Annotated in this window: 51 protein-coding genes and 1 pseudogene (1 of these 52 cut by a window edge); 21 read left to right on the plus strand and 31 right to left on the minus strand. The window is 73.6% G+C overall.

The window, feature by feature from the left end; translation table 11 throughout:
- Window positions 1-131 (minus strand): methylmalonyl-CoA mutase family protein (locus tag ABZY13_RS04415; RefSeq protein WP_356627560.1); only part of this gene is annotated, 131 nt, incomplete at its 3' end.
- A gap of 249 nt (window positions 132-380) precedes the next feature.
- On the opposite strand from ABZY13_RS04415, the gene ABZY13_RS04420 reads away from it, so the two are divergent.
- Window positions 381-1,262: a L,D-transpeptidase family protein gene (locus ABZY13_RS04420; protein WP_356627372.1), complete on the plus strand. Its 882-nt coding sequence runs from the start codon at window positions 381-383 to the stop codon at window positions 1,260-1,262.
- A gap of 208 nt (window positions 1,263-1,470) precedes the next feature.
- Here the strand turns inward: ABZY13_RS04420 and ABZY13_RS04425 are convergent, their stop codons facing one another.
- The 5 genes from ABZY13_RS04425 to ABZY13_RS04445 form a co-directional block, all read right to left on the minus strand.
- A complete protein-coding gene (locus tag ABZY13_RS04425) occupies window positions 1,471-2,718 on the minus strand; it encodes a hypothetical protein (protein WP_356627373.1) in 1,248 nt (415 codons plus the stop codon).
- Window positions 2,718-3,389, minus strand: a complete 672-nt coding sequence (locus ABZY13_RS04430; RefSeq protein WP_356627374.1) for an RNA polymerase sigma factor — start codon at window positions 3,387-3,389, stop codon at window positions 2,718-2,720. The genes ABZY13_RS04425 and ABZY13_RS04430 overlap by 1 nt, the downstream gene beginning before the upstream one ends.
- Window positions 3,390-3,885: 496 nt before the next feature.
- On the minus strand, window positions 3,886-4,854 hold the full coding sequence (locus ABZY13_RS04435) for a hypothetical protein (RefSeq protein WP_356627375.1): 969 nt from the start codon (window positions 4,852-4,854) through the stop codon (window positions 3,886-3,888).
- A gap of 95 nt (window positions 4,855-4,949) precedes the next feature.
- Window positions 4,950-5,567 carry an RNA polymerase sigma factor gene (locus ABZY13_RS04440; RefSeq protein ID WP_356627376.1) on the minus strand — a complete coding sequence of 206 codons (618 nt, stop codon included), beginning with the start codon at window positions 5,565-5,567 and terminating at the stop codon, window positions 4,950-4,952.
- A gap of 187 nt (window positions 5,568-5,754) precedes the next feature.
- Entirely contained in the window at window positions 5,755-6,189 is a 435-nt protein-coding gene (locus tag ABZY13_RS04445) for a hypothetical protein (protein WP_356627377.1), read from the minus strand.
- Window positions 6,190-6,456: 267 nt separating this feature from the next.
- Here ABZY13_RS04445 and ABZY13_RS04450 point away from each other — a divergent pair, with 267 nt between their 5' ends.
- Window positions 6,457-9,171 carry an N-acetylmuramoyl-L-alanine amidase gene (locus tag ABZY13_RS04450; RefSeq protein WP_356627378.1) on the plus strand — a complete coding sequence of 905 codons (2,715 nt, stop codon included), beginning with the start codon at window positions 6,457-6,459 and terminating at the stop codon, window positions 9,169-9,171.
- A 150-nt stretch (window positions 9,172-9,321) separates the two neighbouring features.
- Here the strand turns inward: ABZY13_RS04450 and ABZY13_RS04455 are convergent, their stop codons facing one another.
- The 3 genes from ABZY13_RS04455 to ABZY13_RS04465 form a co-directional block, all read right to left on the minus strand.
- Complete coding sequence (locus tag ABZY13_RS04455; RefSeq protein ID WP_356627379.1) at window positions 9,322-9,720, minus strand: hypothetical protein; 399 nt, start codon at window positions 9,718-9,720, stop codon at window positions 9,322-9,324.
- Between the two features lie 250 nt (window positions 9,721-9,970).
- The gene (locus ABZY13_RS04460) at window positions 9,971-10,543 is read right to left on the minus strand and encodes a hypothetical protein (protein WP_356627380.1); all 573 of its coding nucleotides are present in this window, start codon (window positions 10,541-10,543) and stop codon (window positions 9,971-9,973) included.
- 123 nt (window positions 10,544-10,666) lie between these two features.
- Window positions 10,667-12,337 (minus strand): glycoside hydrolase family 20 protein, encoded by a 1,671-nt coding sequence (locus ABZY13_RS04465; RefSeq protein WP_356627381.1) that lies wholly within the window; start codon window positions 12,335-12,337, stop codon window positions 10,667-10,669.
- Between the two features lie 199 nt (window positions 12,338-12,536).
- Here ABZY13_RS04465 and ABZY13_RS04470 point away from each other — a divergent pair, with 199 nt between their 5' ends.
- The 10 genes and pseudogenes from ABZY13_RS04470 (at window position 12,537) to ABZY13_RS04515 (ending at window position 19,410) form a co-directional block, all read left to right on the plus strand.
- The gene (locus tag ABZY13_RS04470) at window positions 12,537-12,989 is read left to right on the plus strand and encodes a 2-oxo-4-hydroxy-4-carboxy-5-ureidoimidazoline decarboxylase (RefSeq protein WP_356627561.1); all 453 of its coding nucleotides are present in this window, start codon (window positions 12,537-12,539) and stop codon (window positions 12,987-12,989) included.
- A gap of 277 nt (window positions 12,990-13,266) precedes the next feature.
- Complete coding sequence (gene sdhC / locus ABZY13_RS04475) at window positions 13,267-13,647, plus strand: succinate dehydrogenase, cytochrome b556 subunit (protein ID WP_356627382.1); 381 nt, start codon at window positions 13,267-13,269, stop codon at window positions 13,645-13,647.
- Window positions 13,648-13,652: 5 nt separating this feature from the next.
- Window positions 13,653-14,135 (plus strand): succinate dehydrogenase hydrophobic membrane anchor subunit, encoded by a 483-nt coding sequence (locus tag ABZY13_RS04480; protein WP_356627383.1) that lies wholly within the window; start codon window positions 13,653-13,655, stop codon window positions 14,133-14,135.
- 22 nt (window positions 14,136-14,157) lie between these two features.
- Complete coding sequence (gene sdhA, locus ABZY13_RS04485) at window positions 14,158-15,912, plus strand: succinate dehydrogenase flavoprotein subunit (RefSeq protein ID WP_356627384.1); 1,755 nt, start codon at window positions 14,158-14,160, stop codon at window positions 15,910-15,912.
- The gene (locus tag ABZY13_RS04490; protein ID WP_356627385.1) at window positions 15,912-16,676 is read left to right on the plus strand and encodes a succinate dehydrogenase iron-sulfur subunit; all 765 of its coding nucleotides are present in this window, start codon (window positions 15,912-15,914) and stop codon (window positions 16,674-16,676) included. The genes sdhA and ABZY13_RS04490 overlap by 1 nt, the downstream gene beginning before the upstream one ends.
- Window positions 16,677-16,805: 129 nt before the next feature.
- A pseudogene (locus ABZY13_RS04495) lies at window positions 16,806-17,129 on the plus strand (Uma2 family endonuclease); the annotation flags it as partial.
- Between the two features lie 50 nt (window positions 17,130-17,179).
- Window positions 17,180-17,590 carry a VOC family protein gene (locus tag ABZY13_RS04500; protein ID WP_356627386.1) on the plus strand — a complete coding sequence of 137 codons (411 nt, stop codon included), beginning with the start codon at window positions 17,180-17,182 and terminating at the stop codon, window positions 17,588-17,590.
- Between the two features lie 97 nt (window positions 17,591-17,687).
- Complete coding sequence (locus tag ABZY13_RS04505; RefSeq protein ID WP_356627387.1) at window positions 17,688-18,095, plus strand: hypothetical protein; 408 nt, start codon at window positions 17,688-17,690, stop codon at window positions 18,093-18,095.
- Entirely contained in the window at window positions 18,092-18,586 is a 495-nt protein-coding gene (locus ABZY13_RS04510) for a DCC1-like thiol-disulfide oxidoreductase family protein (protein WP_356627388.1), read from the plus strand. The genes ABZY13_RS04505 and ABZY13_RS04510 overlap by 4 nt, the downstream gene beginning before the upstream one ends.
- A gap of 11 nt (window positions 18,587-18,597) precedes the next feature.
- The gene (locus ABZY13_RS04515; protein ID WP_356627389.1) at window positions 18,598-19,410 is read left to right on the plus strand and encodes a TetR family transcriptional regulator; all 813 of its coding nucleotides are present in this window, start codon (window positions 18,598-18,600) and stop codon (window positions 19,408-19,410) included.
- Here ABZY13_RS04515 and ABZY13_RS04520 read toward each other — a convergent pair.
- Window positions 19,403-21,811: an MMPL family transporter gene (locus ABZY13_RS04520; protein ID WP_356627562.1), complete on the minus strand. Its 2,409-nt coding sequence runs from the start codon at window positions 21,809-21,811 to the stop codon at window positions 19,403-19,405. The two genes, ABZY13_RS04515 and ABZY13_RS04520, sit on opposite strands and share 8 nt — an antisense overlap.
- A 185-nt stretch (window positions 21,812-21,996) precedes the next feature.
- Between ABZY13_RS04520 and ABZY13_RS04525 the strand changes: the two genes are divergently transcribed.
- The gene (locus tag ABZY13_RS04525) at window positions 21,997-22,686 is read left to right on the plus strand and encodes a response regulator transcription factor (RefSeq protein ID WP_356627390.1); all 690 of its coding nucleotides are present in this window, start codon (window positions 21,997-21,999) and stop codon (window positions 22,684-22,686) included.
- A complete protein-coding gene (locus ABZY13_RS04530; RefSeq protein WP_356627391.1) occupies window positions 22,683-24,158 on the plus strand; it encodes a HAMP domain-containing sensor histidine kinase in 1,476 nt (491 codons plus the stop codon). Before ABZY13_RS04525 ends, ABZY13_RS04530 begins: the two co-directional genes overlap by 4 nt.
- Window positions 24,159-24,342: 184 nt before the next feature.
- Here ABZY13_RS04530 and ABZY13_RS04535 read toward each other — a convergent pair whose 3' ends face one another.
- Together ABZY13_RS04535 and ABZY13_RS04540 are read right to left on the minus strand one after the other, a co-directional pair.
- A complete protein-coding gene (locus tag ABZY13_RS04535; protein ID WP_356627392.1) occupies window positions 24,343-25,659 on the minus strand; it encodes a metallophosphoesterase in 1,317 nt (438 codons plus the stop codon).
- Between the two features lie 34 nt (window positions 25,660-25,693).
- Window positions 25,694-25,933, minus strand: coding sequence for a hypothetical protein (locus ABZY13_RS04540; RefSeq protein ID WP_356627393.1), 240 nt, complete (start codon window positions 25,931-25,933; stop codon window positions 25,694-25,696).
- Window positions 25,934-26,024: 91 nt separating this feature from the next.
- Between ABZY13_RS04540 and ABZY13_RS04545 the strand changes: the two genes are divergently transcribed.
- Entirely contained in the window at window positions 26,025-27,371 is a 1,347-nt protein-coding gene (locus tag ABZY13_RS04545; protein WP_356627394.1) for a D-alanyl-D-alanine carboxypeptidase, read from the plus strand.
- Here the strand turns inward: ABZY13_RS04545 and ABZY13_RS04550 are convergent.
- Window positions 27,313-28,296 (minus strand): YihY/virulence factor BrkB family protein, encoded by a 984-nt coding sequence (locus tag ABZY13_RS04550; protein WP_356627395.1) that lies wholly within the window; start codon window positions 28,294-28,296, stop codon window positions 27,313-27,315. The genes ABZY13_RS04545 and ABZY13_RS04550 overlap by 59 nt on opposite strands.
- Before the next feature lie 197 nt (window positions 28,297-28,493).
- Between ABZY13_RS04550 and ABZY13_RS04555 the strand changes: the two genes are divergently transcribed.
- Window positions 28,494-29,255: a decaprenylphospho-beta-D-erythro-pentofuranosid-2-ulose 2-reductase gene (locus ABZY13_RS04555; RefSeq protein WP_356627396.1), complete on the plus strand. Its 762-nt coding sequence runs from the start codon at window positions 28,494-28,496 to the stop codon at window positions 29,253-29,255.
- Window positions 29,256-29,449: 194 nt separating this feature from the next.
- Here the strand turns inward: ABZY13_RS04555 and ABZY13_RS04560 are convergent, their stop codons facing one another.
- The 3 genes from ABZY13_RS04560 to ABZY13_RS04570 all read right to left on the minus strand — a co-directional run bounded on the left by ABZY13_RS04560 (window position 29,450) and on the right by ABZY13_RS04570 (window position 33,314).
- Window positions 29,450-30,028 carry a 2'-5' RNA ligase family protein gene (locus ABZY13_RS04560; RefSeq protein ID WP_356627397.1) on the minus strand — a complete coding sequence of 193 codons (579 nt, stop codon included), beginning with the start codon at window positions 30,026-30,028 and terminating at the stop codon, window positions 29,450-29,452.
- A gap of 280 nt (window positions 30,029-30,308) precedes the next feature.
- Entirely contained in the window at window positions 30,309-31,322 is a 1,014-nt protein-coding gene (gene trpS, locus ABZY13_RS04565; RefSeq protein WP_356627398.1) for a tryptophan--tRNA ligase, read from the minus strand.
- Window positions 31,323-31,862: 540 nt separating this feature from the next.
- Complete coding sequence (locus ABZY13_RS04570; protein ID WP_356627399.1) at window positions 31,863-33,314, minus strand: glycine hydroxymethyltransferase; 1,452 nt, start codon at window positions 33,312-33,314, stop codon at window positions 31,863-31,865.
- Window positions 33,315-33,568: 254 nt separating this feature from the next.
- Between ABZY13_RS04570 and rocD the strand changes: the two genes are divergently transcribed.
- Window positions 33,569-34,792, plus strand: coding sequence for an ornithine--oxo-acid transaminase (gene rocD, locus ABZY13_RS04575; protein ID WP_356627400.1), 1,224 nt, complete (start codon window positions 33,569-33,571; stop codon window positions 34,790-34,792).
- Here rocD and ABZY13_RS04580 read toward each other — a convergent pair.
- Complete coding sequence (locus tag ABZY13_RS04580) at window positions 34,789-35,973, minus strand: glutathionylspermidine synthase family protein (protein ID WP_356627401.1); 1,185 nt, start codon at window positions 35,971-35,973, stop codon at window positions 34,789-34,791. The two genes, rocD and ABZY13_RS04580, sit on opposite strands and share 4 nt — an antisense overlap.
- Window positions 35,974-35,985: 12 nt before the next feature.
- On the minus strand, window positions 35,986-36,297 hold the full coding sequence (locus ABZY13_RS04585) for a hypothetical protein (RefSeq protein WP_356627402.1): 312 nt from the start codon (window positions 36,295-36,297) through the stop codon (window positions 35,986-35,988).
- 236 nt (window positions 36,298-36,533) lie between these two features.
- Between ABZY13_RS04585 and ABZY13_RS04590 the strand changes: the two genes are divergently transcribed.
- Window positions 36,534-37,259, plus strand: a complete 726-nt coding sequence (locus tag ABZY13_RS04590; RefSeq protein WP_356627563.1) for an isocitrate lyase/phosphoenolpyruvate mutase family protein — start codon at window positions 36,534-36,536, stop codon at window positions 37,257-37,259.
- A gap of 265 nt (window positions 37,260-37,524) precedes the next feature.
- Here ABZY13_RS04590 and ABZY13_RS04595 read toward each other — a convergent pair whose 3' ends face one another.
- The 4 genes from ABZY13_RS04595 to ABZY13_RS04610 form a co-directional block, all read right to left on the minus strand.
- Entirely contained in the window at window positions 37,525-38,652 is a 1,128-nt protein-coding gene (locus tag ABZY13_RS04595; protein ID WP_356627403.1) for a DUF5954 family protein, read from the minus strand.
- 251 nt (window positions 38,653-38,903) lie between these two features.
- The gene (locus ABZY13_RS04600; protein ID WP_356627404.1) at window positions 38,904-39,893 is read right to left on the minus strand and encodes a malate dehydrogenase; all 990 of its coding nucleotides are present in this window, start codon (window positions 39,891-39,893) and stop codon (window positions 38,904-38,906) included.
- 677 nt (window positions 39,894-40,570) lie between these two features.
- Window positions 40,571-40,993 (minus strand): DUF3017 domain-containing protein, encoded by a 423-nt coding sequence (locus ABZY13_RS04605; RefSeq protein ID WP_356627564.1) that lies wholly within the window; start codon window positions 40,991-40,993, stop codon window positions 40,571-40,573.
- Between the two features lie 121 nt (window positions 40,994-41,114).
- Window positions 41,115-41,969, minus strand: coding sequence for a bifunctional methylenetetrahydrofolate dehydrogenase/methenyltetrahydrofolate cyclohydrolase (locus ABZY13_RS04610; RefSeq protein ID WP_356627405.1), 855 nt, complete (start codon window positions 41,967-41,969; stop codon window positions 41,115-41,117).
- Window positions 41,970-42,226: 257 nt separating this feature from the next.
- Between ABZY13_RS04610 and ABZY13_RS04615 the strand changes: the two genes are divergently transcribed.
- Window positions 42,227-42,931 (plus strand): RDD family protein, encoded by a 705-nt coding sequence (locus ABZY13_RS04615; protein WP_356627406.1) that lies wholly within the window; start codon window positions 42,227-42,229, stop codon window positions 42,929-42,931.
- A 139-nt stretch (window positions 42,932-43,070) separates the two neighbouring features.
- Here ABZY13_RS04615 and purH read toward each other — a convergent pair whose 3' ends face one another.
- Both purH and purN read right to left on the minus strand, forming a co-directional pair.
- A complete protein-coding gene (gene purH / locus ABZY13_RS04620; RefSeq protein WP_356627407.1) occupies window positions 43,071-44,636 on the minus strand; it encodes a bifunctional phosphoribosylaminoimidazolecarboxamide formyltransferase/IMP cyclohydrolase in 1,566 nt (521 codons plus the stop codon).
- Complete coding sequence (purN, locus tag ABZY13_RS04625; RefSeq protein WP_356627408.1) at window positions 44,633-45,262, minus strand: phosphoribosylglycinamide formyltransferase; 630 nt, start codon at window positions 45,260-45,262, stop codon at window positions 44,633-44,635. Before purN ends, purH begins: the two co-directional genes overlap by 4 nt.
- Window positions 45,263-45,528: 266 nt before the next feature.
- On the opposite strand from purN, the gene ABZY13_RS04630 reads away from it, so the two are divergent.
- On the plus strand, window positions 45,529-46,329 hold the full coding sequence (locus ABZY13_RS04630) for a hypothetical protein (protein ID WP_356627409.1): 801 nt from the start codon (window positions 45,529-45,531) through the stop codon (window positions 46,327-46,329).
- Window positions 46,330-46,411: 82 nt separating this feature from the next.
- On the opposite strand, the gene ABZY13_RS04635 is transcribed toward ABZY13_RS04630, so the two are convergent.
- A complete protein-coding gene (locus ABZY13_RS04635; protein ID WP_356627410.1) occupies window positions 46,412-48,055 on the minus strand; it encodes a DUF6350 family protein in 1,644 nt (547 codons plus the stop codon).
- Between the two features lie 96 nt (window positions 48,056-48,151).
- On the opposite strand from ABZY13_RS04635, the gene ABZY13_RS04640 reads away from it, so the two are divergent.
- Window positions 48,152-49,441, plus strand: a complete 1,290-nt coding sequence (locus ABZY13_RS04640; protein ID WP_356627411.1) for a sigma factor-like helix-turn-helix DNA-binding protein — start codon at window positions 48,152-48,154, stop codon at window positions 49,439-49,441.
- Between the two features lie 167 nt (window positions 49,442-49,608).
- Here ABZY13_RS04640 and sucD read toward each other — a convergent pair whose 3' ends face one another.
- The 6 genes from sucD to ABZY13_RS04670 all read right to left on the minus strand — a co-directional run.
- Window positions 49,609-50,493: a succinate--CoA ligase subunit alpha gene (gene sucD / locus ABZY13_RS04645; RefSeq protein WP_356627412.1), complete on the minus strand. Its 885-nt coding sequence runs from the start codon at window positions 50,491-50,493 to the stop codon at window positions 49,609-49,611.
- 28 nt (window positions 50,494-50,521) lie between these two features.
- Window positions 50,522-51,703: an ADP-forming succinate--CoA ligase subunit beta gene (sucC, locus tag ABZY13_RS04650; protein ID WP_356627413.1), complete on the minus strand. Its 1,182-nt coding sequence runs from the start codon at window positions 51,701-51,703 to the stop codon at window positions 50,522-50,524.
- 596 nt (window positions 51,704-52,299) lie between these two features.
- Entirely contained in the window at window positions 52,300-53,139 is an 840-nt protein-coding gene (locus ABZY13_RS04655; RefSeq protein WP_356627414.1) for a hypothetical protein, read from the minus strand.
- Entirely contained in the window at window positions 53,136-53,330 is a 195-nt protein-coding gene (locus tag ABZY13_RS04660; protein WP_356627415.1) for a hypothetical protein, read from the minus strand. Before ABZY13_RS04660 ends, ABZY13_RS04655 begins: the two co-directional genes overlap by 4 nt.
- A 62-nt stretch (window positions 53,331-53,392) precedes the next feature.
- Window positions 53,393-54,556 carry a VWA domain-containing protein gene (locus ABZY13_RS04665; RefSeq protein WP_356627416.1) on the minus strand — a complete coding sequence of 388 codons (1,164 nt, stop codon included), beginning with the start codon at window positions 54,554-54,556 and terminating at the stop codon, window positions 53,393-53,395.
- A 125-nt stretch (window positions 54,557-54,681) separates the two neighbouring features.
- Window positions 54,682-57,139, minus strand: partial view of a DUF5682 family protein gene (locus tag ABZY13_RS04670; RefSeq protein ID WP_356627418.1) — the 3' portion only. Its footprint extends 77 nt past the window's final position; only the last 2,458 of its 2,535 coding nucleotides appear in the window; its start codon lies beyond the right edge, outside the window; the stop codon is at window positions 54,682-54,684.

Below are 57,139 nucleotides of genomic sequence, written 5' to 3' on the forward strand. Positions count from 1 at the left end.
GTCGGGTAGACGCCGCGGGTGAAGGGGTACGCGCCCGGCTCCCCCAGCTTCTCGGCGGGGTCCCAGCCCTCCAGGGCGTCCGGCCCGTACACCGGTTCGATGGGAAGTCCGGACTCCGACTCGCGCGCCATGGTGTGTGCCTCCCGCTGAGCACCGGGGTGCTCGCTCGTTCAATTCGCCAGTTACTCGCCAGTACGTACCGACCCTCGCGACGGACTGTAGCGGCGGCCGTGCGCCCGATGGAGGGCCCTGTGCTGGGACCTTCCTCACAACGATGCCGTGTCGTTCGCGGCGCGTCCTGCGCGGGGAACATTTCAGGGGACCCCTCGGGGGTCGCCAGGGGACAGCGGCGCGGTGACGCGGGGAAGAGGGGGTCCCGGATGGGGACGAGGGGCGGCTGGGCTCGGGGGTTGGGCGGGGCTCGGGGGTTGGGCGGGCCGGGGAGGGCGGCTGTGCTCCTCGCGGTGGTGGCGGCGGCAGCGGTCGGCGGTTGCACCGTGCAGCCCGTGGGACCGGACGGCGAGCCGCGCGGGCCGGTGCACGTCGGGGCGCCCCGTTCCCCTTCCGCGTCCGGCCCCGGCCCGGGGCGCCCGGGCGCACCGGAGGAGAGGCCGGCACCGGCCGCCCCCGCCCTGGTGCTGTGGGAGCCGGGCGACGCCGGACCGGCCGTGCGCGAGCTCCAGGCACGGCTGCGCCAGGTCGCCTGGCTCCACGACGGCCCGACCGGTACGTACGACGACCTGACCGAGCGGGCGGTGCGGGGCTTCCAGGGCAAGCGCGGCCTGCCGCGGACGGGCCGGACCGACACCGTGACCTGGCGGCGGCTGCAGGCGATGACCCGGGAACCGGGGCAGTGGGAGCTGTATCTGATGGGCGGCCAGCCCGCCGACGCGCCCGACCCGCGCTGTCTGACCGGCCGGGTGCTGTGCATCAGCAAGACGAGCCGCACCCTGCGCTGGATGATCGACGGCCGGACCGTCTCCACGATGGCGGTGCGGTTCGGGTCGGAGTTCACCCCGACGCGGGAGGGCGAGTTCCGGGTCTACTGGAAGTCCCGGCACCACCACTCCACGCTGTACGACGCCCCGATGCCGTACGCGATGTTCTTCAGCGGCGGCCAGGCGGTGCACTACTCGGCGGACTTCGCGGCCCGGGGCTACGCGGGCGCCTCGCACGGGTGTGTCAACGTGCGGGACGAGGCGGCGATCGCGGGGCTGTACGCGCAGGTGGGCAACGGCGACAAGGTCGTCGTGCACTGGTGAGCCGCGCCCGGTGAGAGGGAGGCTTGGGGCGCGGGCGGGACCGGGGGAACGTGTCCCGCCCGCGCCAGGTGCACGAGCCGTGGGTACGGGGGGAACCCCGGCTCTGTGCGAGGGCCGATGACCAGTCGGCTCACTCAGTACTGCGCAGCAAGGGCCGGAAACGTCACACCTGTGCGGGAAAAACTTTCCTGCACTGCGAAAGCGCAGTTCAGGAGGGATTCACCGGGCGGTGGGCCGGAGCGGGCAGGGTGCCCCTCTCCGTGTCGTCGCCGCCCCCGCCGACGCCTCCGCCGGTGCCGTTGTGGTGGGCTCCGAGGTGGCGGCCGTTGCCGCCGCCGTTGCCCCTGGCCGGCTCACCCCCGCCGTCGGTACCGCCGCCCGTGCCGTTCCCGTTGCCGTTCCCGTTGCCGCTGCCGCTGCCCGAGCCGCCGTTACTGCGGCCGGCGTCCGTGGCCGCGTCGCCGCTGCCGTTCTCCTGCCCGGCCTGCGCCCCGCCCGACGCGGAACCGGATCCCGACGCGGAACCGGTGCCCGAACCGGACCCGGCGCCCGAACCGGACCCGGCGCCCGAGCCGCCGCCCGCCCCGCTCGTGCCGTCGGCGCCGCCCGTACCGCCGCTGCTGCCGCTGCTTCCGCCCGTGGCGCCTCCGGTGGCGTGCGCACCGCCCGTCGCGGCGGCGTCCTTCAGCACGCCGTCGCAGTACGCGCCCACCCGCGTCGAGCCGCCCGCCTCGCCCACCAGGGCCCGCTTGCTGCTCTCGTCCAGCTTCTTCCCGTCCCGCACGGCGCGGCAGGCCGCGGCGAACGCCTCCGACTTGGCGTCCGGGCGGGCGCCCTCCTCGCGGTCCTTGTCCCCGGCGTCCCGGCCGCCCGCCCCGGCGTCGTCGGAACCGCGGCCGGTCCCGGGGCCGGCGGACACGGCCGAGTCCACCCCGCCGCTCCCGTCGGGCGTGCCCGGGGCGAGCGGCCCGCCCGGCGTCGGGGTGGCCGAGACCGGGGTGGAGGGCCCGCGCTCGGAGCCGCCGAAGGGCGTGCGGATGACTCCGGTTCCGGCCGCGACGGCCACACCGCCGACCATGGCGGCGGCCACCGCGGCGGCCAGCCCGAACCGCGCACGGCGGGCCCAGCGGGGCCGGGCGACGGTGATCGCGACGGCACGCGGACGCCGGGCCGGGCGCACGGTCCCGGCGTCCGAGGGGTGCGCCCGGCCGGCCTCGGCGGCCGCCGCGAGCTCGGCGTCGCGGTCCGCCCGCGCCTTGCGGAAGGCGGCCAGCGCGGCGCCCTCACCGGGGATTTCCTCGCTGGTCAGGGGCTGTTTCGGGGTGAGTTCACCCAGTGCGCCGGCGAGCCGCTCGGCCTGCGCCCGGGCATCGGCGTCGACAGCGTCCAGTGGCTCTCCCCGCAGCAGACGCTCCGCCGTTTCGCGGTCCAGCCACTTGTACTGCTCGTCGGCCATCACATGTCCTTCTGCGTCCGCGCGCGCCGGTGCGTCACACTCGCCGACGTCCATGCCGGGCCGCGTGGTTCTCGCTGGGAGGGCAGCGCGTCGAGCACACCGGCCGATTCCGGATCGTCCCCGAGGTCGCCCAGCAGCTCGGCCAGCCGCTTCAGCCCGCGGTGCGCGGCGGTGCGTACGGCGCCCGCGCGCTTGCCGAGCGTCTCGGCGGCGGTCTTGGCGTCCAGGCCCACGACGACGCGCAGCACGACGGCCTCGGCCTGGTCCTGCGGCAGACGGGCGATGAGGGAGAGGGTGCGGTCGGTGGCCAGCGCCTCGATCGCCTCGCCCGCGGTGTCGGACTCGGCGGCCCTGCCGGTCAGCTCGGTCTCGTCGCCGCCGATCGAGGGGCGCCGGCCGCGCATCCGTATGTGGTCGAGGGCGCGGTTGCGGGCTATTCGGGCGGCCCAGCCGCGGAAACGGTCCGCGTCTCCGCTGAACCGGTCCAGGTCCCGGGCGATCTGCAGCCATGCCTCGGACGCGACGTCCTCGGCGTCGGGGTCACCGACCAGCGTCCGTACGTATCCGAGCAGACGTGGATGCACCGCGCGGTACACAGTCCGGAAAGCGTTTTCATCCCCGTCCTGCGCCGCAAGCACCGCGGCCGTCAGCTCCGCGTCGTCCCCCAGCACCGCGCGCCCCTCTGCGCCAATCCGGCACCGCCGTCGCGGCCCGGGCTCTCGCCGTCGTGGTTCCTCGAAATGATCGTTTGCGGCTCCATGACCGCAGTGGTTCGCGGTGGTCGTGTGTCCTCCGCGGTTCGGCGCGAAAGGCACGTTACGTGTTGAAACCGCTCCCCGTCCATGTTCGTCAAAGATGCAACTGACTCGTGATGCACGAGGTCGGCGCCGGGGTGTGACACATCGCGCACGCTCGGCGCTGTAAGGAATACGGGCCGCCGCGCGGCCCGTGCCGCGCGACGGCCGGGGCCTCTCCTGTGGGGGGTGGCGGCCCCGGCCGTTGCCTCGGCCCCCGCCGCGAGCGGTGCGACCGCGCGCCGGCCGGTGACGACGCCCGCGAAGCAGGTCCGGGGGGCCGCCGGCCACTGCTGGGCCGTGGCCGAGGTTCCTCCGTCGAGGAAGACCGCTCCGGACGAGCCGCATATGCCGCCGCGGACGTCGGGCGCGCCTACTGCCCGCCGCTCCCCCTCGTCCGCTCCACCGCGTCCGGCGCCTCGCCGGTGCCGCCCCCGATGCCGCCGTCCTGCGACGGAACGACGCCCGGGCCGGTCGGGACGAGGGCGCCGGTCGGGACGGGGACGCCGGTCGGGACGGGGACGCCGGTCGGGACGGGGACGCCGGTCGGGACGGGGACGCCGGTCGGGACCGGCACGTCCGTCGGCGCCGGGGCGGCCGGCGGGACAGTGGCGCCCGGAGCCGTGCGGCCCGCCGCCGGCGTGAGGCGGTCGGCGCAGTACGCGTCCACCCGGTCCTCGCCGCCCGCCGCGTCGACCAGTCGCCGCCAGGCCTCCGCGTCCATCGCCCGGCCGCGCCCGGCGACCTGCTCATAGGCCCGGCAGCGGGCCTCCTCGTCCTGGGCGGCGGCGGAAGGGTCCGAAGCGCCGGAGACGGAGGCGGAACCGGGACGGGATGCGGAGCCGGACGGAGCGGGCGCGGCGTCCGGTGCCGACGGCGGAGGGCCGGTGAGGCCGGGGCCGGTGGATGCGGCGCCGGGGGCCGGCCGGGAGGAGGGGGCCGCATCCGAGCCGCCGATCGCGGCGAACGCGACCCCGCCGAGGGTGAGGCCGCCGAGCAGGACGGCGAGCGTGGCCCGCGCCGAGCGCAGGGACGCTCCGCGGGTCCGGGGCCGCCAGTCGTCCCGGCGCCGGGTGCGGGCCCGGTGCGCCCCGGCGTCCCGCGCGGCCCGGAAGGCGGTCACGGCGCGTTGTTCGGCCTCGGGGTCCGGGTCGCCGGTGCGCAGGGCCGCTTCGAGGAGCGCCGCGAGCCCGGCGTGGCCGTCCTCCTCGCGCGGGCCGGACGTCCAAGGACGGCCGGACCTGCCGCCGTTTCCCCCTTCACTCCCGGCGTGGCCCTCCTCGTCCGGGCCGGACGTCCACGGACGGCCGGGCGCGCCGCCGCCGTTTCGCCCTTCACCCATGTCCGTCTTCCGTTCCTGTCCCGGCCCCTCCGGCTGTCCGGCCCGCCCGGAGGGCCGGTCGTGTCCAGGTGTCCGCGGGTGTCCACCGTCGTCCTTCACTTCGACTCACCCAGCGTCCGGGGAGCCTCATCCGTCACACCTTCACTGGCCAGCCGGCGGGCGAGCTGCTTCAGCCCCCGGTGGGCCGCGGTGCGCACCGCGCCGGGCCGTTTGCCGAGGACCCGGGCGGCGGAGGGACCGTCGAGGCCGACCACCACCCGCAGCAGCACGGCCTCGGCCTGGTCCCGGGGCAGCCCGCGCACCAGGGACAGGGCGTGTTCGGTGGAGAGCGTCTCCAGTGCCTGCTCGTGCGTGCTGTGCGCGCCGGGCAGCTCCAGCATGTCCTGCTCCAGCGCCGTGGCGCGGGGCCGTACGCGCTGGCGGCGCAGATGGTCGAGCGCCCGGTGCCGGGCGATGGTCGCGGTCCAGCCTCGGAACCCGGCCCCGTCGCCCTTGAACCGTCCGAGGTCGCGGGCGATCTCCAGCCAGGCGTCGGACGCCACGTCCTCGGCCTCGTCGCCGACGATGCCGCGCAGGTATCCGAGCAGGCCGGGCTGGACGATGCGGTAGGCGACCGCGAACGCGGCCTCGTCGCCGTCCTGGGCCCGCGCGACGGCCGCGCCCAGTTCCCCGTCGTACGCCTGCGCGCGCCGGGTTTCCCCTCCCTGGCCCAAAACCGTCCTTCTCGTACGGGTGGCAAGTTCAACGCGCGACACGTTCCGGCCGTGCCCGCGTCCCCCAAGGTCATCAGCGCCGGGGCACACAGAAATGTCACAGCTCGTCAGGCGTCGCCGCCGCGCCGGGTCCGGTCGGACGGCGGCGCGTCACGCGCCCCGAGCGTGCGACGACGCGTCCGGTCGGTCACGCGACGGCGCGTCGGGCCCGGCCGTGCAGGGTCAGGTAGAAGGTGCGCAGTGATTCCCCGGGCCCGCCGATGTCGAAGCTGTTGCGGACCTTGCCCAGCGGGTTCCAGATCCGCCCGTCCGGCATCCGTACGCCGACCGGCTGGCCGAACAGGTCGCGGGGGCCGGCGTCGAGGTCCACCCACACCGCTCCGGCGCGGCGCACCATCACCTCGCCGACGTACGCGCCGAGGCCGAGCAGCGTCTCCTGCACCCGCTCGGGGTCGGCGCCGCCCTTGCGCAGCCCGTCGATCACGAAGTCGACCGCGCGCAGGCTGGCCACGGAGTAGTCCAGCGGCAGCCGGCCCCGCCGCGCCCGGGCGACGAACGCCGCCGCGTACGGCCGCATCCCGCTCGCGCCCGGCGCCCCCGCGCCCGCCACCGGCCTTTCCATGGGACCCAGCCCTCCGCTCGGCTTCGGAAGGCCCCCGCCGGGCCCCCGGGTGACCCAGCGGATGCGCCGGCCGGAACATCACCGGCCGGATGTGTGGCGCTCGCCACAGCGGGGCCATGCCGTATGCGGACAAGGGTTCACTTTTCCTCGCGGTGGACTCGAGGTCGGGCGCTTCCCCAGGTGACGTTTGATCAAACATGAGCGCTGGGGGAATGTGCGCCCGTGTGACGACGGGTGCGTCCATGTCCATCACTAGGGGTGGGGTAGTTGAGTCCACGCAGCACCCGTGCGTACAAACCGCTCAGTCTCAAGCGACGCGCCTGGCTGACGATCGGGGCGGTCGCCTTGAGCGGCGCGGGCATCGTCACGTACGCGATCGCCGAACCGCCCGCGGATTCCGGGGGCGGCGCCGGACGTGAGCCCTCCGTGCGCACGCTGAAGCTCCAGGACCGGGGCGCGGGCCGCAAGGGCCTGGCCAAGCGGGAGACGGACCGCTTCAGTGCGGTGGTGCTGACCTGGAACGACCCCGACGCGCGGGCCAAGGGCACCCCCCAGGTGCGCACCCGGGACGCCGCCACGGGCGCCTGGTCGGGCTGGCAGACCCTGTCGAGCGAGCCGCACCAGGCCGACGGCGCCGAGGGCGGGCGCATCGCCGCCCGCGGCGGCACCGAGTCGGTGTGGACCGGCGAGTCGGACGGCGTCGAGGTGCGCCTGGTGAACGCCGGCGGCGCGGAAGCGGGCGGCCAGCCGGCCGGCATGGACGTCAAGCTGCTCGACCCGGGCACGGACCCGGCGGACGCCATGACGCCGGCGGCCTTCGCCGCGGAGACCGCCACGCCCGACGTGCCACCGGAGGCGACGGACTCGGCGACCCCGACGCCCACGGAGCCCGTGCCGCCCGCGCCGACGGAGCCGGCGACCGACTCGGCGACGCCCACGCAGCCGCAGACGGACTCCCCCGCCCCCACCGAACCGTCGCCCACCGACTCGGCGTCCCCCACCGCGACCCCGTCCCCGACGCCCAGCGGCTCCCCGACGGTCCCGGCCCCCGTCCCCTCGACGGTCGTCAAGCCGCCGATCATCACGCAGGCCCAGTGGGGCGCGGCGGTCGAGTACAACGGCACCCCGGAGTACGGCACGCAGATCAAGGCCGCGGCGCTCCACCACACCGGCGTCGACAACGACAACAAACTGTCCTGCGCGCAGAGCGCGGCCCGGCTGCGCACCATCCAGCAGGCCCACATCCAGCAGGGCTACTTCGACCTCGGCTACAACTTCGTCGTCGACCGGTGCGGCCAGATCTTCGAGGGCCGCAGCGGCGGCGTGGACCTGCCGGTGACCGGCGCGCACGACATCGGCTTCAACACCGACACGGTCGGCATCTCCTACATCGGCAACTTCGAGACCGCGAAGCCCACGCGCGCCGGGCTGGACGCGATCGCGCGGATCGTCGCCTGGAAGTTCGGGATGTACGGCGTCGATCCGACCGGCCGGGTGTCCCTGCAGTCCGGGGTCGCGAAGGGCGTGAAGGGCAACATGGTCGAGAAGGGCCAGTCGATCGAGCTGCCGCGGGTCTTCGGCCACTACGCCACCAACAACACCGCCTGCCCCGGCGACCACCTCATCGCCAAGCTGGACCTCGTCCGCCGGCTGGCCAAGGCGCCGGGCGTCTCGCACGCCCTGGCCACCTCCGACTTCGACCGGAACGGCATCTCCGACCTGGTCGCGGGCGTCCCGAAGGCCAACGCGGTGACCGTGGTCCCGGGCGGCGTCGACGGGCCGGTCCTCTCGGCGAAGCGCACGCTCACCCAGAACAGCTCCGGCGTGCCCGGCACCACCGAGTCCGGCGACGGCTTCGGCACCGCAACGGCCTGGGGCGACGTCACCGGAGACGGCCACGCCGACCTGGTGATCGGCGCGCCGGGCGAGGACGACTCCAGCGGCCACACCGACCGCGGCCAGGTCACGGTGATGTACGGCCCGACGCTCGCCAAGGGCTACTCGTTCAGCACGACCGGGGTGAAGGCGACCGGCGCCAAGCTCGGCTCGACGGTGGCCGCGGGCGACTTCAACGCCGACGGCAAGGCCGACGTGTTCGCGGCGGGCGCCGGCAACGGCGGCACCTTCCACGTCCGGCTGACCGGCGGCGCCACCACCACGGGCCCGCTGACGACGGCCACCGGCCCGGTCGCGTACCTGGACTCCGCGACCGGCGACTTCAACCGGGACGGCTACGCGGACGTCGCCCTCAACTACCGGGACGGCGGCGGTACCGGGCGCGTGGTCCGCTTCGCCGGCTCGGCGTCCGGCCTGACCAAGGCAGGGGTGCTGTCCGTCAGGGGCGGCCGGTCCATCGCGGCGGGCGACGTCCACGGCAACGGCTACGACGACATCGTCATCGGCCAGCCGGTGGCCTCCGAGTCGGGCGCGAAGTCCGGCGGCCAGATCACCCTGGTGCCGGGCTCGTCGACCGGGTTCACCACGACCGGCATGGCCGTGATCCACCAGGACACCCCGTCCGTCATCGGCGCGAACGAGTCCGGCGACAACTTCGGCGCCGCGGTGTCCCTCGGCGACCACAACGCCGACGGGTACCTCGACGTCCTGGCCGGCGTCCCGGGCGAGAACCTCACCCGCGCCGAGGTCAACCGGATCAACGCGGGCGGCGTCACCCTGATCAGGGGCACGTCGTCCGGTCTCACCGGCACCGGCTCGGTGATGATCTCGCAGGACACCTCGGGCATCCCCGGCTCCACCGAGACCGACGACCGCGTCGGCTCCTCCGTGACCCTCACCGACCTGTCCGGCTACGGCCGCGCCGACCTCACCTTCGGCGCGGACGGCGAGGACGGCTCGAACGGCGTCCTGCTCCACGTGCCCAGCAACAGCACCGGCCTCGGGTACGCCGACGCCCTGTCCTACAGCAGGACGATGCTCGGCATGCCGACGGCCGTCCGGCTGGGCCAGACCCTGACGCCGTAACGCCGTCACCGCGGCGCACCGCAGCGGCCGGGACCCCTCGCGAACGAGGGGATCCGGCCGTTCGCGCGTCGGACAAGGGGGACCCGGCCGTTCGCGCGTCGGTCGCGGGAAGGGGCCCGCCCGCGACCGGTCGCGGGAACGGGCCCCGCGTCAGCCGTGGTGCACGTCCGCCGTGGCGTCCCGGCACAGCAGCCGCAGCGAGCCGTCGCCGCCCGCGAAGCACCGGCGGGCCTCCTCCAAGGGGTCCCACATCCGTCCGTCGGGCGTGCGCACCCAGTGATCGCCGCCGCTCGCCCACCACTCGGCGCCGGTCTGCCGGACGATCACCTCCCCGGCGTACGCCCCGAGTCCGCGCAGCACGTTCTTGACCGCCTCGTACGGCGTGCCCTCGCGGCGCAGTTCGTCGATCATCCGGTCGACGCGCCACAGGCTCTGCGCCGAGTAGTCGAGGCGCAGCCGCGCGCCCTCCCGCATCGTCACCACGGCGTCGGCGGCCCACCGGACCGGCTTGGCGGCGGCCGACGGCCTGGTCTCCTGCTGAGTCGTCACGATCGTCACATGGGAAAGAGCGCTGCGCCGCCCCGATTCGTCACCCGGATCGGGCGCTTGCGCACAACCGGCGCGGTACTGCCCCACCGTCGCCGCGGGACGGTCACAGGATCCGCCCGCGCGCGGGGGTTTACGCCGTCGGCCGCCGTCGTGCCGCCCCACGCCGACGTCGGTGCGCCCGCGCACGCAAAGGGACGCGCCGCGTCTCACGAAGGGACGCCGCACATCTCACGAAGGGACGCCCCGCGTCTCACGCGAGGCGCGCACGGCGCGAGACGACGGCGCGCAGCACCCGGCGTCCCTCGACCGACACCTCCAGCGCCCGGCGCAGCCCGCCCGTGCCGTGCTCGGCGAGCAGTTCCAGGACGGTCGTCTGCCGCCTCAGCTCGGCGGCGACCAGCGGCGACATTCCCTCGGTGCGGCCCTCGCGGCGGGCGTCGACCGAGTCCGCGTCCTCGGCCGGGTCGAGGAGCCGGTGGATGCGCAGGGAGGCGACGGAGCAGGCGTCGGCCCACGTCCGCACCTCGGGGCCGTCCGGCGTGGCGGGGGCGGCGGCCAGCATCCGGTGGGCGAGGAGCGTGGCCTCGTCGTGGCCGTCGGGTCCGCCGAGCTCGGCGCGCGCCTGCTCCCACAGCTTGCCCCACGCCCCGCCGCCGACCGCCCCGCCGCCGGCCGTGCCCTCGTCGGCCGCCAGGTCCGCCCACAGGGGCCGCAGCACCTCGTCGTCACCGCCCAGCAGGGGCACGCACCGATCCAAACAAGCCAGACCGCACGCGGCGAGTCCTCGCTCATCGGCCTGCGCGATCAGTTCCACCAGGCTCATCACGCCTCGCTTTCCGGGGCGCCTTCCTTACGGAGCCCACACTTCCCCTTACTGCGCGCTACGCCGCCGTAGTGTCACTGGGGTTCACGAGAGAGCGTTTTCAGCCATCCGGGGGCGGTCGGCTCACTCGAGCCGGTCGGCCAGTTTCCGGAAGTCCGCCCAGGAAAGGCCGGGCTCGTCCGGGTTCCAGAGTTTCTGCACGGTCGCCCGCAGCGGCATCCGGATGCCCGCGGCGACCTGTTCCTGCGTCTGGGAGCCGGCGAGGTCGCACCAGACGGCGAAGGAGCCGCCGAGGATGCGGTCGTCGTAGGAGGCCGGGACCGGCTCGGTGCCGCGCAGCACCCGCGGGGTCCACTGCTCGTAGATGCGCTGCCCGGTCGGGTAGACGAAGGTCTGCGGCTGGCCCAGGACGTAGTAGAGGAACTCGTCGTTGTAGTTGATCAGCTCGCGGCCCGCGCTCAGGTACTCGGCGGGCGGGCGCGCCCCGATCTCCTTGCCGGTCCAGTACGCGACCTCGACGTCCTCGTCGGGCCGCACGGACGTGCCGGCGTAGAAGCCGTCGTTCCACGCGCGCGGGACGCGGCCGTGGGCGCGCACGGCGGCGGCGCGGTCGTTGAGCCAGCCGGTGGCGAGGTCGGCCACGGTCGCCCCCTCGCCGTACTTCTCGCGCGCTGCGGCGGCCAGCTGCGGATAGGACGCCTCCGGATCGGACGCGGTCAGCGCCCGGTACTCGTCGCCGCCGAGGTGCCAGCGCCCGCCGGGAAACAGGCCGGCGTACTCGTCGAGCAGCTCGTCGACGAGCTTCCCGGCGGCCGGCTCGGAGATGTCCACGGCGCCGGTCGCCGCGGTGCCCCGCGCGTCGCGCAGCTGCAGCTCGGGGTGGGCGGCGAGCACGGCGCCGAGGTGGCCAGGCGAGTCGATCTCGGGCACGACCGTGATGTGCCGGCTCCGGGCCAGCCGCACGATCCGCCGCACCTCGGCCCGGGTGAGGTGCTGCTCGGACACGACCTCCGGGTGCGACCGCGACTCGATCCGGAAGCCCTGGTCGTCGGAGAAGTGCAGGCCCAGCTCGTTGAACTTCAGGTCGCCCAGCTCGCGTATCCGGTCCTCTATCCAGCCGGCCGTGAAGTGCTTGCGCGCGATGTCCAGCATCAGCCCGCGCCGCGCCTTGGCCGGCGCGTCCCGCACCACGCCCTCCGGCGCCGCCGCCCCGCCGCGCACGGCCTGCTTCAGGGTGCGGGTGCCGTAGAAGACCCCGGCCTCGGCCGGCGCGGCGACGGTGACCCGCCCGCCGCGCACGGTCAGGGTGTACGACTCCGGGTTGGCGCCCCTGCTCGCGTTGAGCTCCAGGCGCAGGTCGCCGGCGCGCTCGTCGCCGCGCTCCCCGGCGTACGCCATCCCCAGCTCGCCCGCGACCAGCCGGCCCTCGTCGGCGAGCGCCGGGTCGTCCACGACGACGCGGTGACCGCGCGCGGGCCGCCAGCCGGGGCCGCGCGCGGGGGCGTGCTCACGGACGGCGGGGATGGTCAGGGGCGCGCGGGAGAGGGCGTAGGAGCGCGAGGGGGCCGGCGTCGGGCTCGGGGCGCGCGCGGCGCCCGCGCCGGGCCCGGAGGACTCGCCGGACGCGGCGGACGTACGGTCCGAGGGCTGCCGTACGGCGCCCGTGGGGGCCCCGCCCTCGCCGCCGGAGGCCCACAGCCCGAGGCCCGTCGCGCACACGACGACCCCCGACCCGATCAGCAGCGCCCTGCGCCGCACGGTCCCGTCCGACGCCCTGCGCCTGTGCCGGCTCATGGAGCCAACCTACGACCGAACCATCCGGAGGGTGTCCACCGCACGGTACGAAACTCTCCCGTCCGGGTGAATTCGGGGCAACCCTCGGACAGGTCGTGACCGGTGTGGATAACGTGAGCGCATCTCTCTCACACCATCCCCTGCCGACACCCACGTGACACGCCTCCTTCCCGAGCAGACGCGCGCCGCACCGTCCCCTCTGCGGCGCTTCAACACCGACCCCGAGGACGACGTCCACCGCGCCCTCCTCGCCTGCCTGCGCAGCCCCCGATGGGCCCGCCGGGTCGCCGACCACCGCCCCTACCCCGACCTGGACGCCCTGCTCGCCGCGTCCGACGAGGCCGCCTACGACCTCGCCCCCGCCGACCTCGCCGAGGCCCTGGCGGGCGAGTCCCTGCCCCCGGTCCCGCCCGGGACCTACTCCGCGGCCCACACCGCCCTGCGCGCGGCCCACGCGGCGTACGAGGCGCGCTTCGGCCATGTCTTCGTGATGTGCCTGGACGGCGTCCCGGAGCGGGAGGCCCTCGACCACGTCCTGGCCGGAATCCGGTCACGTCTGGCCAATGATCCGGAGGACGAGCGGATCGTCGCCTGGGAGGAACTCCGCCGCCTGGCGAAGCAGCGTCTGGGCGAGCGGCTCGGGGGTGTCTGACCGGGACGGCGCAAACCCCCGGCCGGCCCGGGCGGCGGTTTCCGCCGTCCCGGTCATGCGCCGGCCTGCGCCGCGCCCGGCGCATAACGCCACATTCCGGTACGCAAGCCGCCAACGGTGAGCCATACGCGTGCCAGTTTGATCACACCGAGAGACCCCGGCGAGGCTGAGCGCCACCGCATCGCTACGATGCTGGGGGCCGGTGGACCGTACCCGGCCGGGCCCGTCCGACGCCGAAGCCGGCAGGCCCCTATCCCCGCTCCCGGAGGGTTATTCCGTGCCGGCTGGAACGCTGTACCGCGGCCGGGAAGGAATGTGGTCCTGGGTGGCTCACCGAGTCACCGGCGTCCTCATCTTCTTCTTCCTGTTCGTGCATGTACTGGACACCGCACTCGTCCGTGTCTCCCCCGAGACCTACGACGAAGTCGTGGCGACGTACAAGACGCCGATCGTCGCCCTGCTCGAGTACGGCCTCGTCGCCGCCATCGTCTTCCACGCGCTCAACGGCCTGCGTGTCATCGCCGTCGACTTCTGGTCGAAGGGTCCCCGCTACCAGAAGCAGATGATGTGGATCGTCGTCGGCCTGTGGGCCGTACTGATGGCCGGGGCGATCTACCCCGTCCTCGGCCACGCCGCTCGTGAACTGTTCGGGAGCTGACGCCCATGTCCACCACTGAGACCACCGCTTCCGGGATCGGCCCCGTCGAGGGCGGCTCCGTCCACACGGTCGACAACCCGGCGCCCCTGATCGAGGCCCCGCGCATGCGGACCAAGAAGACGCCCAAGTCGACGCGCGGCAACTTCGAGCTGGCCACCTGGCTCTTCATGCGCCTGTCGGGCGTCCTGCTGGTCGTCCTGGTCATCACCCACCTGCTGATCCAGCTCGTGCTGGACGGCGGTGTGTCGAAGGTCGGTTTCGCCTTCGTCGCCGGCCGCTGGGCCTCCCCCTTCTGGCAGGTCTGGGACCTGCTGATGCTGTGGCTCGGCATGCTGCACGGCGGTAACGGCCTGCGGACGATCATCAACGACTACGCGGAGCGCGCGAACACGCGACTGTGGCTGAAGGGCCTGCTGTACACCGCCACGGTGTTCACCATCCTGCTGGGCACGCTGGTGATCTTCACCTTCGACCCGAACATCCGCTAGGCACGGGGCTGAGGTATTCCTGATGAAGATCCACAAGTACGACACCGTCATCGTCGGGGCCGGCGGCGCCGGCATGCGCGCGGCCATCGAGTCCACCAAGCGCAGCCGCACCGCGGTCCTCACGAAGCTCTACCCGACCCGGTCCCACACGGGCGCCGCGCAGGGCGGCATGGCCGCCGCGCTGGCCAACGTGGAGGAGGACAACTGGGAGTGGCACACCTTCGACACGGTCAAGGGCGGTGACTACCTGGTCGACCAGGACGCCGCCGAGATCCTGGCGAAGGAGGCCATCGACTCGGTCCTCGACCTGGAGAAGATGGGCCTGCCGTTCAACCGCACCCCGAACGGCACGATCGACCAGCGCCGCTTCGGCGGGCACAGCCGCAACCACGGCGAGGCCCCGGTCCGCCGCTCCTGCTACGCGGCCGACCGCACCGGTCACATGATCCTCCAGACGCTGTACCAGAACTGCGTCAAGCACGGCGTGGAGTTCTTCAACGAGTTCTACGTCCTGGACCAGCTGATCACCGAGGTCGACGGCGTCAAGAAGTCGGCCGGCGTCGTGGCCTACGAGCTGGCGACCGGCGAGATCCACGTCTTCCAGGCGAAGTCCGTGATCTACGCGTCCGGCGGCTGCGGCAAGTTCTTCAAGGTCACGTCGAACGCGCACACGCTGACCGGCGACGGCCAGGCGGCCGTGTACCGGCGGGGCATCCCGCTGGAGGACATGGAGTTCTTCCAGTTCCACCCGACCGGCATCTGGCGCATGGGCATCCTGCTGACGGAGGGCGCCCGCGGCGAGGGCGGCATCCTGCGCAACAAGGACGGCGAGCGCTTCATGGAGAAGTACGCGCCGGTCATGAAGGACCTCGCGTCCCGTGACGTCGTCTCCCGCTCCATCTACACGGAGATCCGCGAGGGCCGCGGCTGCGGTCCCGAGGGCGACCACGTCTTCCTGGACCTCACGCACCTCCCGCCGGAGCAGCTGGACGCGAAGCTGCCCGACATCACCGAGTTCGCGCGGACCTACCTGGGCATCGAGCCGTACACCGACCCGATCCCGATCCAGCCGACCGCGCACTACGCCATGGGCGGCATCCCGACCAACGTCGAGGGCGAGGTCCTGGCCGACAACACCACCGTCGTCCCGGGTCTGTACGCCGCCGGCGAGGTCGCCTGCGTGTCCGTGCACGGCGCCAACCGGCTGGGCACCAACTCGCTGCTCGACATCAACGTGTTCGGCAAGCGGGCCGGCATCGCCGCCGCGGAGTACGCGCAGAAGGCGGACTTCGTGGAGCTGCCGGAGGCGCCGGAGGCGTTCGTGCTCGGGCAGATCGAGCGGCTGCGCACCTCCACCGGCAACGAGCGGGTGGCGGAGCTGCGGCGCGAGCTGCAGGAGACCATGGACGCGAACGTCATGGTGTTCCGCACCGAGCAGACGATCAAGGCCGCGGTCGAGAAGATCGCCGAGCTGCGCGAGCGCTACAAGAACGTCGCGATCCAGGACAAGGGCAAGCGGTTCAACACCGACCTGCTGGAGGCCATCGAGCTGGGCAACCTGCTCGACCTCGCCGAGGTCATGGCGGTCTCCGCCCTCGCCCGCAAGGAGTCCCGCGGCGGTCACTACCGCGAGGACTACCCGAACCGCGACGACGTCAACTTCATGCGCCACACCATGGCCTACCGCGAGGTCGGCGCCGACGGGTCGGAAACCGTCCGTCTCGACTACAAGCCGGTCGTCCAGACCCGCTACCAGCCGATGGAGCGTAAGTACTGATGGCTACCCCTGTTCTGGACAAGGCCGAGGCGGACGCCCGGGCCGCGTCGCCCTACATCACCGTCACCTTCCGGGTGCGCCGTTTCAACCCGGAGGTCTCGGCGGAGGCGACCTGGGAAGACTTCGAGCTGGAGATCGACCCCAAGGAGCGCGTCCTCGACGGTCTGCACAAGATCAAGTGGGACCTGGACGGTTCGCTGACCTTCCGCCGCTCCTGCGCGCACGGCATCTGCGGCTCGGACGCCATGCGGATCAACGGCAGGAACCGCCTCGCCTGCAAGACGCTGATCAAGGACATCAACCCGGAGAAGCCGATCACGGTCGAGCCCATCAAGGGCCTCACGGTCCTGAAGGACCTCGTGGTCGACATGGAGCCGTTCTTCCAGGCGTACCGGGACGTGATGCCGTTCCTGATCACGAAGGACACCAACGAGCCGACGCGCGAGCGGCTGCAGTCCGCGGAGGACCGCGAGCGCTTCGACGACACCACGAAGTGCATCCTCTGCGCGGCGTGCACCTCGTCGTGCCCGGTGTTCTGGAACGACGGCCAGTACTTCGGCCCGGCGGCCATCGTCAACGCCCACCGCTTCATCTTCGACTCGCGCGACGAGGCCGGTGAGCAGCGTCTGGAGATCCTGAACGACCGCGACGGCGTCTGGCGCTGCCGCACGACCTTCAACTGCACGGACGCCTGCCCGCGCGGCATCGAGGTCACGAAGGCGATCGCCGAGGTGAAGCGGGCGCTGATCACGCGCCGGTACTGAGCCGTAGGACGTACGCCGTACGTCGCAGAGGCCCCTTCTCCGATCCGGAGAAGGGGCCTCTGGCATATGCCACACCATCGGGTGAGCTGCGGGGAAACGACGGGCTGGTGGTGCCCGGCCTACGATACGGACGCCGATTACGAGGACCACTACGTCGAGAACAGCTGCTACGACCCGGTCTGCTTCCGCATGGTCCTGGAGGTGACCTCCAGCGATTGGCGTTCCGACCTCAAGACCGAGGTCGGCGCGTACGCCGGGGCACAGGTTCCGGTCTACGTGATCATCGACCGCAAGCACCAGCGCCTCCACGTCCTGACGGATCCGGCGGGGGAGGACTACGCGAACCATCGGGTCCACGCCCCCGGCGAACTCGCCACTCTGCCCGACTCCATCGGCGCCAAGATCACCTTGGACGTGGCGCAGATCCTCCAGGACGGGCAAGCCGAGCGCTGACCGTCGTGTCGACGGGCCGTGCCGCACGGGACGGCCCTTAATCTGACGACATGTCAGATGACCAGTCGTACGAACTGCTCGGATTCGACAACGTCCTGCTGCCCGTCGGGGACCTCGGCGCGGCCGTGGCGTTCTACGAGCGGGCGGGGTTCTCGGTGGGGTTCCGGCTGGACGAGGCCGGGATCGCGCTGCTGAAGGTCGGGGGCGAGACGCCGGGGATTCTGCTCCGGCAGGAGGACGAGCTCGGGCACCGGCCGCCGCCCTGGCCCTCCCCCCGCGTCTGGCTGGAGGTGCCCGACGCGCGGACGGCGGCCCTGGTGCTCGCCGGCGCGGGGATCGCGCCGCTGGAGGAGCCCGCCCCCGTCGCCACCGGCTGGGCGGTCGAGATCGCCGACCCGTGGGGCAACGTCATCGGCTTCACCGACTACACCAAGCGGCCCGAGCTGGGGCGCCGCCCCTGACGCCCCACCACCCCACCCTGATGTTGAACACGTTCAAAAACAGCGCTACAGTTCCGACTGTCAGCGTTTTTGAACGCGTTCAAGAAAGGTGGGGGGCATGGACCGCACGGTCGTCGCCTACGTCATCTACCTGGTCGTCAGCATCGGTCTGACCATCTGGGTGGCCCGCACGCTCAGCCGGAACGGACGGGTCTTCCTGGCCGACGTGCTGCACGGCAACGAGAAGCTCGCCGACGCCGTCAACCACCTCCTGGTGGTCGGCTTCTACCTCGTCAACCTCGGCTTCGTCGCCCTCTACCTGAGCGACGACGACACCGTCACCGACACGCGCGGCGTCTTCGAGGCCCTGTCCACCAAGCTCGGCGTGGTGCTGCTGGTGCTCGGCGTGATGCACCTGGCCAACGTCTACGTCCTGAACCGGATCCGCCGCCGCGGGGTGATGGAGCGCGAGCAGACGCCGCCGGTCGCGCCGCAGGGCTGGGTCGCCCCGACGGCCGGGGCATGAGCACCGCGACCGCCGCCGGGGGCCGGGACGCCGCGCGCGTCCCGGTCCGCGGGCTGACCGTGCTGTACGACGCCGCGTGCCCGCTCTGCACCCACCTGCGCGACTGGCTCGCCCGCCAGCGGCAGCTGGTCCCGCTGGAGTTCGTGCCCGCCGGCTCCGACGAGGCGCTGCGGCGCTTCCCTGGCCTGGACCACCGGTCCACCCTGGAGGACATCACCGTCGTGGGTGACGCCGGGCAGGTGTATCAGGGACCGGCCGCGTGGATCGTGACGTTGTGGGCGCTGCGCGAGCACCGGGGACTCGCGCATCGCCTCGGCACTCCGGCCGGGGCCCGGCTCGCCAAGGGCGCGGCGCTGGCCGCCGCCAAGTGGCGGGGTGGGCAGTGGGGCGGGCAGGCGTACGCGCGGGCGGACGGGTGGTCGTACGACCCGAGCCAGGGCTGGTCGTACCGCCCGCCGGGCTGTGACGGCGGCGTCTGCGCCACTGGCTAGGCTCTCCTTCCGTGCCCGCGAACCAGCCCCGTGACGAAGCCCGCGCCCCCGCTCCCGTCCCCGACGGACCGCCGCCCGTCCCCGACGGACCGCCGCCCGGGGACGGCGGCACGCCGAGCAAGTCGGAGCAGACCCGCGCGCTGATCCTGGAGACGGCGATGCGGCTGTTCCGGGAGCGCGGCTACGACCGCACGACGATGCGGGCCATCGCCAAGGAGGCCGGGGTCTCCGTCGGCAACGCCTACTACTACTTCGCCGGCAAGGAGCACCTGATCCAGGGCTTCTACGACCGGGTCGCCGCCGAGCACCGGGCGGCGGTGGTCGAGGTCCTGGACCGGGAGACCGACCTGGAGGCTCGGCTGGCGGGGGTGCTGAAGGCGTGGCTGGAGGTGGCGGAGCCGTACCACGAGTTCGCGGTGCAGTTCTTCAAGAACGCCGCCGACCCGGACAGTCCGCTCAGCCCGTTCTCCCCGGAGTCTCAGCACGCGCGCGAGGAGGCCATCAGCGTGCACCGGGAGGTGCTCGCCGGCTCGAAGGCCAAGGTGCCCGAGGAGCTGCGGGAGGTGCTGCCCGAGCTGATGTGGCTGTCCCAGATGGGCCTGGTGCTGTACTGGATCTTCGACCGCACCGAGGGGCGCTCCCGCAGCTACCGGCTCGCCGAGCGGGGCGCCCGGCTCACCTCGCGCGGTGTCGTGCTGGCCCGCTTCCGGGTGCTGCGGCCCCTGGTGCACGAGGTGCACGAGCTGTTCACCGACTTCCTGCCGGGGATGACCCGGGCGCTGCCCGACCCCGGCAGGAAGCCGCCTGCCGATCCGGTCAGTTGACCGCGTCGACCTCGTCCCCGGTGACCGCCGTCAGCTCGACGTCGTGCACGAGCGGCCCGTCGCCGACCATGACGTGCCGCGCGCGGGAGGCGTACGGCGTGGCCGTCGCGGCCAGCAGATACGTTCCCGGGCCGGGCACCGTGACGATGTAGGAGCCGTCGGCCAGGGACGTCACGCGGTCCAGCTGCCGGCCGCCGCGCGTGAGCAGCGTGACCGCCGCGTCCGCCACGGGCTCGCCGTCGGCGGTGCGGATGAAGCCGTGGACGACGGACGCGGGACCGTCGGGCGCCGGCTCGGACTCGGGCTCGCTCGGCTCCACCGCCAGGTGCGGCAGCCGCTTGTCCAGCCAGGCGGGCAGCCACCAGTTGGAGTCGCCGAGCAGGTGCATCGCGGCCGGCACCAGGGCCGTGCGCAGGATGAACGCGTCCAGCGCGACCGCCGCCGCCAGGCCGATGCCGGCCATCGCGCCCTCCATGTCGCCGCTGAGGACGAAGGCGGAGAACACGCAGATCATGATGAGGGCCGCGCAGTTGATGACCCGGCTGGTCTCGGCGAGGCCGACCCGCACCGCGCGGGCGTTGTCGCGGGTGTGCACCCACTCCTCGTGCATCCGGCTCACCAGGAACACCTGGTAGTCCATGGAGAGGCCGAACAGCAGCGACAGCATGATGACCGGCAGGAACGCCGTGATCGGGCCCTCCTTGCCGATGCCGAGCAGCTCGGTTCCCCAACCCCACTGGAAGATCGCCACCAGCACGCCGAACGACGCGGCGGCGGCGACGAGGTTCATCAGGGCCGCCGTCAACGGCACGACCAGAGAGCGGAAGGCGACGAGCAGCAGCAGGAAGCCGAGGGCGATGATCGTGGCGACGAAGTACGGCAGCCGGTCCCCGGTCACCGACGCGAAGTCCTTGAACACCGCCGTCACACCGCCCACATGGGCCTCGGCGCCCGACTTCGGGATGACGTCCTCGCGCAGCGTGTCGATCAGCCGGTCCGTCTCCTCCGACTGCGGCGACGTCGTCGGCACCACATGGATCACCGAGACGCCGTTCGCGGGCGGCACGGCGGCCACCTGGGCGACGCCCTCGGTGGACTCGATGCGGGAGACGAGGGAGTCGGGCGCCGGGCCCTTCACGACGACCTGGAGCGGACCGTTGACGCCGGGGCCGAAGCCTTCGGCGAGCAGGTCGTACGCCTGCCGGGTGGTCGTCGTCTCCTGGTGGTTGCCCTGGTCGGTGGCGCCGAGCCGGATCGACAGCAGGGGGATCGCGAGGGCCGCCATGAGGACGACGGCGAGCGCGGCGACCGGCCACGGACGCCGCTGCACGAACGCCGACCAGCGCGCCGCGAGACCGCTCGCGTCCTCCGGCTCCGGTCCCGTCGCGGCCAGCCGGCGCCGCTGCCGGCGGCTGAGCACCCGCATGCCGAGCAGGCCCAGCAGCGCGGGCAGCAGCGTGACCGCGGCCAGCACGCTCAGCACCACGGTCAGCGAGGTCGCGATGACGACGCCGTCCAGGAAGCGCAGGTTCATCACCAGCATGCCGGCGAGCGCGATGCACACCGTGCCGCCGGCGAAGAGCACCGCGCGGCCGGAGGTGTTGAGGGCGGTCTGCACGGACTTCTCCGGCGGGACGCCGCGCAGGATGCCGCGCCGGTGCCGGGTGACGATGAACAGCGCGTAGTCGATGCCGACGCCGAGGCCGATCAGCGAGCCGAGCAGCGGGGCGACCTCGGGGACGTTGGTGACATGGCTGAGCAGGATCGTCGCCAGCATGCCGATGCCGACGCCGAAGACCGCCACGACGATCGGCAGCATCATCGCGAACAGCGAGCCGAACGCCAGGAACAGCACGATCGCCGCCGCGACGATGCCGACCAGCTCGGCGGTGCCGGCGGGCGGCTCCTGGGTGCGGGCGATGGCCTGGCCGCCCAGCTCCACCTGGAGTCCGTCTCGTTCGGCCGCCTGCGCCGTGTCGACCACCTCCTCGACCAGCTCCTTCGGGACGGCGTTCGCCTCCTCCCGGAAGGTGACCTGCGCGTACGCGATCCGCCCGTCCCGGCTGATCTGCGCCGCGCCGCGCTCGTCGTAGGGCCCGGCGACCTCGCCGACGCCCTCCATGCGGCCGATCTCCGCCAGTGCGGGCTCGATCCGGGACCGTACGTCCGCGTCCCGCACCGAGCCCTCGTCGACCCGCCACACCACCGTGTCGGTGTCCCCCGCGCGCTCCGGGAAGGCCTCCTGGAGCAGGTCGTTCGCGCGCTTGGAGTCCGTGTCGGGCAGGGAGAACACGTTCGCGTAGTCCGTGCCCGCCGAAGTGGCCGTGAAGCCGAGGCCGAACAGCGTCCCCACCCACAGCAACAGGACCACCAGCCGGTGCCGATAGCACCACCGTGCCAATGCCGTCACGCTCAACGCTCCTTCATCGATCTCTTCGATCGCTCGATCGGTCGGTTGGTCCCCCAGGTCCTGGGAAGAAGCATCGACGGCGGCGCCAGTGCGGCGACACCAACCGCACGTGACTCTCAAGGAACTCCAAAGCACCCGCGGGCCCGGTGGCCGGCCCGTGCGCCGATACTGGGGGCATGACGACGGCTCCCGGCACCGTGCTGGTCGTGGAGGACGAGGTGAGCATCGCCGACGTCCTCGCGATCGCCCTGCGCTACCACCGCTTCGAGGTCATGACCGCCGGGAGCGTGCGCGAGGCGCTCACCCTCGCCGGGCGCACCCGCCCGGACGTGGCGCTGCTCGACGTGATGCTGCCGGACGGCGACGGCCGCGCCCTCGGGCGGGAGCTGCGCGAGCGAACACCCGGTCTGGCGCTGGTGTTCCTGACCGCGCGGGACTCCCCGGCGGAGATCGTCGGCGCGCTCGGCTTCGGCGACGACTACATCACCAAGCCGTTCAACATCGACGAGGTCGTCGCCCGGGTCGGCGCGGTGCTGCGCCGCACGCGGCCCGCCGACCTCCTGCCGCAGCGCCCGCCGCTGCGGTACGGCGATCTGGAGCTGGACGAGACGACGTACTCGGTGCGCCGCGCGGGCCGTTCGGTCGAGCTGACGCCGACGGAGTACGCGCTTCTGCGCTTCCTGGTCCGCAACGGCGGCCGGATCGTGCCCAAGGAGCAACTGCTCCGGCACGTCTGGCAGTACGAGCACGCACCGGCCGAGTCGACGGTCGTGGAGACCTACATCAGCTATCTGCGGCGCAAGCTGGACACGCTGGGCCCGCCGGTGATCACCACCCGGCGGGGCGTCGGATACGGGCTGGCGTGAGGCGCTGCTCCGCGCGTCACCGGCCGCACGGGCTGCACTCCCTGCGGGCGAAGCTGACGCTGGCGAACGTGCTGCTGCTGGCGATCGGCGTCGTCGTCGCCACCGTCGTCAGCGTGATGGGCATGCGGCTGTATCTGCTCGACGGCATCGACCGGGAACTGATGTCCACACGCGACTCGGTCGGCGAGTCGGGGCTGACGTTCCGGCAGGTCGACTCCCTGTCCGCGCTGTTCACGCTCAGCGAGCGGCTGTCGCCCGGCTCCGGCGCGGACGCCGGGCGGGGGATGCCCGGTTCGCCGGTGCGGGGTTCCGTGTTCGCGGCGCTGGACCCGTCCGGGCGCGCGGCGACCATCGGCGGGTTCGAACCCACGGACACCCAGCGGGCGCTGGCCGACGCGGTGGACGACCCGGACGCGCTGGCCGACGGCGCCGAGCCGCGCGACGTCGAGGTCGAGGGCGACCGCTACCGCGTCACCGCCGGGCGGCTCGCCGACGGCACGACCGTCCTGTTCGGCACCTCCGTGGAACCGCTGCACCACATCGTGCAGCGGGCCGTCAAGCTCGACCTGGCCGTCGGGACGGTGCTGCTGGGGCTGCTGGCCTGCATGACGATGTGGGGCGTGCGCAGCAGGATGCGGCCGCTGGAGGACATGGTGGAGACGTCCACCGCGATCGCCGAGGGCGACCTGACCCGGCGGGTGCCCTCCAGGCGGGAGACGTCCCTCGAGGTCGAGCAGCTGCGGCTGGCCCTCAACTCCATGCTCCAGCAGGTGGAGGCGGCGTACCGCACGCGCGAGCACAGCGCGGCCCAGCTGCGCCGCTTCGTCGCCGACGCCTCGCACGAGCTGCGCACGCCGCTGTCCGCGATCCGCGGCTATCTCCAGCTGTACGACCAGGGCATCCTGCGCGATCCCGAGGAGCGCAGGCGCGCCTGGGGGCGGGTGCTGGCGGAGGTGGACCGGATGGGCCGGCTCGTCGACGAGCTGCTCACCCTGGCCCGCCTCGACCAGCAGCCCCAGCTCCGGTTCCGCAACGTCGATCTGAGCCGCCTGGTCCGCGAGGCGGCGCAGGACCTGCGGGTGCAGCAGCCCGGACGCCCGGTCACCGTCGACGCCGAGGGCGCCCTGCTGGTCCACGCCGACGAATCGGGCCTGCGTCAGATACTGGGCAATCTCGTGGCCAACGTCCGCGTCCACACCCCGGCGGACGTGCCGGTGCGGCTGGCGGTGGAACGGTCGGACGGCGTCGTACGGCTCTCCGTGGCCGACGAGGGCCCCGGGCTGGCCCCCGAGGACGCGGCCCGCGTCTTCGACCGCTTCTTCCGCGCGGGCGGCGGCGCGGGCAGCGGCCTGGGCATGGCCATCGTCCAGGGCGTCGCCCACGCCCACGACGGCGAGGTGACGGTGGACACGGCGCCGGGCGAGGGGCTGCGGGTGACGGTGACGCTGCCGGGGCGGGTCCCGGCGGGTTGAGGGGCGGGCGCCGGGACCGGGCCGGTTCCGGCGCAGGGCCGAGATGGGGCCGGTTCCGCGCCGTACGGGGATCGGGTCGCGCCGGGCCGCGTCGGCATCAGGGGCGCCGGGACGGGGCCGCCCTGACGCCGGGAAGCCCGCACGCCGGGAGGTCCCGTCGGCGCGCGGCCGGGCCGGGCTTCGGTCAGCGGGTCGAGGCCAGCTGGATCACCGTGATGTCGGACGGGGCCCCCACGCGGGTCGGCGGGCCCCAGGCGCCCGCGCCCCGGCTGACGTACAGCTGCGTGTCGCCGTAGCGCTCCAGGCCCGCGACGGTCGGGTTCGGGCCGGCGGCCAGGAGGTTGCCGGGCCACATCTGGCCGCCGTGGGTGTGGCCGGAGAGCTGGAGGTCGACGCCGTGCTCGACGGCGTCGTGGATCTGGACCGGCTGATGGGCCATGAGGACGCACGCGCGGGCCGGGTCGCGGTCGCCCAGGGCCCTGGCGAAGTCGGGGCCCTGGCCCTCCTCCTCGCCGGCCAGGTCGTTGACGCCCGCCAGGTCGAAGTGGGGCAGTTCCGTGCGGGCGTTCTCCAGCGGGCGCAGGCCGAGCCGCCGTACCTCCTCGACCCACTGCTCCGCGCCGGAGAAGTACTCGTGGTTGCCGGTGACGAAGTACGCCCCGTGCCGCGCCCGGAGCCCGGCGAGCGGCGCCGCCGCGGGGCCGAGGTCCTTGACGCTGCCGTCGACCAGGTCGCCGACGACCGCGATCAGGTCGGGCTGCGTGGAGTTGATGGTGTCGACGACCTTCTGGGCGAACCCGCGCCCGAGCACCGGCCCGAGGTGGATGTCGCTGACGACCGCGATCCGGAAGCCGTGCGCCGCGCGCGGAAGCCGGGCCAGCGGCACGGTGACCCGCTTGACCTGCGGGCCGCGCAGCACCCCGTACGTGCCGTACCCGACCGTGCCGACCGCCGCCGCGGCGGCGGCGCCCGCGACGACCCGGGAGACGAAGAGACGACGGGAGGGGGCCGGGGCGGGGACGGCGGCGTCCCCCTGAACCGGTGCCCGCTCGTCGGGGGCGGGCTTGGGTTCCGGCTTGGGTTCGGGCCGGCGGGGCGCGGACTCGGCCGGGACCGCGCCCGCGGGTATCGGCTCCGCCCGTGGCGCCTCCGCCTCCGCCTCCCCTGCGACCGGTTCCCGCCGTGCCGCCCGCCGTTCCAGGAACAGCCGCAGCAGCGGCCGTACCGCCTCGCCCGCGAGCAGTGCGAGCAGCAGATAGACGGCCAGCGCCAGCCACATGAACCCCGGCCACGCCAGCGTGCGCTGGAGCCAGAACGGCGCGCCGGTGCGCTCGGCCACCAGCGCGCCCACCGCCAGCAGCCAGCCGCCCGTGACCAGGACCGCGCCCAGGCGCCGTGCCCAGCCCGGCCGTTGCGTCGTGTCGCGGAACAGGCGCCGCCACAGATACCAGTTCGCCGCCACGAGAACGCTCACCGCGACGAGCAGGAAGACGATCACCATGCCCTTGTTTCTCTCCTCGAAATGGGGCCGGTTGCTAGGAAGTGCGGCGCAATGCGCGCAGTCCGCGCAACCCGATGGCCCCGATGACCGTCCCCCATACGAAGGAGACGACGGCGAGCGTCAGATGCACCCAGAAGTACGCCGTCGGATCTCCGTCGTCGAACGCGAGCCCGCTGCTGTCCTTGAACAGGTTTTTGACGAAAGTGACCCAGATGACCCAGCTCCACACCCCGAAGGCGAGCAGGAACCAGGAGACCGGGCGACCGAGTTTCATGCGTCCAGTATCGCCGTCGCGTGTCCGGTTCCATGGCCGGGGTGGGGAGCGGGTGCGGACTTCCCGCGCACTGCCCTGTACTTTCTCGGTCGTGCCCGCACCCACACAGACCGCCAGGCGATCACTGCTGGCCGCTTCCGCGACGATCCTGTCCCTTTCCCTGACCTCGCTCGCCGTGTCGGCCGCGCCCGCCGCCCACGCGGCGCCGGCCGAGCCGAGTCCGTCGGCCAGTCCCTCGGCCAGTCCGTCCGCCACTCCCCCACCGGGCATGTCGACCATCGGCGGGGAGCGGCTCGGCGAGCCCGGGACGCAGGTGAACCTCGCCGGCGGGGTGCCGGTGCTGCCCAAGGACGTCACCGCTCGGTCCTGGATCATCGCCGACGCGGAGTCGGGCGAGGTGCTCGCCGCGCACAATGCCCACTGGCGGCTGGCCCCGGCGAGCACCCTGAAGATGCTGTTCGCGGACACGCTGCTGCCGAAGTTCCCGCGGACCACGAAGCACAAGGTCGCCCGCGAGGAGCTGGAGGGCATCGGCTCGGGTTCCAGCCTCGTCGGCATCGTGGAGAACGAGACGTACACCGTCCACGACCTGTGGCTCGGCGTCTTCCTGCGCTCCGGCAACGACGCGGTGCACGTGCTCTCCGCGATGAACGGGGGCGTGAAGAAGACCGTCGAGGAGATGAACGAGCACGCCGCCGAGCTCCAGGCCCTCGACACAAACGTGATCAGCCCGGACGGCTACGACGCCCCCGGCCAGGTCTCGTCCGCGTACGACCTGACGCTGATCGCCCGTTCCGGGCTGCAGAAGAAGGACTTCCGCGAGTACGCGGCGACGGTGACGGCCAAGTTCCCGGACCGGACGAAGAAGAACAAGAAGGGCAAGCGCGTCCGGGGCTCGTACGAGATCCAGAACACCAACCGGCTGCTCACCGGTGACACCGGCATCCCCCAGTACCAGGGCATAGCCGGCGTCAAGAACGGCAACACCACCCACGCCGGGGCCACCTTCACGGGCGTCGCCGAGCGGAACGGCAAGGTGCTGCTGGTGACGGTCATGAACCCGCAGAAGCGCGAGTACAACCAGGTCTACAAGGAGACCGCACGACTGTTCGACTGGGGCTTCAAGGCCGCCGGGAAGGTGGAGCCGGTCGGCGAGCTGGTCCCGCCGCGGAGCGCCGTGCAGGCGAGCCCCCGGCCCGGCGCGACGGCCTCCGGCGACGCGGGCGCCGCCGGTGAGGCCGGTGGCGCGGCGGTCTCGGGCGGCGGCTCGGCCGAGCCGGTGGCGAGCACGACGACGCAGAGCGGCTCCAGCGGCATGGGCGTCGCCCTCGCGATCGCCGGCGGTGTGCTGGTGCTGCTGGCGGGCGCGGCGTTCCTCGTCAACCGCCGCTGGCCGCTGCCGGATCTGGTGCGCCGGGGCCGGACGCCCCGCCCTTGACCCGCCCGGCGCCGGCGTCCCGCGGGCCGTCCTCCCGCGGGTCGTCCTCCCGCGGGCCGACCTCCTGCGGACCGTCCTCCGCCTTGCTCGGCGTGGCGGTCCAGGCGGCGCAGTACAGGACCAGCTTCGAGGTGAAGTTGATCCACAGCAGCAGGGCGACGGGGACGCCGAACGCGCCGTACATGCTCTTCGCGGCCACCCCCTGCACATAGCCGCTGAGCAGCATTTTCAGCAGTTCGAACCCGACCGCGCCGATCAGCGCGCCGACGGCCAGCCGACGACGGGTCGGCTCGACGCCGGGCAGCAGGGTGAGGACGTAGAGCAGGAGCAGGAAGTCCGCGAGCACGGCGACGGCGAACGCGGCCAGCCGCAGCAGGAAGCTGCTCCAGCCGTGCTCGTCGAGGCCGATGAGGTCGGCGATCCCGCCGACGGCGGCCGAGGCGACGGTGGAGGCGGCGAGGGTGAGGAGCACCGCGCCGCCGAGGCCGAGCAGGACGACGCCGTCCTTGGCCCGGTGCAGGAACGGGTTCTCCTCGTCGTCCGGCAGCTCCCACACCGCCCGCAGGCAGCCGCGCGTGGAGTCGACCCAGTTGATGCCGGTGAACAGCAGCAGCGCGCCGGCGATGAGGCCGACGGTGCCCGCGTTGTCCACCAGGGAGCTGATGTCGAGCCGGTCGGAGAGGCCGGCCTGCTCGGCGATGCGGTCCTGGAACTCACGCTGCTGCTCCTCGCTCAGCGCCGCCGCGCCGATCGCGGCGCTCACGGTCAGCAGCGGGAACAGCGCGACGAAACTGGTGAACGTCATCGCCGCGGCGAGCCGCGTCCACTTCACCCGGTCCAGCCGCTCGTACGACCGCCATGCGTGCGTCTCCATCAGCCGGGCCGCCCACGGGCCGATGACGGGGAGCGTTTTCAGCCAGTCCATGATCGTCCCTGCCCTCGCTGCCGGCGCCGGTCGTCACTGAACCTCCTGCCCCGGATCGGCGGTTCGGCGACCCCCGCTGTACGACATCCCATTAATCACCCGTTTCGCGGAGTCGGTTGATGTTATGGGACAAAACTCCTCAAGAGTGGCGATACGGTCGCGGGCGTCTCTGGTCGTACGTCGCACAAGGAGCTGTCGTGCAGGACGCCTTCGGAATCCCCCGCTCCCTCCTCGTCCTCGGCGGCACGTCGGAGATCGCGCTGGCCACCGCCCGCCGGCTGATCGTCCGAGGCGCCCGGAGGGTGTGGCTCGCCGGACGTCCCTCGGCCGCCCTGGAGCGGGCCGCCGAGGGCCTGCGGGGCCTCGGCACGCAGGTGCGGATCGTCGCCTTCGACGCGCTGGACCCGGAGTCCCACGAGGCGGTGCTCGGCAAGGTGTTCGCGGAGGGCGACATCGACCTGGTGCTGCTCGCCTTCGGGCTGCCGGGCGACCAGGCCCACGACGAACGCGACCCGATGAGCGCGGTGCGCGTGGCGCAGACCAACTACACGGGGGCCGTCTCCGCGGGCCTGGTGGCCGCCGCCGCCCTCCAGGGGCAGGGGCACGGCTCGCTGGTCGTCCTGTCCTCGGTCGCCGGCGAACGCGCCCGCCGCGCGGACTTCATCTACGGCTCCAGCAAGGCCGGCCTCGACGCCTTCGCCCAGGGCCTCGGCGACGCGCTGTACGGCACGGGCGTGCACGTCATGGTCGTGCGCCCGGGCGCGGTCCGGCCGCGGACGGCGGCGTGCCGGGAGCCGTTCACGACGACGCCCGAGGCGGTCGCCACGGCGATCGAGCTGGGCCTGCGCCGCCGCTCGGAGGCGGTGTGGGCGCCGGCATCGCTGCGCCCGCTGATGGCGGCCCTGCGTCACCTCCCGCGCGCGGCGTACCGCCGGCTGCCGCCGGCGACGACGGGCTGACCGGCGGGACCGGCCGGGCGGGTGACCGGCCGGCGGCTGCCCGGTCGGCGGCTGCCCGGTCGGCCGGGTCGCCGCCCGTGACCGGCCGGGGCGACTGTCCCGCGACCGGCCCCGGTGACCGGCATGGCGGCTGCGCGGCCGGGCCGGGTGACTGCCTGTCCGGCCCGGCCGGGCCGGACAGGAGGCCTCTCGTCCTAGCGCGTCGACAGGGGGCCGCGCTCCACCCGGCCGCCCTGCGGCGGTACGACCGTCGAGCCGAAGACGAAGTCCCGCAGCTTGCGCCAGACGCCGTCGGCGCCCTGCTCGTAGAGGGCGAACCCGGTGCAGGACCACTCGGCCTCGTAGTCGGCGAGCTCCTCGAAGGCGCGGTCCATGGCCGCCTCGTCGATGCCGTGCGCGACGGTGACGTGCGGGTGGTACGGGAACTGCAGTTCGCACGCGACGGGCCCGGAGGCGTCGCGGACCTGCTTCTGGAGCCAGGTGCAGGCCTCCGCGCCCTCGACTACCTGGACGTAGACCACCGGCGACACCGGGCGGAAGGTGCCGGTGCCGGACAACCGCATGACGAACGGCCGGCCGTGGGCGGCGACCTCCGCGAGGTGCGCCTCGATCGCCGGCAGCTCCGCGGCGTCCACCTCGGTCGGCGGCAGCAGCGTGACATGGGTGGGGATGCCGTGCGCGGCGGCGTCGCCGAAGCCCGCACGCCGCTGCTGGAGCAGGGTGCCGTGCGGCTCCGGGACCGAGATCGACACACCGATCGTTACGGTCCCCACGTCGTCTCCTGTCGTCGTGCCGGATCGAATACCGGATCGAATACCCGAGGGAATGCCGGGTGGATTGCCCGGTGGCTGCTGGGTCCGCGGCGCCCGCTCCCGGCGCGCCGCGCGTGATGCGTCGAGCGTTTTGTGTCCCGTTTCGTGCGGTGTACGGCCGTCCGGCTATCGACTGTACGGCTCCGGCCGGGCCATGGGCAGGCGCAGCCGTAGTGATGTGCAGCGCTGTGCGGCGCGCCGCACGCCGGGAACGGGCCCGGCGTGCGTTCCGGACCTCGGCTCAGTGCTTGGCGGGCAGGAAGCCCACGCGCTCGTAGGTCTGCGCCAGCGTCTCCGCCGCGACGGCGCGCGCCTTCTCCGCGCCCTTGGCGAGGACGGAGTCGAGCGTCTCGGGGTCGTCCAGGTACTGGTGGGTGCGCTCCCGGAACGGCGTCACGAAGTCGACCACGATCTCGGCGAGGTCGGTCTTGAGCGCGCCGTAGCCCTTGCCCTCGTACTTCTGCTCGAGCTCGGCGATCGAAGCGCCGGTGAGGGTGGAGCAGATGGTGAGCAGGTTGCTGACGCCCGGCTTGCCGGCCGGGTCGTAGCGGATGACGGTGTCGGTGTCGGTGACGGCGCTCTTGACCTTCTTGGCGGTGGTCTTCGGGTCGTCGAGGAGGTTGATCAGGCCCTTCGGCGTGGACGCCGACTTGCTCATCTTGATCGACGGGTCCTGGAGGTCGAAGATCTTCGCCGTCTCCTTGAGGATGTACGGCTTCGGGACCGTGAACGTCTCGCCGAACCGGCCGTTGAAGCGCTCGGCGAGGTCGCGGGTCAGCTCGATGTGCTGGCGCTGGTCCTCGCCGACCGGGACCTCGTGGGCCTGGTAGAGCAGGATGTCGGCGACCTGGAGGATCGGGTACGTGAACAGGCCGACGGAGGAGCGGTCGGCGCCCTGCTTGGCGGACTTGTCCTTGAACTGGGTCATGCGGGAGGCCTCGCCGAAGCCGGTGAGGCAGTTCATGACCCAGGCCAGCTGGGCGTGCTCGGGCACGTGGCTCTGCACGAACAGGGTGCAGCGGTCCGGGTCGAGGCCGGCGGCGAGGAGCTGCGCCGCGGCGAGCCGGGTGTTCGCGGTCAGGCCCTTCGGATCCTGCGGGACCGTGATCGCATGCAGGTCCACGACCATGTAGAACGCGTCGTGGGTCTCCTGGAGCGCCACCCACTGGCGGACGGCGCCCAGGTAGTTGCCGAGGTGGAACGAGCCTGCGGTGGGCTGGATTCCGGAGAGCACGCGAGGTCGGTCAGAAGCCATGCTCATCATTCTCTCAGGTCTCCGGCCTCGTTCCGGAACTGGCCGGAAACAGGTGGGAACCGATTCGTCTCGCGCGGTGTAACAAGACCGTGAGGACGCGGGAGGGGGCCGCATCGCCGATGAGGCCGCGGTGGTCGCACGGGTACGCGCCGGGGGGCCGGAGGCGTACGCGGAGCTGGAAGTCCCGGCTGAACCGCGCGCCGCGCAGGCCCAGCCGTCTGTTGCCGGATTTCGAGCCTCGGGGGCGGGGAGGCGCCGACGCTCCTCCGGCCCGTCGGAGCGGCCTCGGGTGCCGCTTCCGCATCGGGCGCCGACGCCGGAGCGCCGGCGGCTGGTGGGGGGCGCTTCCGGGGGCGGTGGCCGGTGCGGGGCCGGCGCTGCTGGTGCGGCCGTTCGTCGCCGGGCGGATAACGGGGCGCCGGCCGCGGCCCGCGCCGGGCCCCCGGCAGGGCTCGACGTCTGAGGCGACGAGCCTCGGGGACGGGCGCGCCGGGGACGGACAGGAGCGTCCGTCCCCGGCGCACCGAAACCGAGCGGGCGTCAGCCGAGGTCGATCTCCGGGTAGAGCGGGAAGGCCGCCACCAGGTCCGTGGCGCGCTGGGAGATCTCCTCCGCCACCTTGGCGTCCAGCACGTGGGAGGCCTTGGAGGGGGCGCCCGACTTGGTGGTGCCCGGCTCGGTGGTGGTGAGGACGCGGTCGATGAGACCGGCGACCTCGTCCATCTCCGCGGTGCCCAGGCCCCGGGTCGTCAGCGCGGGCGTGCCGATGCGGATGCCCGACGTGTACCAGGCACCGTTCGGGTCGGCCGGGATGGCGTTGCGGTTGGTGACGATGCCGGAGTCCAGGAGGGCGGCCTCGGCCTGGCGGCCGGTGAGGCCGTAGGAGGTGGCGACGTCGATCAGGTTGAGGTGGTTGTCGGTGCCGCCGGTGACCAGGGTGGCGCCGCGCTTCATCAGGCCCTCGGCGAGGGCGCGGGAGTTGTCGACGATGCGCTGGGCGTAGTCCTGGAAGGAGGGCTGCCGGGCCTCGGCGAGGGCGACGGCCTTGGCGGCCATGACGTGCGGGAGCGGGCCGCCGAGGACCATCGGGCAGCCGCGGTCGACCTGGTCCTTGAGGGAGTCGTCGCACAGGACCATGCCGCCGCGCGGGCCGCGCAGCGACTTGTGGGTGGTGGTGGTGACGATCTGCGCGTGCGGCACCGGGTCGAAGTCGCCGGTGAGGACCTTGCCGGCGACGAGACCGGCGAAGTGGGCCATGTCGACCATGAGCGTCGCGCCGACCTCGTCGGCGATCTCCCGCATGATGCGGAAGTTCACCAGACGGGGGTAGGCGGAGTAGCCGGCGACGATGATCAGGGGCTTGAACTCGCGGGCGGTCTCGCGCAGGCGGTCGTAGTCCACCAGGCCGGTCGACGGGTCGGTGCCGTAGGAGCGCTGGTCGAACATCTTGCCGGAGATGTTCGGGCGGAAGCCGTGGGTGAGGTGGCCGCCCGCGTCGAGGGACATGCCGAGCATGCGCTGGTTGCCGAAGGCACGCCGCAGTTCGGCCCAGTCGGCCTCGGTGAGGTCGTTGACCTGGCGGACGCCGGTCTTCTCCAGGAACGGGGCCTCGACCCGGTCGGCGAGGACGGCCCAGAAGGCGACGAGGTTGGCGTCGATGCCGGAGTGCGGCTGGACGTAGGCGTGACGGGCGCCGAACAGCTCGCGGGCGTGCTCGGCGGCGAGGGACTCGACCGTGTCGACGTTGCGGCAGCCGGCGTAGAAGCGGCGGCCGACGGTGCCCTCGGCGTACTTGTCGCTGAACCAGTTGCCCATCGCCAGCAGCGTGGCCGGGGAGGCGTAGTTCTCGGAGGCGATCAGCTTGAGCATCTCGCGCTGATCGGCGACCTCCTGGCCGATGGCGTCGGCGACGCGCGGCTCGACGGCGCGGATCACGTCGAGGGCGGAACGGAAGGCGGTGGACTCGGTGGAGAGGGGCTGCTGGTCTGACATGTCGGCCTCCGGGCGGCGTGGCTTTCAGCGTTCGCGGATCACGGTTCGGCCCAGGCGCACGGCACTCGCTCGGCGGCCCCCGTCCTCGGGTCCCCCGGGGCCGCTCCCCGATGGTCGGTCCCATCCCAGCGCGCCAGTCACGGCCCGCCGTCAGCCTACCGGGCGCGCCGTACCCGCGGGTTCCCGCGTCCATCATGCGAGCGACGGTAGGAAGAGAGGCGTCCCTCCCGCCGGGCCCACCCTCTGGAGACGCCGTGACCGCTACGGAAGACCTGATCGCCGCCGCAGAGGCGCACAGTGCGCGCACCTACCACCCGCTGCCGGTGGTCGTGGCGACGGCGGACGGGGCCTGGATGACGGACGTGGAGGGCCGGCGCCATCTGGATCTGCTGGCCGGCTACTCGGCGCTGAACTTCGGGCACGGCAACCGCAGGCTCGTCGAGGCGGCGAAGGCACAGCTGGAGCGGGTCACGCTGACGTCCAGGGCGTTCCACCACGACCGGTTCGGCGCGTTCTGCGCGGAGCTGGCCGAGCTGTGCGGGATGGAGATGGTGCTGCCGATGAACACCGGCGCGGAGGCGGTGGAGACGGCCGTGAAGACCGCGCGGAAGTGGGGGTACCGGGTCAAGGGCGTGCCGGCGGAGATGGCGAAGATCGTGGTGGCGGGCGGCAACTTCCACGGCCGTACGACGACGGTGGTCGGCTTCTCCACGGATCGGGAGGCGCGGGCGGACTACGGTCCCTACACGCCGGGCTTCGAGATCGTGCCGTACGGGGATCTCACGGCGATGCGGGCGGCGATGACGGAGAACACGGTCGCGGTGCTGCTGGAGCCGATCCAGGGCGAGGCGGGGGTGGTGGTGCCGCCGGCCGGTTATCTGCCGGGGGTGCGGGAGCTGGCGCGGGAGCGGAACGTGCTGTTCGTGGCGGACGAGATCCAGTCGGGTCTGGGGCGGACGGGACGGACGTTCGCGTGCGAGCACGAGGGGGTGGCGCCGGACGTGTACGTGCTGGGGAAGGCGCTCGGCGGCGGGATCGTGCCGGTGTCGGCGGTGGTGTCGAGCGCCGAGGTGCTCGGGGTGTTCCGGCCCGGGGAGCACGGGTCGACGTTCGGCGGGAATCCGCTGGCGTGCGCGGTGGCGCTGGAGGTGATCGCCATGCTGCGGTCGGGCGAGTACCAGGCGCGGGCGGCGGAGCTGGGCGGTCATCTGCACCGGGAGCTGGCGGCGCTGGCGGCGACCGGGCGGGTGACGGCGGTGCGCGGGCGGGGGCTGTGGGCGGGGGTCGACGTCGCCCCGCGGTACGGCACGGGGCGGGAGGTCTGCGAGCGGCTGATGGACCGGCGGGTGCTGGTGAAGGACACCCACGGGCAGACGATCAGGATCGCCCCGCCGCTGGTGATCGGGCGGGAGGACCTGGACTGGGGGCTGGCGCAGCTGCGGGCGGTGCTGGGCCGGGGTCCCGGGGACGCCCCCTAGAGGATCACGTGGGGCAGGAAGCGGGCGTACTCGTCGGTGACCAGGCCGGCGGACTCGCGGATGCCGAGGCCCGCCGGTTCGCCCTCCACCACCCAGGCGCCGAGGACGACCCGGTTGCCGTCGAAGTCGGGCAGCGGGGCCAGTTCCTGGTAGCAGCAGGGCTCGTCGCGCAGGGCGGGCTCCGCGCCGGGCGGGTGGACGGTCACGCCCGCGCCCTCCCGGCCGAGCAGGGGCTTGGCGACGTAGCCGGCGGTCGCGGCGAGGTCGCGGGGGCCGTCGAGGTGGGCGGGCAGGAGGTTGGGGTGACCGGGGTACAGCTCCCAGAGGACGGCGAGCAGCGCCTTGTTGCTGAGCAGCATCTTCCAGGCGGGCTCGATCCACAGCGTGGTCCCGGTGCCGCCGCCGTTGTCGAGGGTGTCGAGGACATGGCCGGCGAAGCGGTCGGTGGTGAGCCACTCCCAGGGGTAGAGCTTGAAGATGCTCCGGATGAACCGCAGCTTCATGTCGACGAAGCGGCGGGAGAGGCGGTCCCAGCCGATCTCCTCCATGGAGATCCAGTCGGTGGCGAGGCCGGCCTGTTCCGCGGTCTCCTTCAGATAGGCGACCGTCATCAGGTCCTCGCCGAGTTCGTCGGCGCTGGAGTGGGCGAAATACAGGGGGTTGCCCGGCGGGAGCAGCGCGGCCTGGGCCCGCCAGGCGGCGACGAGGCGTTCGTGCAGGGAGTTCCACTGGTCGGCGCCGGGGAAGCGTTCCTCCATCCAGAACCACTGCGGGGAGGCGGCCTCGACCAGGGAGGTCGGGGTGTCGGCGTTGTACTCCAGCAGTTTGGCCGGGCCGCGGCCGTCGTAGCGCAGGTCGAAGCGGCCGTAGAGGGAGGGGAGTTCGGCGCGGCGCTGCCATGCCTCGGCGACGGCCGCCCGGACGCGCGGGTCGGTGATGCCGAGGTCGGCGAAGCGGTCGTGGCGCACGATGTGGTCGGCGGCGGCGAGGCACATGCGGTGCAGTTCCTCGACGACCTCCTCCAGCGCCTCGACCTCCTCCAGGGAGAAGACGTAGTAGGCGCTCTCGTCCCAGTAGGGGCGCAGGGAGCCGTCGGGGTAGCGGGTCAGGGGGTAGATGAGGCCCTGTTCCTCGACGGTCCGCTGCCAGCCGGGGCGGGGTTCGATCGTGCGGCGTTCCATGCGCTGGTCCGGTCAGCCGCCGGAGCTGCCCGAGCAGCCGAAGCCGTCCCGGTCGACGGCCTCGCTGCGGCTGAAGGTGCCGTAGTCGGCCCAGCCGCCGCCGTGGCTGACCTCGGCGTCGTAGTACCAGTCGGCGTCGACGGCGGAGGCGGTGCGGCAGTTCCGGTCGCCGACGATCTTGTAGCCGTTGAGGGTGTCGTAGCTGTCGCGGTCGACGCAGCGGCGGTCGGGCTCGGAGCTGCAGGAGGTGAGGGCCGCGGCCACGACGCCCATGCCGCCGAGCACCACGGTGCTGGAGCGCAGTCGGCGCCGGGTTTCTGCCATGTCCCTGTACCCCCGTGTGACCTGTTCGCGTCCGGCGTCGCGGACCTCGGCCCGCGATCATACGGGACTTGTCCGTGTGCGTTCACCAGCGGGGAGGACGCCGCGGAAGGCCCGCGGGGTTCCGTTCCGGCGCTTCGGCGGACGCGGAGGGGCCCGTCTCGTCACACTGATCACCGTCACGACAGCTGGAACCGGCTGATGGTCAGCCGGCGGATTCCGCCAGGGAGCACCGAATGGTGAGCAAGGCCGAGACCTTCCGCGCACTGCACGTCGACCGCCGGCCGGGCGACCCGCTCGTGTTGCCGGGGCCGTGGGACGCGACGAGCGCGCGCGTGTTCGCCGAGGCCGGGTTCCCGGCCCTGGCGACGACGAGCGCCGGGGTCGCCGCCTGCCTCGGCCACGAGGACGGGCACACCCCCGCCGACGAGATGTTCGCGGCGATCGCGCGCATCGCCCGGGCCGTGGACGTGCCGGTGTCGGCGGACGTCGAGGGCGGGTACGGGCTGGCGCCGAAGGAACTGGTGGACCGGCTGCTGGAGTCCGGCGTGGTCGGCTGCAACCTGGAGGATTCCGAGGGCGGCGCCCTGAAGGACCCGCACCGGCACGCCGACTGGCTGGCCGAGGTGCGGTCGGAGGCGGGCGACCGGCTGTTCGTCAACGCGCGCGTGGACACGTTCCTGTGCGGGATCGCCGACCCGGAGGAGGCGGTCGCGCGGGCGGCGCTGTACATCGCCGCGGGCGCCGACTGCGTGTACCCGATCCTCGCGCCCGTCGACGTGCTGCCGCTGCTGCGGTCCCGGCTCGATGGGCCGATCAACTTCTACGCCACCGCGGACGGCAGTGGCCCGTCGTTCGCCGAGCTGGGCGAGCGGGGCGCCACCAGGGTCACTTTCGGGTCCGGCCTGCTGAGGCGTGCGACCGAGGCGGTCCGGGAGATCGCCGAGGGGTTGCGCATGCCGTGAGCGGACCGCCCGCAGCGGGGGCGCGCCGGTGCGGAAGCGGGGCGCCCCGGTGCGGAACCCCGCACCGGCGTGCCTCCGCTGCGGGCGGCGTGACGGCGGGGCGCGCCAAGGGCTGCGTTGCCGGCCGCACCGCGAGGCGCGCCGAGGGCTGCTGTGGAGGCAGCACTGCTGGGCGCGCCACGGGCTCATCGGGGGCAGCTCCGCGGGCGCGCCACGGGCTCATCGGGGCAGCACTGCGGGCGCGCACCCGCGGGCGCGCGCCCGGTCACTGCGAGCGGCGTTCGCCGCCCCGCTGTTCGCGCAGTCTGCTGCGCCGCTGCTCCTCGGCCTCCACCAGGCGCATGAACTCCTGTGTGCGCTCGTCCAGTACCAGCGGTTCGTCCTCCTCCTGCCACAGCCCTTCCTCCTTGAGCTGCCGGGTCTGCACCTCGCAGGGCGGATCGGGGTCGAAGTCGGAGGGGCGGGGTCCCTCGGGGCCGTCGGGGCCGACGCGGACGAGGCGTTCGATGCGGGTGATGCGGTAGCGGACGCCGTCGACGGTGAGGACGTTGGCGCGGGTGGCGTCGAGGCGGTCGGCGAGCCGGGCGTACTCCGCGCGCCGCTCGTCGTCCAGACGGAGCGTGAAGGGCGCCATCACACGCAGCCAGTGGGCGAGGGAGTCCCGGGCGCCCTGCGGAGTGGCGTGGGCCGCGCCAGGGGCGAAGGAGGTCCAACGGCCCTCGGACCGCTCGGAGATCATGAACACGGCCGGCAGCAGCACCCCTCCGGGATACTCCAGCCTCGCCCGCCGCGCGTCCTCGGCGATCTCCGGCGGCGCGTCGGGCGAGGCCCCGGTGAACTCCAGCAGCTGCAGCTTCAGCAGGCCCGCCGACATCCCCGTACCGGTGTACGGGTCGACCACGAACCCTTCGGTGCGCGGACCCAGCCGGTAGGCCTCCCCCACCTGCGCCGTGTCCGGGTCGGACGGCCGGGGCGGCTCGGGGCCCCCGGCGCCCATGCGCAGGAACCGGCAGGCTCGGACGATCCGGAAGCGCTCGCCCCGCACCCGGACCTCGTCGACGACCTCCCGGTCCATCCGCCGGGCCGCCGCCATCCACTTGCGCCGCGCCTGTTCGTCACCGGAGTCCTCGGCGCCCTTCGCCCGCAGCCGGAAGAACGACCCCAGCGAGTCGCGGGCGCCCTGCGGCGTGTCGGTGCCGTTGCTCAGCAGCTCCCAGCCGCCCGTCTCGCACTCACGGGCGTAGAAGAACTCCGCCAGCCCCAGGCCCATCAGATCCGGATACCGTTGCGCCGCCTCCCACGCCTCCTGCTCCGCGAAGGCCGCGAGCGGCCCGTCCTGCGCGGTGACCCGGATGGTCAGATACGACGGCACGCCGTCTCGGTAATCACTCACACACGCACCGTGCCCACCCGGGCGTACGGGTAGACCTGTCGATCACAGGTACGGACGCCGCCGGCTCACGGCTGCTCATTCGCGTCTCCCTGGGGGGTGTGCGCTCACGCCGCCTCACGGGTACGTGCTCACACGCTCCCCCGCGGGTCCGCGCTCACGACCGCCCACGGGTCCGCCGCACGCCGTGCGCGCGCCGGCCCCCGGGCGGCCGAAGCCGCCCGGGGGCCGGGGACGAACCGGGTGCGCGGGACTCAGATGAGGCCGAGGCCGCGGACCGCCTCGCGCTCCTCCTCGAGCTCCTTCACGGACGCGTCGATGCGGGCGCGGGAGAACTCGTTGATCTCCAGGCCCTGGACGATCTCGTACTTGCCGTCCTTGCAGGTGACCGGGAAGGAGGAGATGAGGCCCTCGGGGACGCCGTAGGAGCCGTCCGACGGGATGCCCATGGAGACCCAGTCGCCCTCGGGGGTGCCGTTGACCCAGGAGTAGACGTGGTCGACGGCGGCGTTGGCGGCGGAGGCGGCCGAGGAGGCGCCACGGGCCTCGATGATGGCGGCGCCGCGCTTGGCGACGGTCGGGATGAAGTCGTCGGCGAGCCACTTCTCGTCGTTGACGACCTCGGCGGCGTTCTTGCCGGCGACCGTGGCGTGGAAGATGTCCGGGTACTGGGTGGCGGAGTGGTTGCCCCAGATCGTGAGCTTCCTGATCTCGGAGACCGGGGTGCCCGTCTTCTTCGACAGCTGGGTCAGCGCGCGGTTGTGGTCCAGGCGGGTCATCGCGGTGAAGCGCTCCGCGGGGACGTCCGGGGCGGCGGCCTGCGCGATGAGGGCGTTGGTGTTGGCCGGGTTGCCGACGACCAGGACGCGGATGTCGTCCGCGGCGTGGGCGTTGATGGCCTGGCCCTGCGGCTTGAAGATGCCGCCGTTGGCCTCCAGGAGGTCGCCGCGCTCCATGCCCTTGGTGCGGGGGCGGGCGCCGACGAGGAGGGCGACGTTGGCGCCGTCGAAGGCCACGTTCGGGTCGTCGCTGATCTCGATGCCCTGGAGCAGCGGGAACGCGCAGTCGTCCAGCTCCATGGCCGTGCCCTCGGCGGCCTTCAGGGCCGGCGTGATCTCGAGGAGGCGGAGCTTGACCGGCACGTCCGCGCCGAGCAGCTGGCCGGAGGCGATGCGGAAGAGCAGGGCGTAACCGATCTGGCCGGCCGCGCCGGTGACGGTGACGTTCACGGGAGTGCGGGTCATGGCGTTCTCCGTATGACAGCTGGCGGTGGGGCGTCCCTGCCCCGGGGGTCCGGATGATCGATCTCTTGGCGTCAAGAGAGATCAGCGGTCAATCTATCGCGCATCCGGCAGGCGGGACGTCCGGGTCCGTGTGGCCCGGCCCACAGCCGCCCGTACGGCGGCCGGGGCGCGGGCGGGGGCGGCGGGCGGGGGCCGGGGGCCGGGGCCGCGGATGTCGGGGGACGTGCCCTGCACGACCGGGGAAGGCTGCGGAGGCCGGCCCGCGGTCCACGGACGCCGGCCCGCATGTGACGGCCCACGAGTGACGGCCGGCAAGTGACGGCCCGCATGTGACGGCAGGAAAAGGCGGCCGCCCGTTCGGAGGGGGAGAACCGGGCGGCCGCCGAGGGGGTACCGGATCGCCGGACTCCCGTGGGGGCACTGTCCGCCTGCCCAGCTTCCCGGGGGTCATGCCCGTTGCCCGTTGCCGGCTGCCGTGTCCCCGGGCGTCACGCCCGTTTCCCGTTCCCGCTGCCGGTCCCGCGTGTCACACCTGCGATTTTCTTGGCGGAATGGTCACTTCCGTGCCACAGCGCACGGACAGGCGTTGAACTGGTCCTGTCAGGTGCGGAAGTTTGGAGCCCGGCGGCGGTCCGTCCCTTTCGGGGGATAGGGACGGCCCGTCGCCCTTCGGGCCGTCAGGTGCTCACGGTGAAGTGCAGCGTGTCCTTGAGGAACGGGATCTCCAGCCAGGGGTTCGGCTGGACCATCATCGCCAGCAGCACGATCACCAGGCCCAGGACGCCGTACGTGGCGATGTCCGTGAAGCGGGAGCGCACCGCGAGCATGCCGACGCCGGGCAGCAGCCAGCGCAGTACGGCGCCGGCCAGCAGCGCGACGCCGACCAGCATCGTCCCGATCCGGAACAGGTCGAGCGCCGTCAGCAGCAGGCCCAGTCCGACCAGGGCCAGCACCGCGAGCATCGGCCACTGGCGGGCCGGGGCGGGCGCGTCGCCGGAGGCCGCCCGGCCGCCGCCTTCCGGGCGCGCGGTGTCCCGCGTGAACAGCGGGAACCTCCGGGTCACCCGCCGGGGCCGCCCCTCGGAGTCCGGCGCGCTGATCGCGTCCCGGACGACCGGCTCGGCGGGGGCGGCGGCGCCGGATTCGACGTGGGCCTCGCTCCTTGTCGGCGCATCACCGTGCGTCTCGGTGGCCGCCCGGCCCCGGCCGTCGTCCTTCTCGTCAGCGGACACCGCGCTCAGCCGCCTCGACGACGTTGACGAGCAACTGGGCCCGCGTCATCGGGCCGACGCCGCCGGGGTTCGGGGAGATCCAGCCGGCGACCTCGGCGACGCCGGGGTGGACGTCGCCCACGATCTTGCCGTCGGCGCCGCGCGAGACGCCGACGTCGAGGACGGCCGCGCCCGGCTTGACGTCCTCGGGGCGGATCAGGTGCGCGGAACCGGCGGCGGCGACGATGATGTCCGCCCGCCGCAGATGGGCCGACAGGTCCCGGGTGCCGGTGTGGCACTGGGTCACCGTGGCGTTCTCGCTGCGCCGGGTCAGCAGCAGCGGCATCGGACGGCCGATGGTCACACCGCGGCCGACGACCACGACCTCGGCGCCCTTGATCTCGACGCCGTAGCGGCGCAGCAGGGTGAGCACGCCGTTGGGGGTGCAGGGCAGGGGCGCGGGCTCGTTGAGCACCAGCCGGCCGAGGTTCATCGGGTGCAGGCCGTCGGCGTCCTTGTCCGGGTCCATGAGCTCCAGGATCCGGTTCTCGTCGATGCCCTTGGGCAGCGGCAGCTGGACGATGTAACCGGTGCAGGCCGGGTCCTCGTTCAGCTCGCGGACGACCGCCTCGATCTCGTCCTGCGTGGCGGTGGCGGGCAGTTCGCGCTGGATGGAGGCGATGCCCACCTGGGCGCAGTCGCGGTGCTTGCCCGCGACGTACTTCTGGCTGCCGGGGTCGTCCCCGACGAGGATGGTGCCGAGGCCGGGCGTGACGCCCTTCTCCTTCAGCGCCGCCACGCGGGCGGTCAGATCGGACTTGATCGCGGCTGCGGTGGCCTTGCCATCGAGAATCTGGGCGGTCATGCCCCCCATCCTCCCGGATGACCCGGTCCGGGTTCCAATCCGGGTCGCGATCCGGGCGCCGGGCCCGCCGCGCCCATGATCAGCCAGGTTGCACTTGCACAACACCCCGCCGGCCCGACTGGACAAGCGCGAGTCCGCTGAAGAACGATGGCCGCGCAGTACCGCGGCTCATGTTCGGGGGGCATACCGCACAGCTCGTGACGTTCCTCCGCGCAATTCCGCGTCGTCCCCGCCTTTGCACCGGAGGAGAATCGGTCATGAGTTTCGGCTCGCCCAACAATCCGTACGGACAGCCGCAGAACCCGGGGCCCTACGGTCAGCCCCAGCAGCCCCAGCAGCCGTACGGCCAGCCCCAGCAGCCCGGTTACGGCTACCCGCAGGCCCCGGGCATCCCGTCGCAGGACGCCTACGGCTACCCGCAGGGCCAGCCCGCCTACCCGCAGACCCCCGGCGGCTACCCCGGCGACCCGGCCGGACCGCGCGTCGCGTCGATGGGCCGCCGCTTCGGCGCCCGTCTGATCGACAGCGTCGCCTTCTTCGTCATCTACCTCATCCTCGGCTTCGCCGGGGTGGCGGGCACGATCGGCGCCGCCGAGGAGTGCGACCCGAGCGCCGCCGACTACAACAGCTGCATGGAGGACGCCGGTTCCGGCATCGCGGCCGGCATGTTCGCCGCGATCGGCGTGATGGCGGTCGTGGGTCTGCTCTACGAGTGGCTGATGACCGGTCTGGTCGGCGCCACCCTCGGCAAGCTCGCCGTCGGCATCCGCGTGGTGAAGGTCGACACCGGCCAAAAGCCCGGCCTGGGCTCGTCGTTCATCCGCTGGATCATCCCGATCGTCGGCAGCTTCGCCTGCGGCATCGGCCAGCTCCTGGTGTACCTGTCGCCGTTCTGGGACAAGTCGGGCCGCCAGCAGGGGTGGCACGACAAGGCCGCGAGCACGATGGTCGTCCAGAACTGACCGGCCGCAGCACAGGGTCCGCCCTCATCGGCCGCGCGGGCCGTGTCCCACCCCGTAGTGACCGGGGGGACACGGCCCGCCTGCGTTCCCGCCCCCGCCGGACCGGAGGGGACGGAGCGCTCGGACGACGTGGGGATCGTCAGTGGAAGAAGTGCCGCGTCCCCGTGAAGTACATCGTCACGCCCGCCTTCTTCGCCGCCTCCACGACCAGCTCGTCGCGCACCGAACCGCCCGGCTGCGCCACGGCCTTCACGCCGGCCGCGGTGAGGATCTCCAGCCCGTCCGGGAAGGGGAAGAACGCGTCGGAGGCCGCGTACGAGCCCTGGGCGCGCTCGGCGCCGGCCCGCTCGACCGCCAGCTTCGCGGAGTCGACCCGGTTGACCTGGCCCATGCCGACGCCGACCGAGGCGCCGTCCTTGGCGAGGAGGATGGCGTTGGACTTCACGGCCCGGCAGGCCTTCCAGGCGAAGGCCAGCTCGCGCAGTTCCTCGGGCCCGAGCGGCTCGCCGGTCGCGAGGGTCCAGTTGGCCGGGTCGTCGCCGTCGGCCTGGAGGCGGTCGGTGACCTGCAGCAGCGCGCCGCCGTCGACGGGCTTGACCTCGACGGGGGCGGAGGGTGCGTCGGGGCAGCGCAGCACGCGGATGTTCTTCTTCTTGGCGAGGGCCTCCAGCGCGCCGTCCTCGTAGTCGGGCGCGACGATGACCTCGGTGAAGATCTCGGCGACCTGCTCCGCCATCTCCTTGCTGACCGGCCGGTTCACGGCGATCACGCCGCCGAACGCGGACAGCGGGTCGCAGGCGTGCGCCTTGCGGTGCGCCTCGGCGACGTCGGCGCCGATCGCGATGCCGCACGGGTTGGCGTGCTTGATGATCGCGACGCAGGGCTCGTCGTGGTCGTACGCGGCACGGCGGGCGGCGTCCGTGTCGGTGTAGTTGTTGTACGACATCTCCTTGCCGTGCAGCTGCTCGGCCTCGGCGAGGCCGCCTCCCGTGCCGGAGACGTAGAGGGCGGCGGGCTGGTGCGGGTTCTCGCCGTAGCGCAGGGTGTTCTTGCGCTCCCAGGTGGCGCCCAGGAAGTCGGGGAACTGCGAGTCGTCCACGGGGGCGTAGGCGGAGGCGAACCAGGAGGCCACGGCCACGTCGTAGGCGGCGGTGTGCTGGAAGGCCTCGGCGGCGAGCCGCTTGCGGGTGGCGAGGTCGAAGCCGCCGTCCCGCACCGCGGCCAGCACGTCGCCGTAGCGGGCGGGGCTGGTGACGACGGCGACGGAGGGGTGGTTCTTGGCGGCGGCGCGCACCATGGAGGGGCCGCCGATGTCGATCTGCTCGACGCACTCGTCGGGCGTGGCGCCGGAGGCCACGGTCTCGCGGAACGGGTAGAGGTTCACGACGACGAGGTCGAACGGCTCCACGCCCAGCTCGGCGAGCTGCCGCTGGTGGTCCTCCAGGCGCAGGTCGGCGAGGATGCCCGCGTGCACCCGGGGGTGCAGGGTCTTGACCCGGCCGTCCAGGCACTCGGGGAAGCCGGTCAGCTCCTCGACCTTGGTGACGGGGACGCCGGCGTCGGCGATGCGAGAGGCGGTGGACCCGGTGGAGACGAGGGCCACGCCCGCCTCGTGCAGGCCGCGGGCCAGCTCTTCCAGGCCGGTCTTGTCGTAGACGCTGACGAGCGCCCGTCGAATGGCCCGCTTGTTGCTCTCGGCGGTCACTGGATAACTACCTTTCGTCCCTCAATGCGATAGCCGTTGCGGGCCAGCAGCCCCACGACCTCGACGAGCAGCCTTCGCTCGACTTCCTTGATGCGCTCGTGCAGAGCGCTCTCGTCGTCCTCGTCCCGGACCTCCACCACGCCCTGCGCGATGATCGGCCCGGTGTCGACGCCGTCGTCGACGAAGTGGACAGTGCAGCCGGTGACCTTGGCGCCGTACGCGAGCGCGTCGCGGACGCCGTGGGCGCCGGGGAAACTGGGCAGCAGCGCGGGGTGGGTGTTGACGAACCGCCCGCCGAACCGGGCGAGGAACTCCTTGCCCACGATCTTCATGAACCCCGCGGAGACGACGAGGTCCGGCTCGTGGGCGGCGACCGCCTCGGCGAGCGCCGCGTCCCACTCCTCGCGCGTCCCGTGGTCCTTCACCCGCACCACGAAGGTGGGCAGCCCTGCCCGCTCGGCCCGCGCGAGCCCCTCGATGCCCTCGCGGTCGGCTCCGACGGCCACGACCTCGGCGCCGTACGCCTCGGGGCCGGTGGCGGCGATCTCGTCGAGCAGCGCCTGGAGGTTCGTACCGGATCCGGAGACCAGGACGACGAGGCGCTTGGCCACGGGCTTGGCGGCCACGGTGGGGCCCTTTCTCGGGGAAGCGTTTTGTATGGTCGTACGAACGCTTCGCGCCCCCGGATACGGGGAAGCCTACGAAGCGGCCGACCGTCAGCAACGATACCGGCACACCCGGCGGCCCCCACGGGACGGGGGCGTGGCCGGAAGGTAGCGTCTGGGAGGAGCCGGCTCGGGAACGCTGCCGTGGTGCTGCGCGTTCCCCGGGTGACGGCTCGCGCCAGATCAGCCGTACGCAGTCGTATTCACTAGGGGAAGACGCTCACTTGATGCCGGACCGGAGCCTGCGACTCCTCACGTTCCCCCCGCTGACCGCACCGGGGAGGGAGCGCAGCGGCGTGCTGCTGCGGGAGCGCCCCGCCTCGCCTCCCGACGCGCCCGGCGGCCGGCGCGGCGGCGAGGGGCAGGAGGACAACCCGTTCGCCCCGCCGCCCGAGGGCGCCCCGGACCGCCCCTGGCAGCCGCGCCGCCCCGAGGGCGACGACTCCCAGGGCGGTGACGGCGAGGGCCGGCGACCGCGGTGGGGCAGCCAGTGGAGCGACCGGCAGCCCGGCCGTTCCTCGGGCGGGTTCGGCGAGCGCCCCGGCGGCGCCCCGGACGGCCAGGGCGGCGGCCCGGCCCCCGGCCCGCGCTGGGACCCGAAGGACCCGGCGCAGCGCCGCGCGCGCTATGCGCTGCTGTCCGGCATGTGGGCCTTCTTCTTCGCCCTCTTCAGCTGGTCGTACGTGGCGCTGCTGCTCGGCGCGCTCGCGCTGTACTGGGGCGTGAGCGCCCTGCGCACCAAGCCCCGCACGCCGGACCCGGACGCCCCCGCGGCCCCGGCCACCCCGGCCGCCCCCGCTGCGCAGGCCGCCCGCCCGCAGCGGACCGCCGCGACGACCGGCCTGGTCACGGCGTCCCTGGCGCTCGCCGTGGTCGCCGCGTCGTTCGGGCTGCGGCTCGCCTACGACGACTACTACACCTGCACGAGCGACGCCCTCACCGGCCAGGCCAGGGAGGCCTGCGTGGAGCACCTGCCGGAGGACATGCCGGAGTACCTGAAGGAGATGATGGGGGCGACGGAGGGCTGACGGGCCGGTTCCCGTTCTCGGCGGTGGTGTGCCGGCAGGCTCCTCGGGCATCGGGCGTCTCGGGCATCGGACCTCTCGGGCATCAGGCCTCCTCGGACGTGGGCGGATTCGAAGGCCCGGGCGGTTCGGCCGGTGGCGCGGGTGCGGGGGCGGCCGGCGGCGGTTCGTCGGCGGACGTGGGCGGCTTCGGCGGACTGGCGGCCGGTGGGGCCGGGGGTGGGGCTGATGGGGCCGGCGGGGCCGGTACGGGGTTCGACGAGTGGCTCGGGGCGGAGTTCGGCACGAGGTGCAGGGCGAGGCCCGGGACCGGATCCGCGGGCAGCAGGTCGTAGCGGTCGCCCGCCAGGGGCCGGGGGGTGCGGGGCGGCGGCGTCGGCCTCGGCAGCGTCCTGGGCGTCTTCCTCCTGCGCGGGCGGCGGGGGCCGAGGCCCGCGGCCACGGCGTTCCGGCCGCCGCGCAGCACCTGTGCCGTGACCGCGACGGGGACCGCCGCCGCCACCGTCCACACCAGCGCCGCCGCACCGACCTGCCACCACACCGGGCCGAACCGCGACAGCGCCCCGTTGCCGAGCGGCCCGCCCGCCAGCCCCGCCAGCACCGCCAGCGCCGCCGCGCACAGCACCGCCGCCATCCCGGCCACGCCCGCCGTCCGCACCGGCGACCGCTCGCGGCCCCGCGCCACGAACCACCCCACCGTCACCCCGGCCGCCACCGGCACCACGCCCGTCGCCCAGTTCAGCGGCCCGCCGGGCCCTTCCTGCGGCACCGCCGCCAGCAACGGGAACGGCGGCAGCAGCGACGCCGGATCGGACGCCCCCGGCGCCACCACGTGTCCCGCGCCGAGCGCGAACCCCGGCCCCAGCGCGTACGCCGCGGCCCATACCGCCGCGTTCGGCACCAGCGCCACGCACAGCAGCAGCACCGCGAACCGCCCCGACCACCCCTGCGCCAGCTGCCCGAAGGCATCGCGCACCGCCTCGCCGTGCCACACGAGTGACGACGCCACCAGCACCGCCCCGCCCCCGACGTGCACCGCGGCCCCGGCGCCCGCCGCCCGTACCGCGCAGTCCAGCCGCGCCCGCCCGGCCGCGCCGCGCAGCAGCCGCCGCACCACGCCCGGCAACAGCGCCACCACACCGTCCACGGGCTCGCGGGGGCGGCCGTACGCCGTCCAGACCCCCACGCCCCCGGCCACCGCGGCGGCCAGCGGCAGGCACAGGCACGTCCAGGGCCAGGACGGCCGCAGGAACCCGCCCGCCGCGTACCCCGCGGCGGCGGCGCCGACCGTGAGGTAGCCCAGCACCACTCCCGCCCACGCCGTGCGCGCGCTCACCACGGTCCGCCCGTCCAGCCCGTCCACGGCGTCCCGTCCCGCCCGGTGCAGCAGCCACACCGGCAGCGCGAGCAGCAGCAGCGGGGCGACGCCCACGGGGGCGGGCACGCCGGAGAGGGTGTCGGCGCGGACGAGTTCGACGCCGTGCGCCGCCAGCCACAGCGCGGCGGCGACGTGCAGCGCTCCCCCGGGCCCGCTGTCCGGGTAGGGCGAGCTGATCCACAGCACGATCACCAGCACCGCGAACGAGCCGAGCCCCAGCCCTGCGGCGACCGCCCCGCCCAGGAGGCCGGCGGCCACCCCGGGCGAGCGGCCCCGCAGCCTGGCGCGCAGCCGGCCGAGCAGGAGCGACAACGGTGAACGGCGGGGGGTCATCAGGGTCACGACGGCCATGGTCCCAACGACACGCGCTTTTCCGGTGTAACGGGCGAACCTCCGATGTGTCGCTCAATATATGTTTATGCGCATTTTCGTACGAAAGGGTGCCCGGTGAAGCAGAGCCCCGCGACCCCGCTCCCCCCTCCCAAGGAGCGCCGACGTCTGCGCGAGCGAAGCGGACTGACGCAGGCTCAGCTCGCGCAGCGCCTCGGCGTGCCCCGCGAGACGGTGCGGGCGTGGGAGTCCGGCCGTACGACTCCGCGGGGCCGCAAACGCGAGGCGTACGCGGCCCTGCTGACCACTCCGCCGGAGGATGTGGCGGCTGCCGCGCAAGCTCCCTCCGCCGAGGCGGAGGTGACACCGGGTCACCGGTCGTCCGGAACCGCCGGCGTCGGGGCGGAAACGGCCGTGGCCGCATCGGACGCGCAGCCCGAACCACAGCCCGAATCACAGCTTGATCCACAGCCCGAAACACAGCTCGAATCACAGCTCGAACAGGACCCGGAACCGGCTCCGGCCCCGGACACGCCGTCGGAACCGGCCCCCGCCGACGACGACACCGGCCCCCTCCCGGTCGTCGCCGTCCCCCTCGCCGGGCCGCCCCCGCAGACGCCCGCCCAGGCCTTCGACGCCCTCTACGCCTTCTGCGCGCCCGCCCTCGTCCGCCAGGCCTATCTGCTCACCGGCCGGCGCGAACTCGCCCGCGAGTCCGTGGAGCGGGCCTTCCAGCTGGCCTGGCAGCGCTGGCCGGAGGTGGCCGTCGACCGGGACCCTGCGGGCTGGGTGCGGGCGGCGGCCTACGAGTACGCCCTCTCCCCCTGGCACCGGCTCCGCCCCCGCCACCGGCATCCGGAGGCGCCGCCCGCCGACCCGGCCGACCGCGCGCTGCTGAACGTCCTGCTGACCCTCCCGCCCTCCTACCGCCGCACGCTGCTGCTGCACGACGGCGTCGGCCTGGGCCTGCCCGAGACCGCGGCGGAGACGGAGGCGAGCACGCGCGCCGCGGCGAGCCGGCTGCTGCACGCGCGCGAGGAGGTCGCCGCCCGGCTGCCGGACCTGTCCGACCCGGCCGAGCTGAACCGGCGGCTGGCCGGGCTGGCCGCCACGGAGCGGCTGCGGGCGCCCAAGCCGTACGCGGTGCGCGGCGGCAGCGAGCGCAGGGCGCAGTTCTGGACGCGGGCCGCCATCGCCTTCACCGTCGCCCTGATCGGCGCGACGGCGCTGACGCTGCTGACGGCTCCGACGCGGTACGAGCCGCCGGTGCCGCCCGGCGAGACGGTCCGCGGGGTGCCACCGCGCGCCGCGCCCGGCCCGCTGTCGCAGGAGCAGGCGGCGCTGCGGGCCAAGCTGCGCGAGGAGGCCGTGAACGGGCCGGGGCGGCTGGTGCCCGACCCCCGCTGAGCCGGGCGCGTGGAGGAGGGCCGATCCGTCGCGCGGAGGGGAGGGGACGCGGAAGGGCCCGCACCCGGCGACGGGTGCGGGCCCTTCCGGCGCTGCTCGCCCTGACGCGCGTCACCGCGGGGTGCGCGCGACGCGGACGCTGCCGGCGGTGCGGGCAGCGGGGCGGTTCAGCCGGCGAGGATCTCGCGCGCCAGCTTGGCCGTCTCGGTCGGGGTCTTGCCGACCTTGACGCCGGCGGCCTCGAGGGCCTCCTTCTTCGCCTGGGCGGTGCCGGACGAGCCGGAGACGATGGCGCCGGCGTGACCCATGGTCTTGCCCTCCGGGGCGGTGAAGCCCGCGACGTAGCCGACGACCGGCTTGGTCACGTTCTTCGCGATGAAGTCCGCGGCCCGCTCCTCGGCGTCGCCGCCGATCTCGCCGATCATGACGATCAGGTCGGTGTCGGGGTCGGCCTCGAACGCGGCGAGCGCGTCGATGTGCGTGGTCCCGATGATCGGGTCGCCACCGATGCCGACGGCCGTCGAGAAGCCGATGTCCCGCAGCTCGTACATCATCTGGTACGTCAGCGTGCCGGACTTCGACACCAGGCCGATGCGGCCCGGCTTGGTGATGTCGCCCGGGATGATGCCGACGTTCGAGCCGCCCGGCGTGATGATGCCGGGGCAGTTCGGGCCGATGATCCGGGTCTTGTTGCCCTTCTTGCCGGCGTACGCCCAGAAGGCGGCCGAGTCGTGCACGGCGATGCCCTCGGTGATCACGACGGCCAGCGGGATCTCGGCGTCGATCGCCTCGACGACCGCGTCCTTGGTGAACTTCTCCGGCACGAAGATCACGGTGACGTTGGCGCCGGTCTTCTCGATGGCCTCCTTGACGGTGCCGAAGACCGGTACCTCGGTGCCGTCGAAGTCCACGGTCTGCCCCGCCTTGCGCGGGTTCACGCCGCCCACGACGTTGGTGCCGTCGCCGAGCATGAGCTTGGTGTGCTTCATGCCCGTTGCGCCCGTCATGCCCTGGACGATGACCTTGCTGTCCTTGTTGAGCCAGATAGACATGGTGTGTGGATGTCCTCGTCCTCGGTGCTTACTTGGCGGCTGCGGCGAGCTCGGCGGCCTTGTCGGCCGCACCGTCCATGGTGTCGACGCGCTGCACCAGCGGGTGGTTGGCGTCGGTGAGGATCTGCCGGCCCAGCTCGGCGTTGTTGCCGTCGAGACGGACGACCAGCGGCTTGGTGACCTCTTCGCCGCGGTCCTCCAGCAGCTTCAGCGCCTGGACGATGCCGTTGGCGACCTCGTCGCAGGCGGTGATGCCGCCGAAGACGTTGACGAAGACGGACTTGACGTCCGGGTCGCCGAGGATGATCTCCAGGCCGTTCGCCATCACCTGGGCGGAGGCGCCGCCGCCGATGTCCAGGAAGTTGGCGGGCTTGACGTTGCCGTGCTTCTCACCGGCGTACGCGACGACGTCCAGGGTGCTCATCACGAGACCGGCGCCGTTGCCGATGATGCCGACCTCGCCGTCGAGCTTGACGTAGTTGAGGTTCTTCTCCTTGGCGGCGGCCTCGAGCGGGTTGGCCGCGGCCTTGTCGTGGAGCTCCTCGAAGTCGGGGTGACGGAACTCGGCGTTGTCGTCCAGCGACACCTTGCCGTCGAGGGCGATGACCTCGCCGGAGGCGACCTTGGCCAGCGGGTTCACCTCGACCAGGAGGGCGTCCTCCTTGATGAAGACGTCCCACAGCTTCACCAGCACGTCGGCGACCTTGTCGGCGACCTCGGCCGGGAACTTGGCGGCCTCGACGATCTCGCGGGCCTTCTCGGGGGTCACGCCGTCGATGGCGTCCACCGGCGTCTTGGCGACGGCCTCCGGACGGGTGGCCGCCACCTCCTCGATGTCCATGCCGCCCTCGACGGAGGCGATGGAGAGGAACGTGCGGTTGGCACGGTCGAGGAGGAAGGAGACGTAGTACTCCTCGACGATCTCCGGGGCGGTCTCGGCGATCATCACCTTGTGGACCGTGTGGCCCTTGATGTCCATCCCGAGGATGTCCGTCGCGCGGGCGACGGCCTCGTCCGGGGTGGCGGCCAGCTTCACGCCGCCCGCCTTGCCGCGACCACCGACCTTCACCTGCGCCTTGACGACGGACTTGCCGCCCAGACGCTCGGTGATCTCGCGCGCCGCCTCAGGCGTGTCGATGACTTCACCGGCCAGCACCGGTACATCGTGCTTGGCGAAGAGGTCCCTCGCCTGGTACTCGAACAGGTCCACGCGCTTCCGTCCCTATCAGTGATCTCGCGGTTCGTTGGATGCGTGGGCGTGCCGCGAAGGGCAACGTGACGACCGCATGTGTCACAAGGGAAGCGCACACGGTGTCCGAGCGCGCGGCATGTCCGTCTCGCAGGTTATCGCCGCTTGCGGAGGGTCTCTAAATCGCGGGTCACGCCTGAGCGGTGATACCTGTCACATGATGCCGGACTCACCGGCACCCAGTGCCGCGGTGAGGACTCCGACATCGGCCGTTCTCCGCCCTGTCACAGGCCGGGGCAGGACCTCACCGGGCTGGCGCACGCCCGGTGAGGTCCCTCTCACCACCCCGGGGAAGCGCGTGGGCGCTCCCGTGCGGGGCCCGGCCCCGGCGGCTCCCACCCCAATGGGGCCGCCGGACCCCGGCCGCAGGTTCCGCCCGGCCGAGCCGACGGCTTTCGGCCGACCGGGCGGGGGCTGCGGGGCTGAGTGGGGGGGGTGGGGGTGGGAGTGTGAGTGGGGGTGAAGGCCGACAGGGATGGGGTGGGGTGGGTCGCCGCCCACCGGGGGCGGCCGGGATCCACCGTGATCCTCCGTGATCGGCCGGGTGGGTCGGTCGGCTACACGGTGTGGGTGACGGAGGCCGCGTCCGCGGCGACGCCCTCGACGAGGGTCCCGGCGCCGCCCGCGACGCCGTGCGCGAACGGGGCCGTCTCACCGGTGATTCCGACGAAGGGGGACGCCTCCGCCGAGACGCCCTCGGCGAAGCCGCCGGCCTGAGCGGAGACGCCGTGGGCCAGCGTCTCCGTGCTGCCCGGGACGCCGTCCACGAGCGGCCGGACGGTCCCCGTGATGCCGCCCGCCACCGGCTGCACGGCCCCCGTGGCGCCGCCCACGGCCGGCCGCACGGTTCCGGTGACGCCGTACGCGAACGGCGGAACCTCCGTCGCGACGCCCTCGGCGAAGTCCCGGGTCCGGTCGGTCACGCCGTGCGCGGGGGGCGGTACGGCGTCCGTGACGCCACCCGCGAAGGAACGGACGTCGCCCGCCACGCCGTGCGCCAACCCGGTCGCGGCGTCCACGACGGAGTGCGCCCGCGGCGGCAGTACGGCGCCCGTGGGGTCGGCGGTGACCTGACCGGCCAGTCCGGTGGCGTAGGGCGGCACGTCGGCGCAGACGCCGCCCGTGTACGCCGGTACGTCCGCGGCCACGCCGCCCACGACCGGGCGGACGTCGCCGACCACGCCGTCGGCGACCGACGGCACGCCCTCGGCGACACCGCCGACGACCGGGCGGACGCCGGCGGCCACGAAACCCGCTCGCGGCGTCCACCGCGTGGGCGGCGGTGCGGCGCCGGCCACCGCGCCGACGGCGACCGGCAAGGCCCCGTGCACCGCGCCGACGGCCACGGGCCGCGCGCCGGACGCCGCGCCGACGGCCACCGATCGCACGCCGGTCACCGCGCGACCGGCACGGGAGCGACGCCGGTCACGGCCCGGTCGGCGACAGGTCCCACGCCGGCCAGGGCCGACGCGGCGACCGGCGGCACGGCGGCCGAGACCGCCTCCTCGGCCGGCGGCGTGGCCCCACCGGCCGCCGACGTCACCGCCCCGGACGCCGAGCCGACCGCGCCCCGCACGTCCCCGTGCACGCCCGCTGCCGTACGCCCCGCGCCCGCCACCGCATGCCGCGCCTCTCCATCGCAGCCCCCCGTCACGCGGTGTCCGGTATCGGCAGCGGCCGCTTCTCGATCGCCGCCGCCATCACCTCCGGGAAGAGGTCGGGCGTGCAGGCGAAGGCCGGCGCGCCGAGCCCGGCGAGCGCCGCCGCGTGCTCCCGGTCGTAGGCGGGCGCCCCCTCGTCCGACAGCGCGAGCAGCGTCACGAACTGCACCCCCGACGCCTTCATCGCCGCCACCCGCTTCAGCATCTCGTTGCGTATCCCCCCTTCGTAGAGGTCGCTGATGAGCACGACCACCGTCTCGGAGGGCCGGGTGATCTGCGACTGGCAGTACGCCAGCGCCCGGTTGATGTCCGTGCCGCCGCCGAGCTGGGTGCCGAAGAGGACGTCGACCGGGTCGTCGAGCTGGTCGGTGAGGTCGACCACCGCCGTGTCGAAGACGACGAGCCGCGTGCTGATGGACCGCATCGACGCCAGCACCGCCCCGAACACCGACGCGTACACCACGGACGCCGCCATCGACCCCGACTGGTCGATGCAGAGGATGACCTCCTTCTTCACCGACTGGGAGGCACGCCCGTAGCCGATGAGCCGCTCCGGCACGATCGTCCGGTACTCGGGCAGATAGTGCTTGAGGTTGGCCGCGATCGTGCGGTTCCAGTCGATGTCGTGGTGGCGGGGCCGGTTGATGCGGGCGCTGCGGTCGAGGGCGCCGGTGAGCGTGGCCCGGGTGCGGGTGGCGAGGCGCTTCTCGAGGTCCTCGACCACCTTGCGCACGACGGCCCGTGCCGTTTCCTTGGTGGTCTCCGGCATCGCCTTGTTCAGCGACAGCAGCGTGCCGACGAGGTGCACGTCCGCCTCCACGGCCTCCAGCATCTCCGGCTCGAGCAGCAGAGCCGACAGCCCCAGCCGGTCGATGGCGTCACGCTGCATCACCTGGACCACCGAGGACGGGAAGTACGTCCGGATGTCCCCGAGCCAGCGCGCCACGGACGGCGCGGAGGCCCCGAGTCCCGCCGAACGGTCCTTGCCCGTACGCCCTTTGTCCGCTCTCCCGTAGAGGGCGGCGAGGGCACCGTCCATCGCGGCGTCCCGCCCGCTCAGCGCGCACCCGGTGCCGTCGGCCGAGTCCCCGCCGAGCACCAGCCGCCACCGCCGCAGCCGCTCACCGGCCTCCGCCACGCCCCCGTTCGTCACCACAGCCTCCTCCACGGCCGCCCGGCCGCCCGGCCCCGAGCCCGTCACGACCGCCGCTTCCGCAGCCGACCCCGCCACAACCGCCCCTTTCGCAGCCGACTCGTCCACCGCGCTCCCGCCCCCGTTCACTGCGTCACACCCGCCAACCCGGGCCCCGCCGTCCTTGTCGATCCCGCTGCCGCTCCCGCGCTCGGCACGGCCCTCGCGACCGACACGGCCGGCGCCCCGTCCCCGCCCGGCGCGTCCAGCCCGAGCAGCAGCCGCACCACCGGCAGCACCGCGGCGGCGCGCTCCGCGTCGAGATCGGCCGCGAAGCCGGGTGTCCCCGCCCCCGCGACCCTGCCGTCGGCGCCCTTGCCCGGCCCGCGCCGGACCAGCTCGCCGAGCGTTCTGCGCACTCCCGGCTCGTAGGCCGAGAAGGTGCGCCGCAGCAGCGGCAGCACGTCCGTGAACGCGTCGGCCGGCACCCCGGTCAGCCAGTCGTCCACCAGCCCGAGCAGCCGTTCGTCGTGCACGAGCAGCATTCCGCCGCCCCCGCCGCCGACGAACCCCTCGATCCAGGCCGCCGCGTCACCGGGCGGCGTGCCCGGGGAGAGCGCGAGGCCCATGAGCCGGGCCGCCTCCTCCCGGGCCAGCTCGCCGTCGTCCAGAAGCAGCCGCACCGCGCGTCCGCGGATGACGCCGGGCACGGTCTCCCGCGCGGACAGCACCCGCAGCACCCCCTGCCAGCGGCTCCGCAGGTCGCCATGGCCCGGTGCGGGGTCGTCGCCGAGCAGGCCGACCGCCCCGTGCACCGCGTCCACATGGCGGCGCATCTCCTCCGCCGCGTCCGCGTCGAGCGCGGCGCAGGCCGGGGGCAGCCCGACGAAGACCCGCTCGGCGAGGCCCGCGGCGACCTCCGCGAGCGCCGCGGTGCCGGTGCCGCGCACATCGCCGTAGCGCAGTGAACGGACCAGCGCCGGCAGGGCCTGGGCGAGGTGGCCCACGTCCGCGTCGAGGGCCGCGCGGTCCGCCAGGATCCGCATCACCGTCGGGAGGGCGTCCGGCAGCTCCGCGAGCAGACAGCGCTCGGCGAGGGCGGTGACGTCGGCGAGGCCCGGCGCGGAGGCGGCGTCGGCCTCCGCTTTCGCCGTCGCGGCGGACAGGACGGTCGTCCCCCACACGCCGGCCTCCGCGACCCGCACGGACAGCTCCGGCTCCCAGCGCAGCCGCCAGGTCTCCCGGAACGTCCCCGTGCTGCCCCGCGACCGCGCCGGCTCGCCCCAGCCGATGCCGAGCAGCCGCAGCCGGTGCAGCAGCCTGCTGCGTCCGGCGTCGGTCTCCTTGCGCAGGTCCAGCTCCAGCTCCCGCTCCAGCGCCTCCGGCTTGAGCCGCAGCCGCTTCTGGAGCCGGGCGAGGTCCCGCTGCAGCGGCACGGCCGGCGCCGACTCCGGCACCTCCCCCAGCACGTCCCCGACGACCAGCCGGTCGTGCACCAGCGCCAGCGGCACGTCCGCGCCCTCGCACATGACGGCCCGCACGGCGTCGGTGGTCTCGCTCAGCCCGGCCAGCGGGCGGCCCCGCATCGCGGCGAGCGTCTCGGCCAGCCGCACCGCCTCGATGACGTGCGCCGAGGAGACGATGCGGTCCTCCTCCCGGAGCAGGCCCGCCACCTTGGTCATCCATCGCACGATCGGCCGGTCGGGCGCGGCGAACAGATGCGCGTACCACCCGGGCGAATCGATCCCCGCCCCGTATCCGCTCGCGCGGGACAGCCTGCGGTGGGTCCACGGCACCCAGGTCATGTCGGCCCTGACCTTGGGCAGGCCCTTCAGCAGGGCCCGGTCGGCGGCGACGGTGACCTGCTGCCGCAGCGCGGGCACGTGCCACGCCCCGCACACCACGGCCACACCGTCGTCCCCGAACTCGCGCCGCGCCGCCCGCACCTGGAGCCGCATGTGCGCCTCCCGTACGAGGTCCCGTTCGTGGCCCCCGCTGCCGTACTCCTCCCGCAGCGCCCCCATGGCCTCCTCGAGCGCCGCGAACGGGGCGAAGGCGTCCTGCTCCCCGCGTCCCCGGTGCTCGACGACGTCCTCCCACCAGCGCTCGGGGTCGTCGTACCCGGCGGTCTCGGCGAGCACCGCGAGCGGATCGACCCGGACGGCGGAATCCGGCGCCCCGGCGTCCTCGGCGCCCGCCTCCCCGCGCTCCCCGCTTCCGGCGTCCCCTTCGCCGGTCCTCCCCGCGGAGCCGTCCGCCCCGTCGGATCCGTCCGCCCCGTCGGATCCGCCGGACCCGTCCGGCTCGCCCTCCTCCGCCTTCACCCACGCCAGCGTGTGCGTGGCCGGCAGATCGATGAAGCGGGCCGGCACGTCGTGGTCCAGGGCCCAGCGGATCGCCACCCATTCCGGGGAGAACTCGGCCAGCGGCCAGAAGGCCGACCGGCCGGGTTCGTCCACGGCATGGGCGAGCAGGGCGACCGGCGGGCGCATGTCCTCGTCGGCCGCGAGCGGGATCAGCGGGTCCGCCTCGGGCGGTCCCTCGATCAGCACGACCCGGGGCCGGGCGGCGTCGAGCGCCGCCCGCACGGCCCGCGCCGATCCC

The sequence above is a fragment of the Streptomyces sp. NPDC006610 genome, assembly GCF_040611575.1.
GTDB lineage: Bacteria > Actinomycetota > Actinomycetes > Streptomycetales > Streptomycetaceae > Streptomyces.

Coding starts and splice junctions, on each gene's coding strand:
- ABZY13_RS04420 (WP_356627372.1), top strand. CDS start 381: ATGGGGACGAGGGGCGGCTGGGCTCGGGGGTTGGGCGGGGCTCGGGGG.
- ABZY13_RS04425 (WP_356627373.1), bottom strand. CDS start 2,718: ATGGCCGACGAGCAGTACAAGTGGCTGGACCGCGAAACGGCGGAGCGT.
- ABZY13_RS04435 (WP_356627375.1), bottom strand. CDS start 4,854: ATGGGTGAAGGGCGAAACGGCGGCGGCGCGCCCGGCCGTCCGTGGACG.
- ABZY13_RS04445 (WP_356627377.1), bottom strand. CDS start 6,189: ATGGAAAGGCCGGTGGCGGGCGCGGGGGCGCCGGGCGCGAGCGGGATG.
- ABZY13_RS04460 (WP_356627380.1), bottom strand. CDS start 10,543: ATGAGCCTGGTGGAACTGATCGCGCAGGCCGATGAGCGAGGACTCGCC.
- ABZY13_RS04465 (WP_356627381.1), bottom strand. CDS start 12,337: ATGAGCCGGCACAGGCGCAGGGCGTCGGACGGGACCGTGCGGCGCAGG.
- ABZY13_RS04480 (WP_356627383.1), top strand. CDS start 13,653: ATGTCCACCACTGAGACCACCGCTTCCGGGATCGGCCCCGTCGAGGGC.
- sdhA (WP_356627384.1), top strand. CDS start 14,158: ATGAAGATCCACAAGTACGACACCGTCATCGTCGGGGCCGGCGGCGCC.
- ABZY13_RS04490 (WP_356627385.1), top strand. CDS start 15,912: ATGGCTACCCCTGTTCTGGACAAGGCCGAGGCGGACGCCCGGGCCGCG.
- ABZY13_RS04500 (WP_356627386.1), top strand. CDS start 17,180: ATGTCAGATGACCAGTCGTACGAACTGCTCGGATTCGACAACGTCCTG.
- ABZY13_RS04505 (WP_356627387.1), top strand. CDS start 17,688: ATGGACCGCACGGTCGTCGCCTACGTCATCTACCTGGTCGTCAGCATC.
- ABZY13_RS04510 (WP_356627388.1), top strand. CDS start 18,092: ATGAGCACCGCGACCGCCGCCGGGGGCCGGGACGCCGCGCGCGTCCCG.
- ABZY13_RS04525 (WP_356627390.1), top strand. CDS start 21,997: ATGACGACGGCTCCCGGCACCGTGCTGGTCGTGGAGGACGAGGTGAGC.
- ABZY13_RS04535 (WP_356627392.1), bottom strand. CDS start 25,659: ATGGTGATCGTCTTCCTGCTCGTCGCGGTGAGCGTTCTCGTGGCGGCG.
- ABZY13_RS04540 (WP_356627393.1), bottom strand. CDS start 25,933: ATGAAACTCGGTCGCCCGGTCTCCTGGTTCCTGCTCGCCTTCGGGGTG.
- ABZY13_RS04550 (WP_356627395.1), bottom strand. CDS start 28,296: ATGGACTGGCTGAAAACGCTCCCCGTCATCGGCCCGTGGGCGGCCCGG.
- trpS (WP_356627398.1), bottom strand. CDS start 31,322: ATGGCTTCTGACCGACCTCGCGTGCTCTCCGGAATCCAGCCCACCGCA.
- ABZY13_RS04570 (WP_356627399.1), bottom strand. CDS start 33,314: ATGTCAGACCAGCAGCCCCTCTCCACCGAGTCCACCGCCTTCCGTTCC.
- ABZY13_RS04580 (WP_356627401.1), bottom strand. CDS start 35,973: ATGGAACGCCGCACGATCGAACCCCGCCCCGGCTGGCAGCGGACCGTC.
- ABZY13_RS04585 (WP_356627402.1), bottom strand. CDS start 36,297: ATGGCAGAAACCCGGCGCCGACTGCGCTCCAGCACCGTGGTGCTCGGC.
- ABZY13_RS04600 (WP_356627404.1), bottom strand. CDS start 39,893: ATGACCCGCACTCCCGTGAACGTCACCGTCACCGGCGCGGCCGGCCAG.
- ABZY13_RS04610 (WP_356627405.1), bottom strand. CDS start 41,969: ATGACCGCCCAGATTCTCGATGGCAAGGCCACCGCAGCCGCGATCAAG.
- ABZY13_RS04615 (WP_356627406.1), top strand. CDS start 42,227: ATGAGTTTCGGCTCGCCCAACAATCCGTACGGACAGCCGCAGAACCCG.
- ABZY13_RS04630 (WP_356627409.1), top strand. CDS start 45,529: ATGCCGGACCGGAGCCTGCGACTCCTCACGTTCCCCCCGCTGACCGCA.
- ABZY13_RS04635 (WP_356627410.1), bottom strand. CDS start 48,055: ATGGCCGTCGTGACCCTGATGACCCCCCGCCGTTCACCGTTGTCGCTC.
- sucD (WP_356627412.1), bottom strand. CDS start 50,493: ATGTCTATCTGGCTCAACAAGGACAGCAAGGTCATCGTCCAGGGCATG.